At 32.5% G+C, this 57671-nt stretch carries 74 protein-coding genes (1 of these 74 running past the window's edge); 32 read left to right on the top strand and 42 right to left on the bottom strand.

All coding sequences use genetic code 4. The features are described 5' to 3' along the window. Positions 1-1060, top strand: the final stretch of a protein-coding gene (topA, locus tag MR07_RS04005; protein WP_024071642.1) for a type I DNA topoisomerase. Its footprint begins 1130 nt before the window's first position; only the last 1060 of its 2190 coding nucleotides appear in the window; the start codon falls outside the window, past its left edge; the stop codon is at positions 1058-1060. 2 nt (positions 1061-1062) lie between these two features. Here the strand turns inward: topA and MR07_RS04000 are convergent, their stop codons facing one another. The 16 genes from MR07_RS04000 to MR07_RS04685 form a co-directional block, all read right to left on the bottom strand. Next, positions 1063-1344 (bottom strand): hypothetical protein, encoded by a 282-nt coding sequence (locus tag MR07_RS04000; protein ID WP_235062722.1) that lies wholly within the window; start codon positions 1342-1344, stop codon positions 1063-1065. A gap of 6 nt (positions 1345-1350) precedes the next feature. Then, positions 1351-1971: a uracil phosphoribosyltransferase gene (gene upp, locus MR07_RS03995; RefSeq protein ID WP_024071640.1), complete on the bottom strand. Its 621-nt coding sequence runs from the start codon at positions 1969-1971 to the stop codon at positions 1351-1353. Positions 1972-2010: 39 nt separating this feature from the next. Further along, entirely contained in the window at positions 2011-2913 is a 903-nt protein-coding gene (locus tag MR07_RS03990) for a hypothetical protein (RefSeq protein ID WP_024071639.1), read from the bottom strand. Positions 2914-2956: 43 nt separating this feature from the next. Beyond that, on the bottom strand, positions 2957-6295 hold the full coding sequence (locus MR07_RS03985; RefSeq protein WP_024071638.1) for a DUF3713 domain-containing protein: 3339 nt from the start codon (positions 6293-6295) through the stop codon (positions 2957-2959). Between the two features lie 154 nt (positions 6296-6449). Beyond that, the gene (locus tag MR07_RS03980; RefSeq protein ID WP_024071637.1) at positions 6450-6698 is read right to left on the bottom strand and encodes a hypothetical protein; all 249 of its coding nucleotides are present in this window, start codon (positions 6696-6698) and stop codon (positions 6450-6452) included. A gap of 105 nt (positions 6699-6803) precedes the next feature. Next, on the bottom strand, positions 6804-7145 hold the full coding sequence (locus MR07_RS03975) for a hypothetical protein (RefSeq protein WP_024071636.1): 342 nt from the start codon (positions 7143-7145) through the stop codon (positions 6804-6806). 86 nt (positions 7146-7231) lie between these two features. Next, positions 7232-7897 carry a hypothetical protein gene (locus MR07_RS03970; protein WP_024071635.1) on the bottom strand — a complete coding sequence of 222 codons (666 nt, stop codon included), beginning with the start codon at positions 7895-7897 and terminating at the stop codon, positions 7232-7234. A gap of 272 nt (positions 7898-8169) precedes the next feature. After that, positions 8170-9225, bottom strand: coding sequence for a hypothetical protein (locus tag MR07_RS03965; RefSeq protein WP_024071634.1), 1056 nt, complete (start codon positions 9223-9225; stop codon positions 8170-8172). A 197-nt stretch (positions 9226-9422) separates the two neighbouring features. Continuing rightward, a complete protein-coding gene (locus MR07_RS03960; RefSeq protein WP_024071633.1) occupies positions 9423-10151 on the bottom strand; it encodes a hypothetical protein in 729 nt (242 codons plus the stop codon). 207 nt (positions 10152-10358) lie between these two features. Further along, a complete protein-coding gene (locus MR07_RS03955; protein WP_024071632.1) occupies positions 10359-10601 on the bottom strand; it encodes a hypothetical protein in 243 nt (80 codons plus the stop codon). 98 nt (positions 10602-10699) lie between these two features. Continuing rightward, complete coding sequence (locus MR07_RS04485; protein ID WP_024071631.1) at positions 10700-11038, bottom strand: hypothetical protein; 339 nt, start codon at positions 11036-11038, stop codon at positions 10700-10702. Positions 11039-11274: 236 nt separating this feature from the next. Next, on the bottom strand, positions 11275-11820 hold the full coding sequence (locus tag MR07_RS03945; RefSeq protein ID WP_024071629.1) for a hypothetical protein: 546 nt from the start codon (positions 11818-11820) through the stop codon (positions 11275-11277). A 194-nt stretch (positions 11821-12014) separates the two neighbouring features. Further along, a complete protein-coding gene (locus tag MR07_RS03940) occupies positions 12015-12689 on the bottom strand; it encodes a hypothetical protein (protein ID WP_024071628.1) in 675 nt (224 codons plus the stop codon). 187 nt (positions 12690-12876) lie between these two features. Next, a complete protein-coding gene (locus MR07_RS03935) occupies positions 12877-13557 on the bottom strand; it encodes a hypothetical protein (RefSeq protein ID WP_024071627.1) in 681 nt (226 codons plus the stop codon). Between the two features lie 168 nt (positions 13558-13725). Beyond that, positions 13726-13881 (bottom strand): hypothetical protein, encoded by a 156-nt coding sequence (locus MR07_RS04480; RefSeq protein WP_024071626.1) that lies wholly within the window; start codon positions 13879-13881, stop codon positions 13726-13728. 265 nt (positions 13882-14146) lie between these two features. Beyond that, a complete protein-coding gene (locus MR07_RS04685) occupies positions 14147-14278 on the bottom strand; it encodes a hypothetical protein (RefSeq protein ID WP_268743527.1) in 132 nt (43 codons plus the stop codon). Between the two features lie 668 nt (positions 14279-14946). Here MR07_RS04685 and MR07_RS03930 point away from each other — a divergent pair. Continuing rightward, on the top strand, positions 14947-16341 hold the full coding sequence (locus MR07_RS03930; protein WP_043901228.1) for a hypothetical protein: 1395 nt from the start codon (positions 14947-14949) through the stop codon (positions 16339-16341). Between the two features lie 100 nt (positions 16342-16441). Here MR07_RS03930 and MR07_RS03925 read toward each other — a convergent pair whose 3' ends face one another. Next, positions 16442-17086, bottom strand: coding sequence for a hypothetical protein (locus MR07_RS03925; protein ID WP_024071622.1), 645 nt, complete (start codon positions 17084-17086; stop codon positions 16442-16444). Between the two features lie 11 nt (positions 17087-17097). Then, on the bottom strand, positions 17098-17523 hold the full coding sequence (locus MR07_RS03920; RefSeq protein ID WP_144079593.1) for a hypothetical protein: 426 nt from the start codon (positions 17521-17523) through the stop codon (positions 17098-17100). Between the two features lie 125 nt (positions 17524-17648). Here MR07_RS03920 and MR07_RS04475 point away from each other — a divergent pair, with 125 nt between their 5' ends. The 8 genes from MR07_RS04475 (at position 17649) to MR07_RS03880 (ending at position 22704) form a co-directional block, all read left to right on the top strand. Next, positions 17649-17813 (top strand): hypothetical protein, encoded by a 165-nt coding sequence (locus MR07_RS04475; RefSeq protein ID WP_024071620.1) that lies wholly within the window; start codon positions 17649-17651, stop codon positions 17811-17813. 63 nt (positions 17814-17876) lie between these two features. Continuing rightward, a complete protein-coding gene (locus MR07_RS03915) occupies positions 17877-18422 on the top strand; it encodes a hypothetical protein (RefSeq protein WP_024071619.1) in 546 nt (181 codons plus the stop codon). A gap of 59 nt (positions 18423-18481) precedes the next feature. Further along, entirely contained in the window at positions 18482-18853 is a 372-nt protein-coding gene (locus MR07_RS03910; protein ID WP_024071618.1) for a hypothetical protein, read from the top strand. Between the two features lie 316 nt (positions 18854-19169). Continuing rightward, on the top strand, positions 19170-19865 hold the full coding sequence (locus MR07_RS03905) for a hypothetical protein (protein WP_144079592.1): 696 nt from the start codon (positions 19170-19172) through the stop codon (positions 19863-19865). Positions 19866-19942: 77 nt separating this feature from the next. Further along, complete coding sequence (locus MR07_RS03900) at positions 19943-20563, top strand: hypothetical protein (RefSeq protein WP_024071616.1); 621 nt, start codon at positions 19943-19945, stop codon at positions 20561-20563. Positions 20564-20592: 29 nt separating this feature from the next. After that, positions 20593-21069, top strand: a complete 477-nt coding sequence (locus MR07_RS03895; RefSeq protein ID WP_024071615.1) for a hypothetical protein — start codon at positions 20593-20595, stop codon at positions 21067-21069. A gap of 121 nt (positions 21070-21190) precedes the next feature. After that, entirely contained in the window at positions 21191-21667 is a 477-nt protein-coding gene (locus MR07_RS03890; protein WP_024071614.1) for a hypothetical protein, read from the top strand. A gap of 629 nt (positions 21668-22296) precedes the next feature. Further along, the gene (locus tag MR07_RS03880) at positions 22297-22704 is read left to right on the top strand and encodes a hypothetical protein (protein ID WP_024071612.1); all 408 of its coding nucleotides are present in this window, start codon (positions 22297-22299) and stop codon (positions 22702-22704) included. 284 nt (positions 22705-22988) lie between these two features. On the opposite strand, the gene MR07_RS03875 is transcribed toward MR07_RS03880, so the two are convergent. Both MR07_RS03875 and MR07_RS03870 read right to left on the bottom strand, forming a co-directional pair. Then, the gene (locus MR07_RS03875; RefSeq protein ID WP_024071610.1) at positions 22989-23180 is read right to left on the bottom strand and encodes a hypothetical protein; all 192 of its coding nucleotides are present in this window, start codon (positions 23178-23180) and stop codon (positions 22989-22991) included. A 129-nt stretch (positions 23181-23309) separates the two neighbouring features. Further along, on the bottom strand, positions 23310-23552 hold the full coding sequence (locus tag MR07_RS03870) for a hypothetical protein (RefSeq protein ID WP_024071609.1): 243 nt from the start codon (positions 23550-23552) through the stop codon (positions 23310-23312). A 286-nt stretch (positions 23553-23838) separates the two neighbouring features. Here MR07_RS03870 and MR07_RS03865 point away from each other — a divergent pair, with 286 nt between their 5' ends. Beyond that, on the top strand, positions 23839-24501 hold the full coding sequence (locus tag MR07_RS03865) for a hypothetical protein (RefSeq protein ID WP_024071608.1): 663 nt from the start codon (positions 23839-23841) through the stop codon (positions 24499-24501). A gap of 307 nt (positions 24502-24808) precedes the next feature. Here the strand turns inward: MR07_RS03865 and MR07_RS03860 are convergent, their stop codons facing one another. Both MR07_RS03860 and MR07_RS03855 read right to left on the bottom strand, forming a co-directional pair. Next, positions 24809-25732, bottom strand: coding sequence for a hypothetical protein (locus tag MR07_RS03860; RefSeq protein ID WP_024071607.1), 924 nt, complete (start codon positions 25730-25732; stop codon positions 24809-24811). Positions 25733-26078: 346 nt separating this feature from the next. Then, a complete protein-coding gene (locus MR07_RS03855; protein WP_144079591.1) occupies positions 26079-26732 on the bottom strand; it encodes a hypothetical protein in 654 nt (217 codons plus the stop codon). 287 nt (positions 26733-27019) lie between these two features. Here MR07_RS03855 and MR07_RS03850 point away from each other — a divergent pair, with 287 nt between their 5' ends. Then, on the top strand, positions 27020-28093 hold the full coding sequence (locus tag MR07_RS03850; RefSeq protein WP_024071604.1) for a hypothetical protein: 1074 nt from the start codon (positions 27020-27022) through the stop codon (positions 28091-28093). Positions 28094-28333: 240 nt separating this feature from the next. On the opposite strand, the gene MR07_RS03845 is transcribed toward MR07_RS03850, so the two are convergent. From MR07_RS03845 to MR07_RS03835, 3 genes are all read right to left on the bottom strand, one after another. Further along, the gene (locus MR07_RS03845; protein ID WP_024071603.1) at positions 28334-28885 is read right to left on the bottom strand and encodes a hypothetical protein; all 552 of its coding nucleotides are present in this window, start codon (positions 28883-28885) and stop codon (positions 28334-28336) included. A 142-nt stretch (positions 28886-29027) separates the two neighbouring features. Next, positions 29028-29900, bottom strand: a complete 873-nt coding sequence (locus MR07_RS03840; RefSeq protein WP_144079590.1) for a hypothetical protein — start codon at positions 29898-29900, stop codon at positions 29028-29030. Between the two features lie 114 nt (positions 29901-30014). Next, positions 30015-30734: a hypothetical protein gene (locus MR07_RS03835; RefSeq protein ID WP_024071601.1), complete on the bottom strand. Its 720-nt coding sequence runs from the start codon at positions 30732-30734 to the stop codon at positions 30015-30017. 244 nt (positions 30735-30978) lie between these two features. On the opposite strand from MR07_RS03835, the gene MR07_RS03830 reads away from it, so the two are divergent. Further along, a complete protein-coding gene (locus MR07_RS03830; protein WP_024071600.1) occupies positions 30979-31263 on the top strand; it encodes a hypothetical protein in 285 nt (94 codons plus the stop codon). Between the two features lie 133 nt (positions 31264-31396). Here MR07_RS03830 and MR07_RS03825 read toward each other — a convergent pair whose 3' ends face one another. Both MR07_RS03825 and MR07_RS03820 read right to left on the bottom strand, forming a co-directional pair. Continuing rightward, positions 31397-32227 carry a hypothetical protein gene (locus tag MR07_RS03825; protein ID WP_024071599.1) on the bottom strand — a complete coding sequence of 277 codons (831 nt, stop codon included), beginning with the start codon at positions 32225-32227 and terminating at the stop codon, positions 31397-31399. A 353-nt stretch (positions 32228-32580) separates the two neighbouring features. Beyond that, positions 32581-33219 carry a hypothetical protein gene (locus MR07_RS03820; protein ID WP_024071597.1) on the bottom strand — a complete coding sequence of 213 codons (639 nt, stop codon included), beginning with the start codon at positions 33217-33219 and terminating at the stop codon, positions 32581-32583. A gap of 289 nt (positions 33220-33508) precedes the next feature. Here MR07_RS03820 and MR07_RS04470 point away from each other — a divergent pair, with 289 nt between their 5' ends. The 6 genes from MR07_RS04470 to MR07_RS03790 all read left to right on the top strand — a co-directional run bounded on the left by MR07_RS04470 (position 33509) and on the right by MR07_RS03790 (position 37788). After that, on the top strand, positions 33509-33646 hold the full coding sequence (locus MR07_RS04470; protein ID WP_024071596.1) for a hypothetical protein: 138 nt from the start codon (positions 33509-33511) through the stop codon (positions 33644-33646). 125 nt (positions 33647-33771) lie between these two features. Next, positions 33772-34593: a hypothetical protein gene (locus tag MR07_RS03810; RefSeq protein WP_144079589.1), complete on the top strand. Its 822-nt coding sequence runs from the start codon at positions 33772-33774 to the stop codon at positions 34591-34593. A 165-nt stretch (positions 34594-34758) separates the two neighbouring features. Then, positions 34759-35721 carry a hypothetical protein gene (locus MR07_RS03805; protein ID WP_024071593.1) on the top strand — a complete coding sequence of 321 codons (963 nt, stop codon included), beginning with the start codon at positions 34759-34761 and terminating at the stop codon, positions 35719-35721. Between the two features lie 72 nt (positions 35722-35793). Continuing rightward, on the top strand, positions 35794-36513 hold the full coding sequence (locus MR07_RS03800) for a hypothetical protein (RefSeq protein WP_024071592.1): 720 nt from the start codon (positions 35794-35796) through the stop codon (positions 36511-36513). A gap of 33 nt (positions 36514-36546) precedes the next feature. After that, on the top strand, positions 36547-37161 hold the full coding sequence (locus MR07_RS03795; protein ID WP_024071591.1) for a hypothetical protein: 615 nt from the start codon (positions 36547-36549) through the stop codon (positions 37159-37161). Positions 37162-37185: 24 nt separating this feature from the next. Then, positions 37186-37788 (top strand): hypothetical protein, encoded by a 603-nt coding sequence (locus tag MR07_RS03790; RefSeq protein WP_024071590.1) that lies wholly within the window; start codon positions 37186-37188, stop codon positions 37786-37788. A gap of 276 nt (positions 37789-38064) precedes the next feature. Here MR07_RS03790 and MR07_RS03785 read toward each other — a convergent pair whose 3' ends face one another. Further along, positions 38065-38373 carry a hypothetical protein gene (locus tag MR07_RS03785; RefSeq protein ID WP_024071589.1) on the bottom strand — a complete coding sequence of 103 codons (309 nt, stop codon included), beginning with the start codon at positions 38371-38373 and terminating at the stop codon, positions 38065-38067. 210 nt (positions 38374-38583) lie between these two features. Between MR07_RS03785 and MR07_RS03780 the strand changes: the two genes are divergently transcribed. Beyond that, positions 38584-39066, top strand: coding sequence for a hypothetical protein (locus MR07_RS03780; protein ID WP_024071588.1), 483 nt, complete (start codon positions 38584-38586; stop codon positions 39064-39066). A gap of 412 nt (positions 39067-39478) precedes the next feature. Next, entirely contained in the window at positions 39479-40114 is a 636-nt protein-coding gene (locus MR07_RS04300) for a hypothetical protein (protein ID WP_144079588.1), read from the top strand. Positions 40115-40305: 191 nt separating this feature from the next. Here the strand turns inward: MR07_RS04300 and MR07_RS03765 are convergent, their stop codons facing one another. From MR07_RS03765 to MR07_RS03755, 3 genes are all read right to left on the bottom strand, one after another. Next, on the bottom strand, positions 40306-41007 hold the full coding sequence (locus tag MR07_RS03765; RefSeq protein WP_024071585.1) for a hypothetical protein: 702 nt from the start codon (positions 41005-41007) through the stop codon (positions 40306-40308). 22 nt (positions 41008-41029) lie between these two features. Next, positions 41030-41653, bottom strand: a complete 624-nt coding sequence (locus MR07_RS03760; protein WP_043901227.1) for a hypothetical protein — start codon at positions 41651-41653, stop codon at positions 41030-41032. A gap of 182 nt (positions 41654-41835) precedes the next feature. Then, positions 41836-42390, bottom strand: coding sequence for a hypothetical protein (locus tag MR07_RS03755; RefSeq protein ID WP_024071583.1), 555 nt, complete (start codon positions 42388-42390; stop codon positions 41836-41838). Positions 42391-42667: 277 nt separating this feature from the next. Between MR07_RS03755 and MR07_RS03750 the strand changes: the two genes are divergently transcribed. Further along, positions 42668-43231: a hypothetical protein gene (locus MR07_RS03750; protein WP_043901226.1), complete on the top strand. Its 564-nt coding sequence runs from the start codon at positions 42668-42670 to the stop codon at positions 43229-43231. Positions 43232-43242: 11 nt separating this feature from the next. On the opposite strand, the gene MR07_RS03745 is transcribed toward MR07_RS03750, so the two are convergent. Continuing rightward, complete coding sequence (locus MR07_RS03745; protein ID WP_024071581.1) at positions 43243-43998, bottom strand: TRM11 family SAM-dependent methyltransferase; 756 nt, start codon at positions 43996-43998, stop codon at positions 43243-43245. 316 nt (positions 43999-44314) lie between these two features. On the opposite strand from MR07_RS03745, the gene MR07_RS03740 reads away from it, so the two are divergent. Then, positions 44315-44965 carry a hypothetical protein gene (locus MR07_RS03740; protein WP_024071580.1) on the top strand — a complete coding sequence of 217 codons (651 nt, stop codon included), beginning with the start codon at positions 44315-44317 and terminating at the stop codon, positions 44963-44965. A gap of 76 nt (positions 44966-45041) precedes the next feature. Here the strand turns inward: MR07_RS03740 and MR07_RS03735 are convergent, their stop codons facing one another. Beyond that, a complete protein-coding gene (locus tag MR07_RS03735; RefSeq protein WP_268743537.1) occupies positions 45042-45575 on the bottom strand; it encodes an RNA methyltransferase in 534 nt (177 codons plus the stop codon). Between the two features lie 262 nt (positions 45576-45837). On the opposite strand from MR07_RS03735, the gene MR07_RS03730 reads away from it, so the two are divergent. From MR07_RS03730 to MR07_RS03700, 6 genes are all read left to right on the top strand, one after another. After that, a complete protein-coding gene (locus MR07_RS03730) occupies positions 45838-46017 on the top strand; it encodes a hypothetical protein (protein ID WP_043901224.1) in 180 nt (59 codons plus the stop codon). Between the two features lie 10 nt (positions 46018-46027). Then, complete coding sequence (locus MR07_RS03725) at positions 46028-46474, top strand: restriction endonuclease subunit S (protein WP_144079587.1); 447 nt, start codon at positions 46028-46030, stop codon at positions 46472-46474. Next, the gene (locus MR07_RS03720; protein ID WP_043901222.1) at positions 46435-46785 is read left to right on the top strand and encodes a restriction endonuclease subunit S domain-containing protein; all 351 of its coding nucleotides are present in this window, start codon (positions 46435-46437) and stop codon (positions 46783-46785) included. The genes MR07_RS03725 and MR07_RS03720 overlap by 40 nt, the downstream gene beginning before the upstream one ends. A 265-nt stretch (positions 46786-47050) precedes the next feature. Then, on the top strand, positions 47051-47665 hold the full coding sequence (locus MR07_RS03710) for a hypothetical protein (protein ID WP_144079586.1): 615 nt from the start codon (positions 47051-47053) through the stop codon (positions 47663-47665). A 251-nt stretch (positions 47666-47916) separates the two neighbouring features. Further along, positions 47917-48381, top strand: coding sequence for a hypothetical protein (locus MR07_RS03705; protein ID WP_024071576.1), 465 nt, complete (start codon positions 47917-47919; stop codon positions 48379-48381). Between the two features lie 332 nt (positions 48382-48713). Next, positions 48714-49601: a hypothetical protein gene (locus tag MR07_RS03700; protein WP_043901221.1), complete on the top strand. Its 888-nt coding sequence runs from the start codon at positions 48714-48716 to the stop codon at positions 49599-49601. 321 nt (positions 49602-49922) lie between these two features. Here MR07_RS03700 and MR07_RS03695 read toward each other — a convergent pair whose 3' ends face one another. From MR07_RS03695 to MR07_RS03685, 3 genes are all read right to left on the bottom strand, one after another. After that, positions 49923-50522: a hypothetical protein gene (locus tag MR07_RS03695; RefSeq protein WP_024071574.1), complete on the bottom strand. Its 600-nt coding sequence runs from the start codon at positions 50520-50522 to the stop codon at positions 49923-49925. Between the two features lie 161 nt (positions 50523-50683). After that, a complete protein-coding gene (locus MR07_RS03690) occupies positions 50684-51190 on the bottom strand; it encodes a hypothetical protein (RefSeq protein WP_024071573.1) in 507 nt (168 codons plus the stop codon). 139 nt (positions 51191-51329) lie between these two features. Further along, positions 51330-51833, bottom strand: coding sequence for a hypothetical protein (locus MR07_RS03685; protein ID WP_024071571.1), 504 nt, complete (start codon positions 51831-51833; stop codon positions 51330-51332). Between the two features lie 430 nt (positions 51834-52263). On the opposite strand from MR07_RS03685, the gene MR07_RS03675 reads away from it, so the two are divergent. Continuing rightward, positions 52264-52929 (top strand): hypothetical protein, encoded by a 666-nt coding sequence (locus tag MR07_RS03675; RefSeq protein WP_024071569.1) that lies wholly within the window; start codon positions 52264-52266, stop codon positions 52927-52929. A gap of 200 nt (positions 52930-53129) precedes the next feature. Here MR07_RS03675 and MR07_RS03670 read toward each other — a convergent pair whose 3' ends face one another. The 6 genes from MR07_RS03670 to MR07_RS03645 form a co-directional block, all read right to left on the bottom strand. Further along, a complete protein-coding gene (locus tag MR07_RS03670; protein ID WP_144079585.1) occupies positions 53130-53354 on the bottom strand; it encodes a hypothetical protein in 225 nt (74 codons plus the stop codon). Positions 53355-53385: 31 nt separating this feature from the next. Continuing rightward, the gene (locus tag MR07_RS03665; RefSeq protein ID WP_158432943.1) at positions 53386-53835 is read right to left on the bottom strand and encodes a hypothetical protein; all 450 of its coding nucleotides are present in this window, start codon (positions 53833-53835) and stop codon (positions 53386-53388) included. A gap of 136 nt (positions 53836-53971) precedes the next feature. Further along, the gene (locus tag MR07_RS03660; RefSeq protein WP_024071566.1) at positions 53972-54466 is read right to left on the bottom strand and encodes a hypothetical protein; all 495 of its coding nucleotides are present in this window, start codon (positions 54464-54466) and stop codon (positions 53972-53974) included. A 152-nt stretch (positions 54467-54618) separates the two neighbouring features. After that, positions 54619-55164, bottom strand: coding sequence for a hypothetical protein (locus MR07_RS03655; protein ID WP_024071565.1), 546 nt, complete (start codon positions 55162-55164; stop codon positions 54619-54621). 112 nt (positions 55165-55276) lie between these two features. Further along, positions 55277-55822: a hypothetical protein gene (locus MR07_RS03650; protein WP_024071564.1), complete on the bottom strand. Its 546-nt coding sequence runs from the start codon at positions 55820-55822 to the stop codon at positions 55277-55279. Between the two features lie 121 nt (positions 55823-55943). Next, positions 55944-56489 carry a hypothetical protein gene (locus MR07_RS03645; RefSeq protein WP_024071563.1) on the bottom strand — a complete coding sequence of 182 codons (546 nt, stop codon included), beginning with the start codon at positions 56487-56489 and terminating at the stop codon, positions 55944-55946. A gap of 98 nt (positions 56490-56587) precedes the next feature. Between MR07_RS03645 and MR07_RS04465 the strand changes: the two genes are divergently transcribed. Both MR07_RS04465 and MR07_RS03640 read left to right on the top strand, forming a co-directional pair. Further along, positions 56588-56725 carry a hypothetical protein gene (locus tag MR07_RS04465; protein WP_024071562.1) on the top strand — a complete coding sequence of 46 codons (138 nt, stop codon included), beginning with the start codon at positions 56588-56590 and terminating at the stop codon, positions 56723-56725. 319 nt (positions 56726-57044) lie between these two features. Beyond that, on the top strand, positions 57045-57650 hold the full coding sequence (locus MR07_RS03640; RefSeq protein WP_024071560.1) for a hypothetical protein: 606 nt from the start codon (positions 57045-57047) through the stop codon (positions 57648-57650). Positions 57651-57671 lie beyond the last annotated feature (21 nt).

Here is a 57671-nt window from a genome sequence, read left to right as displayed (position 1 = left end):
AAAATTGTCTAAGTATATTGAGACTAACACTCCAGAATATCGACTTTATAAGTTAATTTGAGCTATTACTATTGCATCTTTTTGCTCTCCTGCAAAAAACGAAAAGAAGAGCTATACATTCCAAAACAATAAGAATTTGTTTAATACTACAGAAACTAAGGAAATATTTGATGGTTTTAGAAAGATACTAAGAGAATATTGATTATTTCAAGAGAAAATAGAGAAGAGTTTTAGTCCTGTATTGGAAAATGTAAAAGAAGGTCAAATATTTCCAAAGAAACAAGAGAACATAATAGAAGAAAATACTTCTCCTCCAATGAAATATAGTGAAGCAACTTTAATTAAAGCCCTTGAAAATAAAGGGATAGGCAGACCTTCCACCTATCCAGTTGTTGCAAAAATTATTAGGACTAGAAATTATGCAACTTTCGAAAACAAAAAGTTTGAGATTACAGAGTTAGGCTATAAAGTTTCCAAAGATTTAGAGAAAAATTTTTCTAACTTCATTTCGTATGACTATACAAGGTTGATGGAAGAAGAATTAGACAATATTTCTCAATCAAAAACTGACTGAAAGTCATTTTTGAATGGAGTCTTTTTGGATTTAGATAAATCTTTTAAAAAGGTTGAAAGATTTGAAACGGTGGAAGGAAGAGAATGTCCAGAATGTAGTGGAACTTTAGTATTTAAATTTTCTAGATGAGGAAAAAAATTTATAGGTTGCGCTAGGTTCCCAAGTTGTAAGTATGCTGAGTTCCTCAAAAATGAGAAAAAAGAACCACTAGAGAAACTAGATATATTGTGTCCTGAATGTAAATCTTCTTTAGTTAAGAGAAAAAGTAAAAAAACTGGAGAACACTTTAATGCCTGCCCTAATTTTCCCAAATGTAGATATATAGAAGGAAAGAATGAAAAATCAGAACCACAAATAGTCTCCGGACGTACTTGCCCTAAGTGTTCTGGAAAGTTAGCTTATAAGTACTCTTTCAAGAGAAAAAGTAAATTTATCTCTTGTACGAACTTCCCTAACTGTAAGTATTTAGAAAGCTTAAAGAGTTAGATTTAGTAAGTATTCAAAATAACAGACTTTAAGTTATTGTAAAGAAGTTTTAAGTCAAAGACTGCAGAAAGACTTTCTTTCAATCTGATTAGCTTATTAATTCCCTTAATATCTTCTATTTCCTCTATTAGTAAATCTATTAGATTTTGTAAGTCTTCTTTGGATAGAGATGCAAACTTTTGGTAGTAACTTTCATCATCAGGTTTTTTAGATCTTCAACCAGATATTAATTCCTCAACAAAAGAATCTAGGTCTTTTTCTTTCAAAGATATAGATTCTTCCAAACTAATTTATTTAGTTCTGAATAGTCTATCTCCGGCATCCCCAGCTCCTGGGATAATGTAACCCTTAGAATTCAATTCATCATCCACTGCAGCTACATAGATATTTAGATTTGGGTATTTTTCAGTTAATAATTTCACAGCATGTTTTGAAATAATAATTCCTAAAACTGTAATGTCTTTGCAATTATATCTAGCAAGTATATCTAAAGACTTTGACAAAGTTACAGCTGTAGCAATTAATGGATCACAAAGAATTACCTTGGAGTTTTCCATCCCTGAAGGAAATTTCTCATAATAACTGACAGCACTTAAGTCAGTATCTCTGTAAATCCCTATGTGTACTACTTGACAATCTTCAAAGAAAGTTTGAATAGCATCTGACATTGCCAGTCCAGATCTAAGAACAGGAACTACTGTAATAGTTTTTGAAATCTTTTGAGCTGGACAACTACCAAATGGCGAATCAACTGTTGTATTTTCCATCGGAAACTCTGAATGAGCTTCTGTAAGTAAGGCTAATGTAATCTTTTTTAAATTACTTCCAAAAACAAAACTACTACTGTTCTTGTTTCTCACATTAATTAAGAAATTCTTAATTAAATTATTTTTTGAAACTATCACAGACATAGATTAATCGAATAATCTAGTAAATTACATATATTTTATTTATTGTTGATTCACATAGAACTTATATTCATCGCCCATATGTAAAGAGATTATTTTTGCATCAGAGAAAGACAAATTCTTTTTTATTTGGTTTTTAGCATCAATTATTTTTTTATAGTTGTTTAGTTCATCCAGCACTATAGAACCTACAGTCATTGGGTATCTATTGTAGGCGGAAACAGGTTTATTGTTTTTAAATCCAAATGTAAAGAAATTGTCTTCATATCAATGTGCTCCTCAAATTAAGTTATCAAATGTTTTTTGTTTGCATTGTTTACAGATTGTAGCTAGAGCAATAACGGCACTAATCTGAAAAAAAGTTAGTTCTGTAAATGAGTTATGAGTTATTTTTAGAATTTGTCTAAGAATATCTCTTGTTATATCCTCATTTATTTTTTTTAAGTAAGCTAGAGAGTAGTTGAATTTAGCCTCTATCTTTTTATGTTTAAAAGATTTAGACGATTGTTGTCTATCCTTTTCAAGTTCAGCTTGAAGCAATTCCTTATCGTGACTAATATCATCTAGTATTCAATATTTGGAATTGAAAACATAGTAAAGAAGAAAAAGTCCCAAAGGAGAAACAAATATTAGAGTTAATCAAGCTCATTTGGTAAAGGCCACTCTACCAAATCTTTGCATATTGGGAAGAAATCTAGCTCCACAGAAGAAGTGAATAATAATAGCGGTTATCAAAAGAGAATTAGCAACACTTGGCTCTAAAACTGACATGTGTCAGAGATAAAAAAATACTGTACTACATATGTTGGAAAAAGCAAATATTCCTCCTCATTTTCTTAATTCTTTAGGATCACGAATTATTGAGAAATATTTATCACGTAAGTGTGTAAATAATTCTTTGAGATTGAAGAAATAAATGGATAGTTTAGTAGTTAATGAGCCCATAAGTTAGAGTACTTATCTAAATCTAAAGTATGGGAAAGAACTTTTAAAGAATAATAGAAGAGAATTGATTTTTTAAGTAGTAATCATCGGAGACAAGATTGTAGACTTTACCTCCAGCATAATTTCCTCTCATTAGGTAATGATTGATAGCTTTAGCTTGTAATCCTGGATCTTGCGCTTTCTTTACTATATCCTTAATTACTGCATCTGGAGTTAACTTTCCCTTCAGGAATTTTGCAAAGTTTTCCTTACTTTGAACATCATTTGCACTATATTGGATTAGATAAACTGCTGCAGAACCCTCATTAGTATCTTTGGTTGAGAACACAAATTTTTTCTGATCTTGTGTAGTGTTTCACATTAATCCTGAAAAAGCCTCTTTATCTTTTGATCCTTCAGTACCATTTTCTGGAGAAGAACTAACCTGTGTCACTTGTTCTGTCTTGGTGATGTTTTTTTGAATAAATTCTTTTAGTAGTTCCTTGTTGTTAGCTAGACCAAGTCATTCCAGCATTTCAACTTTTTTAGATTCATCCACATCCTCTTTTAAATTTTTGTAATCCGGCAACTTAAATATTTCTCCCAGAGAACTATTAATTTTGCTTAGTTGCTGGATAACACTATAGAGTTGTCTATTTGACTTAATTAGATCTATTTGTTTTGTTATATCTGTCCAATTTATATGACCTTCTTTCAAGAGGAAAGAAATGATTTTTTCATAAAGATCTCCTGGAAGTTGTAATTGAGAATTTCTAGTTAAAGAACCTTTGTAACCCATTAATTGAATAGCGGAATTTGTTGTGGAGCTACCAGAACCTCCCCCGCCAGCACCATTTGAGGTTTTTTTAATAGTTGATATTGAGTATCTGTCTGGAGTTCTTATACATTTTCTAGGGTCTAGTGTTTTGGCATCTCATTCTTTTGCACCATTACTCGGGCTTGTCGTAGAAGAAGTAATTGGATGCCAGAAACTGTTTTGTCCGCTACTTCCACCATTTCCTAGTTCTTTAGTAGGATCAATCGGATTTTTTTCATCACTTTGAGTACAGAATTTATTTCAACTTATGGAGAATGCATAACCTCCAAAAAGTTGCTCTTTAATAATATTCTTAAGTAATTCTCTATATTCTTTCATAGAGTCTTCTAATAGATATAGAGAAGTAACTAATAGTCTTATTTGAGATCTTTCTAAAGTATTAGCTGTTTTTAATGGTTGTTTAGAAAGATTACTTATAGTTACTAGGTGTTTTATAGCTCCAAAGTTATCAGTACCATTTTTTGAAGACTCAGAAGTTTCAGAAGATAACTTATAAAGTAAAGTGTCAGATACATTTGACAATTGTGAAACTGACAACTCTTCTTTAATAGCTTTTTGGAGCATATTAATTAATTTGTCTTTGGCCTCTGGGGCTTTAGGAGCTTCTCTCTTTTTTCTGCTTTTAGATGTGTCTTCAAAATTAAAGAATCCGCTGTAGTCTTTTTTTAGTAACTCTTCAAGTTTCGAGAGAGGATTAGCAGATTCTGTTCCTTGACCTTCAGTTGCGATCTGTTGAGTTAAATCAAAGATTTTCTCAAAAGAAAATGGAAGTAGTAACGTCTTTTTGAGTAAATCCATAGTTGAAATTTTTTCTAGTAGGAATTCTGCTACTTGTTTTTTCATACATTCCTTATGGTCTTTAGAGCCTCCTCCTGTAACCTCAAAAGATCAATATTTGGAACTTGAATGTTCTCCAGAACCTGTATATTCTTTCTCCTTTAGCTCAACAGTTTCAGCCTTTTTTCCTTGATTTTGAGCACCTTCCGATTTCTTCCCAAAATATTCTCCAACTTTTTTGAGATGTTCACTTACATCAGAACTAATCTTTTCTAACTTAGTTTCCTTAGAAACTTTTTTTAAAAATTCTGGAGGGTTGGCATCAACTGTACCTAATTTATAAAGGTAATTAGCTCCTCCGGCAGAATAATCTACAACTTTAAAGAAAGAATTATTTCTTTCTCTAATATCTCAAATTTTTAAGTTGTCATTAAGTTCTGTAAGTTCTCTGTTAAGTTTTCAAAGTTTCACTAAACTTTCTATAACTTCCTTGCAACAACAAGGAATAGTGTCCTTTCCATTTTTGCAACCATTTTTATTAATAAATAAGTAATACTGAAGGAGAAGATATGAAAAATTCTTTTTTGTATATTCTTTGAATTCAGAAACCATTTGACTTTTACTCTTTTCAAAGTTTTCTTTGCGTTCTTCCTCTTTTTCCTTTTCCTTACCATTGGAATGCGCCAGCAAAACGTTAAACCCTCTTTCGTCTCTTCAGAAAATTTGTTTTTTGGCTTGCTCTTTTCCATTGCAAACTACAAATTCAACACTATTTGAACTTTTTTCTGTGCCACCATTACCATCAATACAGAAAAGCTTAAGTAGTTCTTCCTTTTTTGTCGTTTCTTTGGAACATTGATCGCCATTTAGTCCGTTTTTACTTCCATTTCCTTCAGAAAGATATTTCAAAACCAAATTGGTTTGCGGAGTGTTACTTGCAGAAACTCATTTAATAGTCAGCTCCTTTTCTTTGCCATTTTCTTCTTTTTTCCCCTCTTCCCCATTTACAATCTTTTTTCAATCTTCTAGTTTCTTGGGATCAAAATCTGGGAAATAAAAGTTGGGATTATCGGGAAGTTTTATGTTGGTGAATTTTTTCTCATAAAGTTCGCTGGTTGTTTTTTGAAAACTTCCAGCATAAGGGAGAATGTAATGAATAAAATTACCAGCTTTAACTTCTTTTAGTCATCGAGACATCAAAAATCCAATAAAAGAGAAAGCATCTTTTGGAACTTTTACTTTCGTTAGTGGAGTAAAAATATTTTCTTTTAACTTGTAGTAGGATTCGATACTTCTAGTATCTATTTTTCCTAAAACAAAATCCTCTAGAGATGAAAGATATTTTTCTTCGTCCGAGACTCAATTTTTCTTAACTCTTTTTTTGCTTTTCCTCTTGTGTTTAATTAATCCATCAGCTTTAGCTTTAACTACTCTCAGATGGCTAGAAAAGTGTTTTTTGTGCTGTTCATACTTTTTGTCTTTGAATAAACTTCCATCAAAAATATGCTTAGCGACTTGAGTCGCAAAGCCTCTCATTAATAGGGGTATAGAATTAGGATCTTTTGCTAAATCTGAGACTAATGTAACTGGAGTGAAGTTATCTCCCTCTGTCCCGTTGCCCCCCCCAACTCTCCTAATAAACTTTCCTATTTCTTCCTTGAGAGACTGTTTGAAATTAATCTTTCCAAAATTTCCATTTAGTTCTGTGGCAACTACAGAACCGATAGTTGGGCCTCCAAAAGAAGGAAGTAGTAGTCACAGCAGTCTCTTCCTCCATTTAGGAGACATTAAATGGGATTACTCCTTCCCCAAATCAAGACCATAATAATTGATTATTTAGAAAATTAGATAAACTCTCTCAACAGACTATAGTGTCTGTAGAGTTTTTCGGAACTAAATGATGAGTCTAAAGCTGAATTTCAATTATTTTTAAGGTGTTTGTTTATTTATCCGAAATATAAATATATTCTTGTCCTAAATCAACTTTAGGTTGTTCGATCTTAATGGCCTTAAACTTGTCATTTCCTGCAAGTGTCTCTTCTCCTATTCAATCACCGACTATTTCAGATTCTTGAAAGTCTTTACCAGTGAAAAATATTTTGTAGCCTTCTGTGTCAGTTTTTTGCTTCTCTACTCTCATTTTCACTTCAACCTTTTGACCTTCTTTTAAATTATCTTTTCATGTAAACAACTTGTTTGGAAATAATCCTGTTCAAGCACTTGGGAAATTAGAGTCTGGATTGTCACTAGTATCTCTGCAAAGAATCGCGTAGTAATCAGATAAAGTACTTATTTTTTAGAATAACATTGTCTCCAAGTTTTCTAAGTGATCTTTTTCTTTGTAAGATACAATTTCACAATTTCCCTTTTCTTCTTTAAGTTGTTTAGGTGCTGTAGGCGTGGGAGGAGTTTCTAATTCCGGCTTTGTACTCTCTGTCGTTGCTGACTCTCGTCGTTCCCCTAAATCTTCTGTTTTTCCGTGTTCTGGAATAGAAGGAGACTCAGCCACAATAGATTGTGGTGCAACTTGAGAATTTTCTGATCTAAAAGAATTTCAATTAGAAAGTAATCAAGGAATTCCACCACAACCCCCACCAACTCCAGCAAATAAAGTAAGAGCTTTAGCGCTTACAGACATTGCTTAAAGAATATTAACTACTAATACTTAAAAAAGATGTAAAAGTTTAGTTTATTTAGATTTCCTCTTTAGAAATTCGAAAATTTCTAAAGATCGTAATGTAGCACAAAATCATCTTTTTCTTGAATGGATTGCATGTAAATCTTATCTGGAGAAACTTTTGAAGATTGAATATTGATAATTTTTATCTTTTGGTTATTTTCTGTATGAAATTCTCTGTTTCATTCACCTAAAACAGTTGATATAAATCTATCACTCGTAAATTCAACTCTACTTTTTCCTTCTAGAGTTGTAATTTGCATTTTTAGTTCAAGCTTTTTACCTTTGTAGAAATCGTGTGTTATTTGAAATAACTTTTTAGGAAATAGTCCTGATCAGTCTTGAGTAAAGTCAGAATTCAATCCTCTTAAAGTATCTTTACAGGAAATTCTGAAATAATCAGTGTCAGCTATTCCATTATTTCAAGCCATAGTATCCAAATCTGAAAGTTTATCTTCAATTACACAATTTCCAGTTTCTTCCTTTAGAGTTGCTGATGGCGCAGGAACTTCCGCTTTAGCGGGTGTGGAAGCGGGTTCAGTTGAAGTTACAGTAGTTTCAGAGGGAGAGGATTCCGTCAACGAAGGTTCAGCCTGTGGACTTTGTGTTTGTGCGGAGGTTAAACCTTGTGAGTTGCAAAGTAAAAAAGGAACACTACCACACCCTCCTCCTATTCCTGCAACTAAAGATACAACCTTAAGACTTAAAGACATAATTTAAAAATTTTACTAGTTTTCTCTATTTTAACTAGCTATTTGTTTAAAGAGATACTAAAAGAGATGATCTCTATTTATTTGTAATTATTGAAAGAATCTGTTTTATTGGGAATTATTAGTTCTTTCTCAGGCGAGGAGTTGCGGGGCGGGAAAAGTAGACTTCGGTTACCTTTTTTTAACTGAGAAAATGGAATGTTATTCTGTATTGATTATTTGGGTGTAGCGATACTTTTAAAGAAGTGTTTTCGAGGTTGAGTTTGCCTTACAAATTATTGTTTAATTGCCGCTAATATTTTTTTAGCTATTTTGTATTCAACAAGTGATCTGGCATGTGTTAGCTGATGGTTTAATAACCATTCTTGATAGTCAAGTACCTTTTTAACTTGACCTTGAATATTGTTTGATGAAAGTTCTTGATAAATCTTTTGTCTTTGTTCATGAGTTTTCTTAGATAATTCTCCTAGGCTTTTTAAGTCTTCTTCAAATTCTTTTTCGCTATCATAAAACTTGCTATAAGGATTACTGTCTCAGCTTCCTCAGTCATTTTCTAACTGACTTCCGGCCTTTGTTGTGTCCTTAGTCAATTTAATTTGAACTTTAGTTCAATCAATTTGTTTTAAGGCTTCTGAAAAATCTTGAGATTGTTTGGCGGGTGAAGTTGAAATTCCAGTAATTGGCGTCCCTCCATCAAGAAAAGAGTCTAGATTTAAAGAAAATTGATTTTTTTCCGATGTAAGCTCTTGGTAAAGTGCATAAATTTTTTGTAAGCTTTCTCTCTTATCTTGACCCAAAGAGTGAGAAATATCGGTAGTTTGTCTAATTTCTTTAATCTTCTCTTTTGTGACTTGTCTTCTTATATCCTTCATATTTTCAATATGTTTTTTTATTGGATCTTTATCCTGAGGAAAGTGTTTTCGGAGAATAGAGTTGTATTTTTCAAGGACCTCTTTGTTCATTTCTCCCGTTCTATCTGCAGTTTGTATTTCTTTTCGAACGTTTTTAATTTCTTCCTGTGAATGTGTTTCTCCCAGAAGAGAAGAGATATTTAATTCTTTTGCGGTATTGTTTTGTAAATCTAACTGAACTTCAGGAAGTTGTGTGTCAATCGTAATTTCATTACCTTTTGTATTTAGTTCTTGTAGTTTCAAACCTTGGTTTTCAGTTGTAGTTGTGGATTTTCTTAAAGAACGACTATTCCTAGTTGGGTTAATTTGCTTCATTTCTTCCACATTCCCAAAATTATTCCTCAAAGTAAATGCCACAACACCTCCTGCGCCGACAAAAAGGGTCAAACTTCCCAAAAATAATTTAGTCTTAGTTTTCAAATTAACCTTCTAGGAGATTGTTATAAATTACGAATAACCCTTTCTTTAAGATTTCTTTCTCTATTTACTAAAGCCAAATAACCAAAAGACTCCTAATCAATTCTATATTTGCCATTCAGTGACCGAAATTTCTAGTATTCTTATTTATCTTTAGGTAAATATGTTTGTGAATCGATAGAAACTATTTTTAAAAAGACTTATTTATTAGTTTTTTTCGTAGGTTTGTATTCAAGCTTGTAGTCCTCTTCTCCTAGAGTTAAAACAACATCCCCCTCCTTATACTCTCCATTTCCATTTGTTACCCTTCCCATAGATTCATTTATCTCTCCCTCGCAAATCATCTTCAAGGCTCTTTGTCCCGTAACCCCATTTTGATTCTTATCTTCTCACTGAAAATTACATTTATTCAGAGTTAATTTCAGCTTACTAATATCCTTCTCCCCTTCATTTCCATTATTTTCTTTCTTCTTAAATTTCATGTCAATAAACTTCGCTCCATCTTTCAAATTTCCTGAGCAAATATCTTGAGATAAAGTGATTCTTTTGACATTATCCAATCTATATCACTTATCTCAATCATGTACTGCAACATAAAATTCCCCTGTTTTGCAAGTACTAATTAATGTGTCATATTCACCTAATCTCCTATAACCTCATTGCATTTTTATAGAACTAAAAGGTATAAGAACATTAGTACCCTTTTTATCCAATAAACCCTTTGCTTCTATACTTAACTCTCTACCATTTTCATCAGAACCTAACACAAATCTAGGATATATATACCTTTTTATGGTAATTCTTGACCTTCCTGTTGTTCCATTAATATCTATTCCTATTATTGATAAGGGTATAAGTGATACTCCAAGTCAAATAACACTAAAAATATTGAATAGATGAAACCTATTCCTATAGAGAATTAAATCCAATTATTCTTTCACAAATTGAAATAGATTATGTCTTTAAAGTAGATTCGCAATCTGAAGTTTATATAAAAGAACGATATGAAAAGATTGAATTTAAAGATCCTTTTGGTTTCTCTTACAGAATATTTACAGTGGATTAATTAATCTGGTTTCTGAGGTACTACTAATTCATCGATCCTTTAGTTAACAAACCTTGCATCTCTAACTCATCTAACTCCCAGAATCTCCAAAAAGATTTACTATATCCTCTATATTCTTAGGGAATGACAAATCTTTTTCTCAAACTTTTAAACCCTCTGTTTTAGAAGTTTCGGGAGAACTTGAAGTTGTTTGACTTATTTGAGAAGTAGTTTCAGTTAATTTCTGAGAACGGCTAGACAGCAACAATGGAGCTCCTACACTTCCAACCCCTAATCCCAAAATTAAGGTCAAGATTTTAAGATTTAGAACCACTCTATTTAAGCTCCAGACAAATTTAAGTCTCCAGATTTATTTTGTCTCTACTGCTAACTAGTATACCTACAGATTATTTTTAGTTAAATGCCCGTTACTTAATCATGATAGAATTCCAAACTTACGCTTTTAAGCTTGAAATGTCCTAAATTTGTGTGAGTGTTTCTTTCTCTGATCAGTTCTACCTCACCATAATCCCAAGGCAATTTCAACCTCATTGTCTCTACTAGGGAAAATAAAAATCCTCCCGAATTTTGGTCAAAAAACAACTCGAAGTGTCTCTTCCTATTTTGGCTCTCTAGATGTATTGTTTGGGAACAATAAGTTAATATTCTTCCCCTACTGATTATCAAAGCAATTATAACACCACCTTCGATAAACTGGCTTAAAAATAAATACCAATCTTTTTCTTTTTCTTTGGGTATCGGGAAATACATATTGGATTGGTTCTTACATTTTAAGCAAAACTTAGTAATCTAAGACAAGAATGCAAAAACTCTTTTAAAAACAGAATCTTTTGTTTTATGAAGTACATGAATTTTGAATCCAAAAACTTTCCCCATTTCTTTCAAGTTTATTTAAGTAAGTTAAATACTTTTGTTTGTCACATTTCGGCTATTAAGCAATTTATCCAGAATTTTATTAATAGTTTTCCAAGCATGTCTTAAAAAGGTTATTTTTCAACAAGAATTTTCGGAATAGGATATTCTTGAGAATAAAGAAGTTCCTGAGTGTATGTTCCACAAGTTAGTTTGGGAGTTTGTTCACTGTCTTGTCTTTCAATCTTGCAAGATTTTTTCAAATCATCAGAAGTTAACTTCTCTAAATTACTTATTTGTGTACCTAGGAATTTAACCCAGTTTTTATTTTTCTGTTCAAGACTCCTATTTCATTCAGGAAATTCTACTTTAATTCGATCTTCTGAAATAGGTTTTTCTATTTTGATTTTCGTCACTTCGGCATATAGAGGAGTTTTACGAGATTCTTTGCTTGTTCACCTGACAATGAAATTTAGTTGAGTTGTGTTCTCTTTCTTTACACAAGCTAAAAACTCACCTTCATCTTTATTAATGAATAACTTATAACACTTCTGTTTAACTCGAATGTATTTCTTGCAATCCTTCAATGAACTTTTCAAAGTCGTTGGAACTGTTACCGCCACTCCACAACCACCTAAGAATAAAGGTAGTAAAACACTTTTAGGCGAAATAAAAACCATTTCAACCTAAATTGAATCTGATTTTAAGTAGGGCTATCTAAAGACTTACAAGGTCACCCGAAGAAGCTAAAAAAGATTAATCATTAAGTTTTTCACTTAACACTTATAAGGACTGAATAATTTCTTCGCTAGAGTGAATCAATGGTTACCCGAGCAACTAATTGAAAAATAAATTTCTAACAAAATTATTGACTTTATTTATTTTCTTGAGTATTTTTGAAAATCAATTTATCCTTAAAAAGCAAGAAAATTTCTGCAATATTCTCTTTTATATTTACAACTACAACTTCCTCTTTATTTATGATTGTCGGAATTTTAGATCATTCTCCCGTTAAGGAAGTAGGCGATAGCCTGCTTCCACTAAAAATAGTTCTATAATTTTCTGGATCTAATACAGTAGTTGTCGCCTCAATATCCAATGTACTTTCAATTCCTAAACTGCCATCACTTGAAATAACTTTCTTAGGAAATAATCCTACTCATTCATTAGGCAACAAATCTCCCTTTTCGTCATTTGAGTTAGTATTGTTACACAAAATAGTTAGATAGTCATCACTTAATTTCAAGGAATGTTCTCAAAGAATATCTTCTTTTTCTTTGGAAGTCACAATAATTTTGCAATTCCCCCTCACTGCATTATCAGAAGATAAGTCATTTTCTTGATTTTTTTCAGGTTCTGAAGCTGATACAGTTTCTTGTTTGGAAGTTTCTGTCACTTCAGATTTAGGATTCTCTGTCTCCAAATTAGAAGGAATTGCTGGAGAACTTGTGTTAACTGTATTATCAGAATTCTGGAATAATAATGGAATGCCAGCCATTCCCCCTCCTACAGTTGTGATAATCGTTACAACTTTAGGAATTATTGTCATGCTATGAAATAAATTTTTTATTCAACAGCTTTAAGAAGTTGTGCGTTACTCTGATTGTCGCTTAATTTAGTTATGTTAAATAAACCTATTTAGATTTATGTCTTAGTTTTAATTTAGAGCAAAAAAAGAACTAAGTCTAACTCTTTCGAAATAAAAACACAATATTAAGGATTAAGTGTTACTTTCACTAATTAGTTTCTTCATCTTCAGAATCAAGTTGTTCCAGCTCAGGAAGAATAAGGTATATATCCCTAGTTCCTATTTTTTCTTCATCAACTGAAACAGAAGCTACTCTTTTTTGTGGCAATTGAGTTCAATCCATTTCTTCTCTTATTCCAGAAATAATAGACTTTAGCCCTAAACCACTAAAAGTCATAACATTTGCACTTCTGTTATGCGTTAAATCTTCAAACTGTTCCGTCTCACTATCAATTTCAAATTTCTGACTAGTTCCAAGTATTACTTCGCCTGTAAGGAAGATTTGTGGGAATAATCCTTGTCAATTTCCTTCTAGGGGAATGTGGTCATTTTTTAGAGCTATATTTGTGCAATCAACAGCTACATAATCACTCTTAACTTTTCCCTGCGCTGTTAGAAAGGCTTCTCATCCATTAACCATTGGGGTTTTTTGACATGCCCCTTTTGCCTTACTTATTCCAGAATCAGAACTAACTACCGTTCTTCCCGAAACCTTATTAATTTCTTTTGAAGGACCTGTTTTAGTAACTGCAGGTTCAACTGACCCTGAAGAACTAATTTGGGATGACAACATTACTGTATTTTGAGATTTTCGAAGACATAATGGTAACACAACACAACAAACACCCATGGCTGAAACAGTTGCCAAAAACTTCACTCCAGCAGACATAACTTATTAGTGACTTATATTGTATTGAGCTCACTAATTAGTACTAGTAATTAGGAACTTTCAAGATTTAAGAATCAGGGGGAATTGTTCGGACAATTCGAATAATTTAGATCTAAAAGCACAAAATAAACTGTAAGAACCATAAACTTTAAAATTTAAGGGATACTTTTAACAACTTCTAGCCTTTCAATTGTCGCTATTAACTAAAACCGTTACCGGTTTTTCTGGATTAAGTGCAGTTTCTATTTCCTCTTTTTTACTTGCTAATCAAAATAAGGAGTTAGTTCCAGCATTTACTGTTGCCCCCCCCAAGTAGTAATACAACAAGAATCTAGTATTCCTTCAGAACCCAAAAAAGTTAGTGAAATTATCACTAAGTCTATACAGGAGTTAGTTAAGGATGGAGAGTATAGAGGTTGCGCCTCATTAGAAAGTCAGGGTAAAGTAACTCAACTATATGTATGTTTAAAGACTAAAAGCCAAGATGATTATGAACCTAATTTTTATTTCTTTAATAAAAACAAAATTTCAGAATCCAACAAAACGTTTCCACAAGTAAAACAAGTTATTAGTACTAAAGGAAGTTATTCTATAGATATCCATTTGGTTGGTGGACATATTGAAAAATTAAGTCATTATCCATCGTGATTAAGAACTGTTCAAAAAAATCCATTAATTCCAGAGAAAGATTGTCAAATTTCACAGGATGATAATAAATCATCTTATTCTCTGACCTGTAATACTAAAAAAGTTCAATCAGGCATTCAGATTTAGTTAAGTTCTATTATTTCTGCATCTTTGTTTGTAATTAAAGGGGAATGAATTTTTAAGTCTAAGGCTGATTAATATTTTTGGCGCCTTCTATGATTAGTAGTCTTTTCTCTGACTTCTTCTTGAGATTAATTTATATTAGGGATCGAGATCTTGATATTAAAAACTAAAACAGCATTTAGACTTTTTGGGCTTTAAGTTAGATAACACTTCAAAACAAATTTATTTGGATTCAGGGAAATGACAGAGGTTAAGTATCTAAAATTTTTTGAAATTGCATATTAATTTGTAGTCTCGTAAATTGTCTCTTCTTATAAAAGTAGCTTTAGGATTTTTGGGTTTAGCGCCAGTTTCTGTCGCTTCTCTCACATGAGCAAATACTTTGAGTAGTTATCTTCCCTTGCCCCCCCCGAGATAATCAATGGAAACAATAGTTTAGAACTAACTTCTCAGAGAGTTTTAGAATCACAAAATAGTTATAGAGAACAAGAAGTTCAGAATTATTCTTTATCGTTAATTGAGCACAAGCAAGAAGGTGTTGCACCGAAAGCCCAAGAATTAAAAACACCTAGTCCCCAAAATTGGGGAATTAGGGGACATCAAGATAATGTCTTATTCATGAATTCCATTTTGGACAAAATTGACTCATTCATGGGAAAATATCCCATTTATTATTTTTGGGATTGAGAAGAAACAGAAAATAGTAATCCCGCACATAGGTCCAAATCCAAAGTGGATTTATATCAATGGGATAGTAATGCCAAAATATTCACTCTTGCTAAAGAAAAACAAGAGTTAACCATTTGGAAATGGTGAGGACGTGGTAAGGCCTTAGGCAATGGTTACGACTTACAGTATTTCTATAAATTTGCAGAAGATCAATTCTTAAATCCATACTTGGAAAATTACTTGTGAACTCAATATGATACTTATAGATCTTCTTCCTTGTCTTGAACAGGGAAGAACAAATCTTCTCCAGAAAGATCATTATTGGAATCAGTTTATGTTGGTCAGTGAAGAGTTATTAAGTTAGATAAGGAAACTGCAAAATGTATTCCTTTTCTCAACAAATCATCAAATGATATCTCTCGGGAACAATCACAAAACATTCAATTAGCTAGAACAATTTATTGGTCTAGCAAGCCCAAGGATTTTGCAGAGGGACCTAAGGAAAGTAGCGCAAGTCAAGACATTACTGAAATCAAAACTTATAAAGAATATCTAGACTTTTTAGGCCTTAAACAAAACAATTCTCAAGATGGGGTAGTATCAAAGGAGCTTGAAGCAAGTGTATTAGTTGAAAAAAGGTTAGGAAATCCAGATAACGTATTGTTCATGAATGCAATTCTGGATAAATTAGATGTATACCAAGACAATAACCCTGTCTATTATTTCTGGAATTGGGAAGAATTAGATGACCAAAATTGGAGGGGAAGAAAGTCCGCTAAAGCTTTGGTAAATCTTTATAAATGAGATAGTAAAGCCAAAATTTTTTCTTTGGCTCAAGCCAAACAGGAGTTAACTGTTTGGAAGTGGAAAGGAAAAGGAAGTTATTGGAGTGGAGGTTATGATATGAATTATTTTTATAAATTTGTGAATGACAAATTCACAAATAATAACTTAGAAGAATATTACAAGTCAGGATACCAACTTGACGATTTACCTTCTTTAAGTTGATGATTAAATGATCCAGGAAAACACGCTAGCAGACGTAATTTTGAAAACTATTCTTATTTAGGAAAATGGAAAGTTATGAAGTTAGATTGAGGAGCTAATGGAGTTATTCCAGCCATCAACTATTCTCTTAAAGATATTACGGAAGAAAACTTAGAAAGTATTTCTCTAGCTAGACCAATTTATTGATCTAATAAGTCAAAAAGTTTGGGAATTTTTCATGGCGATGACACAATAGAAATTAAGAACTATAAACAATATTTAGATTTCTTAGGCTTGAAATGAGACAATACTCAAAAAACGGTAGTGTCTAAAGAATCTGTAATTAAAAAGAGTTAATTGGAATCTAGTTTGTTTTAAACAGGCAATAATTTCTTAAAAGAACTAATTGTCTAAAGCTTAAAAAATTATCGAACCGAAGTTATTAGTAGATTATCTTTTAAAAAACATCTTTAAATATTAGATAAATTTTTTTAGAATCTTCTGAAATAGTGATAGGGGCAACTATTTTTTCTTCTTTTATTTCTAAAGGTTTTTTCCAAGTTCCCAATACACTCGAACCCTTCAACTTATCACTATTTAAAACTGTTTTGTAATTCTCTGAATCACTTTCTGTAGTTTCAGTCATTAAGTCGAATTTATTGCCAGTTCTCATTTTCTGTTCATCAATAACTAAATCCCTTGGAAATGCGCCATTTCAGTCTGTAGGCATTATTTTGTCTCCAGTATCTTGACAAGAAAAAAAGATGTAATCCATTTCCAACTCAAAAAAATGATCGTACAACATATCTACTATATCTTGAGGATTAGCAAGAACTGTGCAATTTCCTGTTTCCACTTTTGGAACCACTGTTGATTGAGTTTCATCAGTTTCTTGAGCCTTTTGCTCTAATCTTTCAGGATCTGCAGGAGTTTCAGGAACAGGGTCAGAAACGGCAGTTCCAGAAGTCTCAGTAACACTGTTTTGTGCAGCTTGAGTTTCAGTTAAACCTGAACTATTGTTTTGCCCAAATAAGAAAGGAACTACTCCACATCCCCCTCCAACTCCAGCAACTAAAGTAAATAGCTTAGGATTTAAAGCCATTTAAAAATTACCTAATTAAATGCGAGATAGATTCTGTTTTGGGGCATTTTTGGATCTGTGATATGAATAGTTTTGACATTCTTTGTTCCTGATAATTCACTTTCTCCTCTTCATTCCCCCACTACAGGAGAAGTAAATTTATAACTTTCAAAAGTAATCTTTCGGTAATTGCTTGAATCTAGTGGTGTAACTTGTATCTTCATATCAAGACCTTTTCCTTTTATTAATGTATCTCTACTTACAAAAAGATTGTTTGGGAATGAACCTTCTCAATCTCTATGAATTTCAGAATCTGAACCATCATAAGTATTTTGGATTATTTGAGAATATAAAAGAGAACGACTGGGGGGGGCATAAATTACTTCGAAAACACACTGACGATATTTCGAGACACCAAGACAATAAGTTAGATATAAAACAAGAAAGCCAATCCTCATAAGATAATTTAGATTTACAAGGAAATATAGTTGACTTACCTCAAGTAAATCTGGAGATTGGAAAAGGAGAAGATTCCCTATCAGTAGATATCTTAAAAAGAGGAGACGAAGACGTCTCATCTACAGTGAAGAATGTAATAAAAGAAATTGATACTTCTGATAAGGTAAAGGAACTGGAAGAGGAAGTCTCCCAGAAATATGAAGTTACAGTTCACAATCATTTAAGGGGAAATGAAGTGAAGAAAAAAGCAGATTTATACAATTTTCGCAAGATTAAACAACAAGTATAGGATTCGTTTACTAAGAAAATAAAGTCATTCCCTCTACCTTCCCTTTCTAGAGAAGATAGGTTTTTGTTGCAAAAAATTTATGAGCTTTATAGCAACCTTCGCGAACACAGAGAAAAATTAACTGACGATTTAAATGACATTAGAAAGATAATAGAAGAATCTGGGAAGCCCTCCTTTGAGCCTAAACAAACACCTTCTTCAACAGAGATAAAAAAAGCTTTAAATCAAATTAAGTTAACTGGAGGGAAGATTGAGGTTACAAAAAATGATGTAAGCAAAACCAGAGTTCTTACAAATGATTGAGGAAAATGAGAAGAAAATCCTTACAGATATTTTTATGACAAAGAAGATGAATTTAAGAAGGCTATATCTGGAGTAAATAACATTTCTCGTACTATTTCCCACGAAAGACAGAAGATTTCTAGAGAAAGAGCTTTAGCACATTGAACAAGAGCTCTGCAAGATTTCCATCTACGAGAAGTCTCTTTAAATAAGATGGAAGAAAATTCTTTCTCTCTAATTGAATTACAAATTGCTAAAAGGTTGTTAGATTTGATGAATTTGAAGGTAAATATTAAAGATATAAATCTACTTAGATCAGAAGAGTAATCGGAATATATTTGGAATAAAATTCTCAAAAGATTTAGGAATAAATTTTTGATTGACATATGTTGTTTTCTCATAAGCTAGCCATTCCTTTAATCGGCGGGGTGGCAGGCATTTCTGCTACAGTTTACTCAACCACCTCCTCAACCGATTACTTATCGGATGAGCAACATGCACAAAGAATGGGAAATTGTAGAGATGTATTGGGCGAAGTGAACAAACCACAAGTTAAACTTGGGGGACACTTAATAGCTTGTATTACTGAACAAGAGTCTCCAAAAGAATCGGTAGTGAAATTTAAATGATTTGATTCATGAGGAGATTCTCAACCAAAAGTTGTCAAGGGGATGACAATAACAGATTCAGGAAATTTGAGAATTGTGTTGGAAGGTGCAGAGAATGTTGGTTCCAGATTGTGACAGTTCGAATCATAAGTATTTAAAGGTCAGGGAGATACTCATTTAGGAAAAATGCCTATTGAAAATGAATGAGAGTTTGATTTCTCTTCATGTAAAGTTACTGATTACGTTCGAGGAGAATAAAATTGGAAAATAAGTTGTTAAGTTCAATTAATTTTTCTTCAAAAACATAAAAGTTTTTAGTTTCTTTAATCACTTCTTAAGTTTTTTCAGAAATTAAATTCTTAGATCCTTATTTACATACAGAGATATAGAGGCTGGAAAAATTGATTACAAAAAAGCTATTGAAAAATAACTTAGTCTGTTTCTAAAATTTCTTTGTTTATATAAAATGTTGCTTGCTCATAAACTTATGTTGGCAATAGGTGGCTTTTCACTCGCTTCTGCAATAACTACCGCAGTAGCTATTTATAAATTTAACGGAACTTCAACTGTCAAGAAAGAAGTAGTTTCCCGCAATGATCCGGAAGAACGCAAAGTTACTCAGACTCTAGTAGCCCAATCTTCTAAAGAAACACAATATCTAACTGGTTCTTCTGCGGAAATTCAAAAAGCATCAAGAATCGTAGAACCTGCCCAACCAGCTCCCGCTTCCAAATTCTCTTCAACTGAATTAGATGAAGCTAGAAAATATAAAGAAAGAACTGATAATCCAGATTTATGTAGGGATGTTTTGGCATCTAATAAAGACAAATCTAAATTAAGAGTATGTAAGTTAAATAAAGATGGTCTAGATATTGAATTTATGTACTATCCAGATCAAATAGGAGAAATGCCTATAAAAGTTAGAGACATGAGACAAACATATAGTGCATTATTTTTTAACTTAACTAAATTAGATAGTTTAGGGTTAGACAATAAGCAAATGGATTTTTCTGAAGATGTATTTACTGGAAAGTTGTTAATGGATCTTACCAACGTTGAAAGGGAAAAGTTTACTGAAAAACAATGTAAATTGGAAATAACTAAGAAAGATGGGTCTCAACAAGAAGATTGAAAAATAAAATGTTACAAAGATTCTAAATAGTTTTTAGATTATCTAACATTCCATTTCATTAGATATAGAAAAGATCAATAAAATATAGTTTTTAGTTTTTTTAGTTTATGTTTTTATCTTTAAAAGCAACACTTTTGGGAAGTATTGCTGTAGTGGGTACTGCAGTTCCTGCCACAATAATTACTAAATCTTCCTTTGATTCTTCTACAGATTCGGTAGTTTTGGAAAAAGCAGAAATTACCTTACCTGAAGAAAAGAGTGAAGTTTCTTCCCAACAAACAGAAATATCTAAGGAAATAACAGAAGATGTCTCGGCCACTTCTCCTTCTACATCTTTGGCGAAAAAATTAGAAGAAAGACATAATAACCCAACTTTATGTAGAGAAATTGTGAAGTCTATTAAAGATAGTTCTTGGATAAGGGCATGCAGGGAAAGTTTTAGGAGTTCAAAAGTAGAATTTGAGTATTACTCTAATTCGCATTCGATGCCTATCTCAGTTGAGAATTTAAGGTTTACTTCAAGTGAATTGGTGATTAATTTAAGTAAAGAAAATGAATTAGGTTCCAAACATGTTAGATTTAACTTGACACCAGAAATGATTACCCTGAAAGGAAGTGTTTTTACTTCTGCTGTAGGTGGAAAATCTTTTAGTGAAAAACAATGTAAGATAGAAGAATCTTTATCAGGAGATGAAAAATGAAGAGTTAGTTGTCAAGAAAATCCCTAATTTAAGTCATTTAATAAAAGGAACTTAAATTGTTTTCCTCTAAAGCTTTTCTTTCCCTTGTTGGCGGTTTAATTGGTTCAACTGCAGTTGTACCTTCTTTATTTAATGTAAATATTTTTTCCAATAACTCAACTGATAAGGGAGAATCCGTTAGATTAGAGGCAAGGAATTGCGAAGATAAGTTTGGACAAGAAAATAATTCCAACAAGTTAGAAGAATTGCTTTCTTGCCTATTCAAAGCAAAAAATAAGCCTGAAAATTTCAATCTAAGATTCAAATGGTTTGATAAACACTTAAATCAAACATTTTTGGAAATTGAAAATCAAAGATTTCCAGAAAATGATTGTTATTTATTGAAGTTGCAAGTTGAGGGAAATGTAACTGTAACTGTCGTAGGTTTAGAAGACAAGTGATTTACCTTAAATCCGACATGTTCTTTAGTTTCTACAGACGCCATTTTAAAGACTCAAGAAAGTTGCAGCTTTGAGGATCTAATTGTGAAATAAAAGGCAATAATGAAAACTGAATATTAGATTGCACGAAGTCCGCAGTTGCTTAATCTTAATTCTTGAATAGGATTAAATAAAAATTAATTTAGAGAAAAATTAGTTTTTAGTTACCTTAGAGTTGAAAATTATTATTCCAGTTCTCGCGGGAACAGCAGGAGTTGCTTCAGTCGTTCCCGCAACTTTAAGTTCTGTTTTAAAACAATATCCAACTTTAGAAGAGAAGGCAAAGAAGGAAGGGAATTGCAAAGTAGTTAAGGGTTCAGAAGACAATATAGGAGAGTTAATTGTTTGTCTAAATGGGGCAGGAAACCTAAAAGATAAAAAAGTTCAATTTAAGTGATTTAAAAGTCATTGGGACTTGACCTCCTTGTTAGTAGATAGTTTGATATTTAGAAAAGTAACTATAGAAGTACAGTTAAAAGATTCTAAAAAAGATAGCCCAATTTTATTTTTTCCTTCCGAAGAATTATTTAGTGAAAAAGGAGACGTTTTATTTAAAAGAGGGGAAGTTGGTAACGGACAAAAATTGGAGATTGAAAAATGCAAACTCGAGGAAAAGGAAGCAAATGATTGAAAATTAAATTGTTCCCAATAATAGATTTATAAATACGGAAGTTTTCTTTAAAAATCCATGTAAATTTTTTAAATAAATCTATTTATTTCCATTTACCTCTCTTCTACAGGAAAACTAATAGAAGAATTTGTTTCATATTCTTTTTGTAAACATTTAACTTCTTCCCTTCTCTCAAATTTTTAATCCTAAACAGTAACCTAAAGTTTTAGATACTAACCTCTTTAGAAATTGTTCTTAAAACTGCTTTTTCTACCTTACCTCTAGTTAAAAGTTTTCAAATTTTTCACTTAAATTTTGGCTTTTAGATTATTTACTTAACTGACTTTTATGAAAGCTACATTTGGAGAGGAAGAGGGGTTAGTTATATTAACCACATTTACGTGTTTTTCCGGATTTCAAAGTCCGTTATTACTTCTCCTGTTCACTTCCCCGTCACAGTAGACTCAAATTTATTCCCTGTAAATACTATCTTCCGAGAGTTTTCTGAATCTTCTTCTTTTTTCGTAACTTGAATTTTTATTTCAAGCTTATTTCCCTTACTTAGTTCATCCCTACCTGTAAAGAGATTGTTTGGAAATTATCCTTCTCAATTACTAGGGAACTTAACATCTCCCCCTTCATAAGTATTAGTACAAGAAACAGATAGAAAATTGTCTACACTTATTTCCTTGCCAGAATTTCAAATAGCTTCTTCTAGAACCCTCTCTTCTTCTGTAATATCCTCAGTGTCGCCAAGACTAATTTGTGCTTTTATTATTACACAATTTCCCACAATTTCTTTTACTCCTGGTGTAATAGTTGCTGGAGTAGCTACTTCTTGAGCCTTCAATGCGGGGGCTTCAGAAATAGCTTCTTCACTAGTAACGGGAGCAGAAAGGGAATCTGAAGTTACAACAGATACGTCTGAAGACGGATTATCAGACTGAACTGCTTGAATTACAGGATTACCACTAGAAGAACCTTATTGTTGTCTAAGTAGTCAATGAATACCTGCGCAACCCTCTCCAATTCCAGCAACTAAAGCAAGTGCATTGGTACTTATGGGCATAGCTAATTAATTCTTACTAAAAACTATCTAAAGATCTTTTAGATATATATATATTTTTTAAGAATATTTTTTCTTTGGATGTCAAAATTTTCCTTTAATTTTACTGTCAAATAAATCAAAAAATTTATGTTTTGCACGTTCGAAATTTAAGTTATCAACATAAGCATATGTCAGAATTACACTTCTACGTCTTATTCTGGACTTTTCTCTCCAATTGACCTTTCTGTTTTAAGTATTATTGGATCTGCGCATATTAAATCCCCTCCCGCAGGGATTAAGGTTATGAGGGAGTTTTTATTTAGAAACAATTTGAGGAATTAAATAGTACTGTCTATAACGAAGTTCTTGAGAATATTTATCACAAATTAATTTAGGAAAAGTCTTCTCCTGAGTTTCAAATTTACATTTTTGCTTCAAGTCCAGAGAATTCAGATTCTCTAACTTGTCTACTTGTGTGCCCAAAATATCTACATATTTTTTACTCATGGTGATATTTTTGTGTAAGTCGGGGAACTCTACTTCAATTGGTGTTTTTTCGGGAGTTTTTTCTACCTTTATTTTTGTTACTTCAGTGTAATGATTACGGTTGTGACCTTCTCTTCTGTTTCAACGTAATTAAAAAACAGGATTAGTCCATTCTTTTTGATCAGGACAAACTATCAATTCTCCTTGACTAGAGTTTGTAAATAATTTATAGCACTCCCGCCTAACTCTGAGACGCTTAAATTTGGCCTTCTTCATACAATCTTTTGGAAAATTCTTAAACATTGTAGTTGTTGCGAACGTGCCACATCATCCCAAGAGTAAGACTAAGCCCCCCCCAGTTTTGAGTGACAAGAAAGAAATGTTGGCAAACATTTCTAATTTTTAGAGTTAATTATTTTGGATTCTTGTGAGTTACTTGGTAGTTATCATTGGTTTTTAGGGAAATTTCAAGAAAAAAACAAGAAAATGTTAAATAGTTGATAATGATGTTGTTTTAATCTGCATTTAGTTCAGTTATGTATAAGTAATTATTTAGAGGAAGAAATTTATGTAATTTTTAGATAGTTTTTAAGTTAAATATTTTCAAATCTTATTACTTCTCAGACCAACAAACTCAATATAATCTAGTCACATATAAGGAAGTTCAATTTCTTCTATCTTGCCGGCAGGATTGAAAATTTTTTCTGCAATTTTAGCCATAGGGGGATGTTGTGCCGGAATACCAATATATTTTTCTCAAACACAAAATACTGTAAGTTCTAAAGCTCAACCCAAGACTTTAAAAATCGCTGAACCTCAACCCGACCAAATAATCACAAGAGAATCAGGAGAACAAGTAGTTAGTTCTGGAGCTGGAAAGGGTGAAGAAAAGGGAAGTTGTAAATTAACCTCACTTCTCAAGGAATGAGAAGATTTTCTTTCAGGTCGCGACAAAAATAAAGAAAACTATGTTGCAGTTGATTGCAAAAATTCAACTAAAAATGAACATAGTTCACTATCAGAATATTGACAGGGATTATTTCCAAAGATTTTTCTGAAAGAAGAAGTTTTAAAGGGGTCTTTGAAGGATTTTGAAATCGATACACATTATGAGCAGGTGGAAAGCATAACGCATCGAAAAAGTAAATATATTATGACTTTTAATGGCTCGGGACTAAAGACAACTATCTCCGGAACTTGAGAACCATTATTAGATCAAACACAAATACCTAATAAAAGAGTAGACTCTGTTTCCATCGATAGTGGAGGATTGGGGAAAGGAGAAGTGTATCTCCTACTTCCTCTACCCGAATGGTTTTTAAATAGTTCAGGATCAGCTTAGTTTTTGTTTTGTTTAGTTGACAAGTGTTTTCGGAACTGTTTAGTTGAAAAAAGATTAATTTTGATATTTTTGTTAATTAATTTGAAAAGAAGAATTTAGAGAAACTTGAAGTGGCGAGAGATAGAAAAACGAAATTAACTTAAGAATCTAGAAGATTTATAGATTTTTAGAAAAAATTTAATTATTACTCTTCTTTTCTATAGTGACTAGGAATAAATGAACAACGTTAAAAAAAGTACAAGTGATCTGTTGTTCTTTTTGAATTAATGACTTCTACGTTAGATAGTTAGTATCTTATAACTTGTTACTATAACAAACCCATCTGCTGTAGATAATCTTTAGGCAAATCAATAGGGATTTTGATTTCTTCCGCTCTATTATCGCTGAATAACAATCCTACTTCCAAATTTTCTAAATATGTATAAATTGAAATTACTAGTAAATCATCTCATCGTTTCCCTTCTAGTTTAGGGACCTCTGACTTAGAAAAAGAAAAACTTATATTAGTTTCAGGCTTTGAAAGCTCCCAACGACAAGAAAATGTAATTTGTTCTTTTCTTTCTTGCCTTTGACAATCCTCAGGTGCTAATTCATTTTCTTCCAAACTGTCGTAAAATTTTGAGTCCATCTTAAATGAACCGCTCTTCAAACCTTTACGGTTTTCTCCAGAAGAGGACACATCTACGTATTCACTCGCTCCAGATATAGATGTAGAAATCTCAGAAAGTTCGTCGAGATTATTTCTATCTTCACCTTCTCTTAAGTCTGTAGAACTTATTTCTGACTCAGCTTCTCTCCCTTCATCTTGGGAAACTTTAGGTTTCGAAACCACATCCCCAGACTCTGAACTTTCTTTCGCCTCTTCTAGTTGCGTTTCAACTTTCTCTGGTAAATTAGCTTGTACCCTTGGCTCTTTACCTAATTTAGGTTCTTCTCCATCTTCTATAGACTTAGTTGTTTCATCCGAATGTGATTTTTGAGAAGCAGACAATCCCAACTCTCCCTCAGAAGAAGAATCTTCTCTTTTCCCAACGTCAACATCAGGGCGACTCTGACTATCGAACTGTAAGTTTGTCACACTCCCCTCTGACAAAACATTTGAAACAGCTTCAACTTGAACTTGCGACATGCCCCTTCCTGACCAACTCTCCTTCATAATTCCAAGTAGAGCTCCCATAACTCCACTGCCCAATCCTAAAAAAGAAAGTAAAGATTTTGAAAATAAGGACATAGGGATTTAACTAGTTAAAAAATCTCTACACTAAGTATGTTGTATCTTAAATAAACTGTCTCGAAAAAAGAGATTTACATTTTTTATGTAATTATTTTTAATCTACCTTTGAATTCAGATGATTAAGTGGGATTTTTACTGGATTTGCCAAATCATCACTAAATAATAAATCCAGAGTAACTACATTCTCTAGATTGGGTTCCGTAATTGATAATTCTTGCAATTTAGTTCAATCTTTTTGTTTTTGCTCGGGAACTAGTTCGGAAGAGAAAGCCAGTTCAACAATTGATTTAGATTTGACAAGGTCTAAGTTGCATTTAAAAATGATTTGATCCCCTTTTCGACTTTAAACACAATCATTAATTGATCATTCATATCCCTCTTCTGTTATTGAAGAAGCTTCAGCATTCATCGAGAATCAATTCTTTCCAAAAGAAGTTGATGTTTTGGAAGGAATATGATTTTCTGTTAATACTTTTTTGTCTTCTTCTGTGTCATCGGAGACAATCTCGTGAATTTCCTCTTTGAGACTTGCTTCCTTAATTTGAGCTGACTGAACAGGAGGTTCCTTTACTTTTATTGTCAAAGGCTTTGTCTCGGGGGTCGGGATTAGAGTATCTTCTTGAATGCGATTGACTTCTCATCCTTTATCCGGAAGAATCGGTTCACCTGTAGTTTCTCTAATTTCAGACGCCTGTACTCGTGCAGGGTTATCAGATTTTTCTCTATTTTTAACTTCATCTACATGTGTCTCAGTTTCTTCATTTGGTTCTGCAAATTCATGTTGATTCTCGCCCGAGGAATCAGTTGTCTGTTTTAAGTGTGTTTTTGCTATCTGAACTTGCGTTTCTTCTTCTGTGCCAACATTTGTCGTCTCTTCTTGAGCTTTAACCATACTATTTGGTAAAAGACCGGATTTCTGGACAAACGTACCGGCAAGGGAAACGCCAACCCCTAATGCAACAAATAAATATTTATATTGCGATGAATACAATGCCATAAGAGTGACCTAAATGGCTTTCTTTATTTAATTAATGTTTCATTGATTGTAAATTCCAGAATCAATCTCTGTATAGAGATTTCCATCTCAATTGAAAAACAAGTATGGAATTAATCAGTTGGAATTACATAAAAAAGACTCTATAGTATAATTTATTTTTTATTTGTTTACAAGAAAATTTATAAATTAAATAGTTAATTTCATTAATTTTTCTGCTTTTCTTAATTCAATCTTTCTAGCCCGCACTACTTAAGAACTGAAAGATAATAGGTGGTATTTTTGCCCTTTTGGGGGCAAATGGGATTGCTTCTCCTTTTATATTCAACTCCCTGAATAGTTCTAGTTTTGCTGTTGCAGGAATAGGGGAACAAAAATTAAGTAACAGATTAACTGTCGGTGACAGTCAAGCTAAAACAAATTTAAAAATAGGAAGAGCTAACTCAGAGGGTTTAAAGTTAGCAGAAGGTGTTTATCGAGGTAGCAGAATAACTACTGGCGCGAGTCTTAATATTTCTGATACCTCTTCCCCAATCCATATAGATTCAATAAACAATCTCTCTAACACTAATTCTTCTCAAGATGCGATAAAAGGTATTCGCGTTGAAATTTCCCGAGAAGATCAGATTAATTCAATTGAGCAAGAATCTCAAAGAGTTTTCTCTAAAAATACATCTGGCAAAGATTTGATTAAATATTTGCAAGACTTAAAAGATGCACGGGAGAAAATAACTGAATGAAAAGGTAAAGGTGGATTAGAGAGGGAGATCAAAGCAGGAGAGAAATCTATTTCTGAAATAGGTGTTTGAGGAAAAAGATCTCTTCAAGAACTTTATTTAATTCATGCTAAGTTACAAGAGAGTACTAATAGTTTGTTACTGAAATTAAGAGATACTAGTTTGGATAATGGAGATAGCATAAAAAACTCTTTAATAAAAATGAAACACCAGTGGAGAGATGTTCGTAGAGCTCTAAGATGAATTAACTGGAAAAAGAAATACCTAAAGATTAGAGTTAAGTATCTTGATGAAGCGGGTCGAATAGTTTTCAATCCAGACCAAAAAGGAGAAGAAAAAACTTATGGTTGAGGTAATTGAAAACAAAATCCTTTTAGAGTCTTTTTTAACTCTAGACAAGAATATAAAGCCGTTATGGATAAATTAGAAAGGGCTGAACGCTCTTTAAAGAATTTTCAGGCCGGACAAGGAATGATGGGAAAATTGGGAGAAAATGTAGTAAATGCCAAAAGAATTGAAAAAATCAAACGCCACGAAAATTCGTTTAAAGTTGCCGTTTCCGAAGCAATACTAGATCTAGAAATGCAAGTAGCAAGTAAATTAGTAGAATGAATTAAGCCGGAATAACAGAAAAGTCTTAATTATCAAAATAAATCGAACTAACTTATTAATTAGTAATTTTTTGAGGAAATAACAATTATTAAATTAATCTCTTAGAACTTATCTTTTGTAATTTATTTCAAAATTTAAGTCTTTTTAAACAAGGTCAAAACTGTTGAATTTCATCAATCTGGGTAAGAATGATGTAATTGTCAAAAATAGCTAAAAACTTATTTTTTAACTTTTGAAATTATTATTGAGTCTCCTTTAATAATTTCCGGAAACTATGTTGAAATTTTGTGGTTGTGTTAATTTGTAATAATATGCTTGCGCCCCTCCTGTTCCGGTACAATTGAGATTATTATTTGTTTCTAATTTGCATATTTCCTCTAATTTTTGTCCGTTCAGTGTCTCAATTTTAGGTCTTTGAGTGTATGAATTTTTCATGTGTAACTCTTTATCTCCGGACAAATCTTTAGAGTCGTTTTTAAAAGTGAATTTGATCTTATTTTGAGAGACATTTATGGTTTCTATTGGGAAAAAGTATTGCCCTAATCCAGTTTCAAAATTCATTCCTTTAATCCATCAAAGATAGAACGAAGGAACTTGACTACCTTGATCTTTTGGGCGACAAACAATTAGTGTGCTTGACAGAAAATCATAAGTTCAAGTTAGACATTCACGAGACTCTATTTTTCAAGATTTCTTTATTGTTTTATGCCCCTCCCCCATCAGTATTGAAGACCCATAGGCAACACCAACTCCCAAGCCACTTATAGATAACACAGAAACAATGGCATTAAGCCTTAATCCAATCATTTACTAAAAATCAAAGGATTTTATTTGAGATTAAGAAATTGAAAAGCTGTTTCCTGCGCTTTTCTTTTTCTAAATAAATGGAGTAATTTTTATTTTTTTGGGCATTTGAAATAAAAATACTTGAAAAACTTATATAAATCTTTTAATTGGACTTTGAGTCTTTGAATTCTTTCAAAAGAATATCCACTTGTTTTTGTGAATATCCATCTTCAAACACCAATTTTAAAGTAATTTCATTGTCTAAGTTAGGGGAAGAAATTGACAATTCTCGTAACTTAGATCAATCCTTATCTTTTAATTCTGGAATTGAATTAGGAGAAAGAGAGAAAGTAATCAAAGTGTTAGGCGTTGAAACATCTATTTGACGACATGAAAAAGTCATTAGTCCTTCCTTTTCATTTCGATCGCACTCCTTAACTGACCATTCATATCCTTCTGCCAAGATATCAGAAGATTCCTTTTTTTGAAATGAAAATCCATTTCCTTTGGAATGGATGGCTTGGTCTGCACGGGTAGATTCCTTAGTTGTTTCTGGAGAAGTTTTAGGAAAAGTTTCCTTAGGAACTTGTTCTGATGCTACTGATGTTGTTTCTGATTTGTCACTTGAAGTCTCCAGAGATTTAGGGAGAATCGCTCCTTCCGGCTCCTCATCTTGTTTTCCTTTATCTTCTTGTGGTTCCATTTCATTTTTTGCAACTTCCTCAGTTTGTAATTTGAAATCTTTTCTTGAACCTTCATTGTGTTGATTGTCTTTTTCAGGAATTTGCAATTCAGCTTGACTCTCTAATCCCTGTACGTCGACATTTTCTTTAACTCCAGAAGTTGCATCAAATTCTTCACTTTCCTGCGTTTCAACATCTCCTTCAACATTTCGTGAAACGTCATCTTCCACTTGAACAACATTTTCTTGAGGATAGTTATGGCTAGATACAGCGAACAAAGTTCCAGTCAATCCACTACCCAATCCTAAAGAGGACAATAAATACTTGCCTACTTTAGAAGGATAGAGGATCATAACAATAATCTAAATTATTGTCAAGCTAGTTTACTAACTATCCTTTGTTTACAGTTAATTCCTAGAATCAGCTTTAAAAAAAATTAAATATCTCTTAAAAAGTGAAATTATTTATTACTTCATTAGTTGTAGATACTCTTCTGGAGCTTCAATAGGAATCTCTATTTCTCCGTCTCCTTGGTCAAATATCAAACCTAAACCGATGTTATCGACCCTAGAATAAATGGTTATTTCTGTTAAATTCTTTCAGTCTTTACCCTTGAGCTTCGGTTCTTCAGAAATTGGGAAAGATAAATCAATTTGAGTATTTAAAGTTGATTCGCTTGGAGGACAAGAAAAAGAGACTTGATCCCTATTCACATCTATTTTGCATTCTCTAGGTTCCAATTCAATACTTTCCAAATCACTGTAATTTCCTAGTTTTATAGAGAATGCACTTCCTTTTAAGACACTTGACTCTTTAGAGGAAGATAAAGATTCATCTATTGAATCTTCTGGCAAATCTGAAGGTTGCGGGGGAGTTTCGGAAATTGAAACAGGACTCCCTTCTGTATTTTTGCTGTCTGGAGATGTAATTTGCGTGTCTAAATGAAGTTCTTTCGGATCTTGTCCTTCATTGGAAACAATAGAAGATGGTTCTAATTCCGGCCTTTGAACTTCTTCTGGCGCCTCTCTTGTTAAAGATTCTGAAGGAGGCTCTTTATCTTGTTCTCTTCCTAGAGACTCTTTCTTCGCATCCCCTTTTTCATCGCTTTCAGGAGTTGTAACCATTTCAGAAGAATGAGCATCACCGTGATTTCCGGAATGTTCTTGAGGTTCAACTGGGTCTTGCAAGGTTCGCACAGAAGAAACAGAAACTTGTGAAACTAGACCATCATTAGTTGATTGTTGAGTCTCTTTAATTTGTACTATCTGCTCCCGTGAATTATTAACACTAATTGTGCCAGTCGCAGTGCCTATAACTCCACTTCCTAATCCAATAGCAAAAAGTAAGTATTTAGATAATAAAGAAGGAGAAAAGGGCCATAATACTAACTTTTAACTAATAAATAAACTCCTTTAATCTCAACCAGATGTAGTGGAAATAAATCATGTTGGGAGAAGAGATTTACATTTTTCATATAAGGAGTGACTCAAACAACTGTTTTACTTATTCCACTTATCATCAAGTTCTTTCTTTTTAATTGGAGATTGCAAAACAGGAATATCGGTAGAGGGACTAGTTTCTCTGATTTCCACTGTCGAAGTGTCAGAAACTTTATTGTCTTCAGTCACTTGAGAATCTTTTGAAATAGAACTTAAAGGAGAACTAGAAGGTAATAGAATGGTGTACCTGCAATACCACCACCTGTTCCTAAAGTAATTAACAAATATTTAACTACTCAGGAAGTGTAAAAAGACACAATAATCTAACTAACTTTTAATAAATGTATTACCGATCTAAAGCTATTCAAAAAACTCTTTTATAAAAGATTTTTGCTCTGATAACTTATCTATTAATTAACTTGCTCTAAATATTCCTTAGGAGCAACAATAGGAACTTTGATTTCACTTCCTAGATCATCATTAAATATCAAACCTATAGTAATATTGTCTTCTTCTGGATAAATTGAAATCTCATTTAGATCTTCTCAATTCTTTTGTTGTAAATTAGGGTAATCGTAGACAGCAAAAGAAAAGCTGATATTTGTTTTTTCTTTAGAAGAAGAAATATCTCATGAACAAACAAAAGTGACTTGTTGTTCATCTACTTTCTTCTGACAATCATTAGGATCCAACTCATTGAGAACTAAATCATTGTAATTACTAGAGCTAATATTGAATCAACTTTTATTTGAAGGATTAGCTTTTCTTCTTGGCAAAGGAACATCTTGAAGTTGTTCCTTTCCTATTGCGGAGAAAGAAGTTTCTGGAGCTTTTACAGAATCAACTTTAACTGGGATATTTTGATTTGGTTGAAGTTCTGGAGCAATTTTAGACTCTTGCTCTTTTTGTTCTAGATTAGATTCAGTTGGTAAATCTACATTTTGTTGCGTTTGTGACTCTGGCCTATTCACTGTTTGTGGAGAATTTTCCACAATTAACTTGTCATCCTTATGTGCTCCACTGTTATCTGTATCTTCAGAACTTTCAACAAATGTCTGTTCTGTAGTTCCTGATCTAAAGACTTCTCCCGCTTGAAGTTCAGAGGGAGAAAGTTCTTTTTGAACTACTTGTTCTTGGTTTGATTTGGAATCACCTTTTCCAAAAAAAGCTCCTGCAATTCCACTACCGATCCCTAAAGAAGTTAAAAGGTATTTGCCCGCCAATAATGGAGAAAAAGACACCTCTTAAAAAACTATTAATAACTATTTAATAGTTCTTGCGGTAAAGGGAGAGGAATCTCTATTTCATTACTTTCATCTCCATAAAACACAAACCCTACAATAATATTTTCCAGTTTCGGGGAGATAGATAATTCCTTTAGTTCTTTTCAATTTTTACCTTTTAAACCACTGTGTTCTGAGGGATTAAAAGAGAAATTAATTTCTGTATGTTGACGAGAAAAAGTTTAAGGGCAAGTGAAGAACACTTGTCCCCCGTTTTCTTTTATGTCACATTCTTGAGCTTCAAATTCTTTATCTTCTAGGTTCTCGTAATCTCCTGATTTCATTGCGAAACTACCTTTTTTAGAGGATTCTTAAGGGGAAATTGTTGTGATTTGTGGAGTACTTGCTACAGGAACTGAGGAAACAGGTTCTTGCGCAGAAACAATTTTCACATTACTTTTCGGTTCCGCAATTTGTTTTGTTGTTGGATCAACTTTAGGTCCTTCGCTATCTTTTTTGTCTCCAAGAGGAATATCCGAAGTTTCTCCACCCTCTGCGTTTGTAGGAGTTCCCTGAACTTGTAAATCATCATATTTCTGAAGACTAGGTGTACCTAGCTCATCACTGTCAGCTTGATTTACTTTTCCGTCTGCATTATCCCCTGTTTCGGAGTCTGCAGTTGTAGACTTTATTTCTTCTACATCCAAATCAGGATCTTGTACCCCCATCTCTTGTCCTAACGAAGGCTGTTGCGCAGTAACACCGTCTCCTTCACTTACACTTTCACTAGTTGCCCCCTCTTCAGAAGTAGTAGCATCTTGAGGTGATTCGAAACCAGAAACACTATCACCTTTGTCTTCTTGTTCTGTTGGAGTTTGGGCTCCTACATCTTTAGTATCTGCCTCTGACACAACAACTTCTGTAGATTTATAAGTAGATAACATTCCTGCAACGGAACTTGCAGTACCTCCACCCAAACCTAAAGCAATCATTTCATATTTTCCTAACAAAGAGGAAAGAAAAGATATAAATTAATCTAAGTTTTTCTATAGATTTTACTGGCGTCTTTTTAACTTAAATAATTGATGCAACAATCTTCAGAAAGTATTATTTTTTGTTCTTAATCTATTAATTTTTGATTAATTTTGTAACTAATAAATATTTCTTTATGCCAGATCAGCAAGCCAGTTAAATTACAGATAAGAAATTCAAAAGGAATTAAATCATTAATAAACTTCTTTGTAATTAATTATTAATTAGAAACTAAGACTTAAACCATAATTCATTAGTTACGCATAAATGAGTGGTAGATCAAAGTTATTACTAGGAAGTGTTGGTTTCTTGGGAGCTAATGGTGCAATAATACCTGTTTTAAATAACAATTATGGAATATTTGATAGTCTAAGTTCTTCTATTTTCGGGGGGGGCATTACATAGGGGAATTAGGTAGCAAATTACTGGAAAACAGTTCTAATCAATTAGTTCTAAAAGGAGAAGTAAGTAGTTCTCAAGAATCTCCCTTTAAGTTTTCTGAGTCTACTACTAACCTACCAACGGTTTCGTTGGATTTAGGAAAAGATGCAAAAAATCTGTCATTAGGTTCTTTTGTAGATAATCAAGGAGGCATACAGTCTATAGTTAAGGACTTGAAGAGTGAAATAAGTGTTGAAGATAAAGTTGTAAGTTTAGAGTCAGAACTTAAAGAAAAATATGACTATGCTGTCAAACGATATTTAAATGGAAGACAAGGATCTGAACAAAAACATCTAGAAAATTTCCAAAAAGTACAGAAGCAAGTTGAACAATGATCTAAAGAAAAGACAAAAAAAGGGTCGGCGACCCCAATTTCTAAAGAAGAAAGAAAAAGTTTGCAAAAAATGTATGAGTTTTTCAGTACTCTTTTAGATGAAAAAACTAAATTAATGGATGGCCTAGATGCCATCAAAAAACTAGAGGATGGTCAGTTATCTGCCCAAAGACAAACTAGCAGGCCTTCTTTAGAGGAAATAAAGTCCTCCTTAAGAACAATTAACTGGCTTCAAGACAAAATTCGATTAACTAAACAAGGTGGAAAGGGAATGAAAATGTTTAAAAATGACTGAGGGGGTTGAAGTCAAAACCCTTATAAACATTTCTTCAAAGACGAAGACAGTTACAGAAAAGCTATTTCTGTTTTGAATAGTTCTGTCGCAACTATTGAAAAGGCAAAAAGACAATTAGTTAGCGATAGAGCAATGTGAGGGTGGTGAAGGGCAACGAATCATTTTGATTTACAAGAGAAACAATTGAATGAAGCTTCTGCCAATGTTGGCTCACATATTGAGTTACAAGTGGCACAATCATTATTAGAAAATATGAATATTTTGAAGACTAAGGGGCAATAGGTTGAAAATCGGTTAAAAGTTGGAAGCCGAAGGAGAAAGTCTTTATAGTGACTTTTCTTTTGAAAGATTCTCTTTGGAGAAAATAAATATACAGAATGAAAAGTATTTTTTAGACAAGAAAGTGCAAAATGGTTGCTAAGTTTAAAATTTCGTTAATTCCGTAGTATGTTGTTAGCTCACAAACTTTTAATTCTGGGAGGCGGGATATTTGCCACTTCTGCAGTCTCTACTGCAGTTGTTTTAACTCGACCTAGTTCTAGCGTTACAGCGCAAACTTCTATTGATAACGCTGGTGTGACAGTTAGTTCAGAAGGCAGTGTAAGAGTTGTTGCGAATGTTTCAAATTTAGAGGTTTCTCAACAACCTACTACTCAAAAAGAATCACCTTCACCAGTAGTTGAAGAGACTTCTAAAGCTGAGGAGCAAAAAGACCAACCATTAACTCCTCAACAACCCGCACTAACGGCATCTTTGGCTGTTTCTACCATCTCCTCAGGCTCAGATACAGGGGTTGAGGGAGAGGCCACGAACAAAGGACTTGAAATAAGTGGTGTTAAAACAGATTCTACGCAATCACATTCCTCTGGCAGAACTTTAAGTCACTCTAGCCCAGCTCCAATAGTTAAGAGAGTGGAAGAGGGTCCAAAGTTAGGAATCTCTCGACAACCTGCACAAGTGACTTCCACTTCTACAACACAACAGCTTTCAATCGATGCCTTAGAAGCTGTTAAGTACAAAGAAAGAACTGAAAATCCAGATTTGTGTAGAAATATCTTGACTTCCACTAAAGATAGTTCCAGTGTAAAGGCATGTAGAGTGTCTAAAGATAGTATAGATTTGGAATTTATGTATTATCAACCTCAAATAGGAGAAATGCCAATAAGAATTAAAGATATGAGATTTACCCACAGTTCATTAGTGATTAATCTGACCAAGTCAGATTATTGAGGAATGAATAATCATTGAATGGATATATCTCAAGCTACAGATATGTTTACTGGCAAAGGATTAATGAATCCTTCAGATATGGGAACCCAATCATTCACTGACAAGCAGTGCCAGCTAGAGATTACTGGAGGAACTGGAACACAAAAGATTTGAAAGATTACTAAAAAAGCAGGAGTTTAATTAGTCTTACGTAGTTAATCTTTTGTAGGAAAAATCAATAAAATTTAACTAATTTTTAGAGTTTTTTAAATTATGGCTCTTTCCTTAAAAGTTCTTCTTGTTGGAGGTTCAGCTGTCGCTGGAATCGCAGGTACTGCAACAATCGTTACTAAATCTTTTTTAAACTCCTCTGAATCTAAAGTAGTTACTACGTCAGAGGGATTAATGGGACAACGGCAAAATACCGAAGATAATTTTCCTGCAACAGGAGAACAATCTGCAGAAGAAAGTCAAAAGCCTCAAATTAAGGATGCTTCTTCTAGAACAGAAACTAGCGCTTCTGGCGCACAACCAAAAGAGGAAAAGAAAGTAGAGGCTCACTCCCCCTTCCCAACCAAAGTATCTAAATTATCTGAGGCTGAAGAATATAAAAATAGGGTAAATAATCCTGCATTGTGCAAGGTTGTTTTAGCTTCTACTTCTGAAAAAACTAAAGTGGAAGTTTGCAGAAATTCTCAAGGTGGGGCAGATTTAGAGTTCATGTATCATACTAATCTATTCTCAATGCCCATAAGGGTTAGAGATTTGGAATTTACTTATAACCATTTAGTAGTAAATTTGACTAAGTCAGATAATTATGGATCCACAAATAAAAGAATGTTGTTATCTGAATTCGAGGATATAATAGCTGGAAAGAGTGTTATTCCACTGCAATCAGTTAAAGGTAAGAAATTTACAGATAAACACTGTAAAGCTACAGGAAATCTAGAAATTAATTCCAAGGATTGAACAGTTCAGTGTCAAGTAACTTAAAACTCGTTATCAGTTTTTTGAATCTAATCTTTCATGATTTTTGCATTTAAGTTAGCTTTATTATCTGTTCCAACAATTGGGGCTACTGTTGTTTTACCTCTCAGTTCTTGAACTAAGGGTTCAAGTGTCCAGAGTTCTGAGACAGCTCGAGAAGTAGAAAACTCTATTGATAAGGGAGATTCAGAATTAACTTCATTAGAAGAGAAGGATGATGAAGTTGATTTCATTCCGCGAGATGTATCCTCTGAATTAGTTTTTTCAGCAAATAAGTTGAAGGAAAGATATGAAAATCCAGATTTATGTAGGGAAATCTTGAGATCAAAGACAAATATTGATTCCTGAATAAGAGCATGTAGATTGTCGACAGGTAGTTCTCAAATAGAATTTGCATATTACTACAGTAAATATTCAATGCCTATTGCAGTTGAAAGCTTGAAATTTACTCATAAGGAATTAGTTATTAAATTACGAGAAAAAGATGATTTAGACTCTAACTCTATAAGGCTAGATTTGACTCCTGAGTTGATTAATTTGCAAGGTGTTTTCACCTACGTTGCGGGCGGAAAAGAATTTAATGAAAAACAATGTCAAATAGAAGAACAAACATACGGAATAAAAGAATGAAGAGTTAGTTGTAAAGAAATCTAATAATAGTTATTTTTTTGTTTTAAATTGACACCCCTAAGAGCTTTATTATTGGGAGGAGCAACAACAACAGTTGTTGCAGTTCCAACAATCCTGACTCTTGCGCCCTCCAATACTGCTATAACAATAACTGATCAAGGCAGTAATTCACATACAGAAACACCTTCTGCTGTCCCTGAACAACAACAAACTCCAAAACCAGATGTTGCTGAAGAGCCTTATTCCATCCCTAATACTCCCGTTTTAAAACAAAAGGAAAGACATGAGCACCCAGAGTTATGCAAAGAAGTTTTAGCGGATGTGCAAGATAAATCAAAGTTAAGGGTATGCAGATTACATAGAAAAACCGAAGAACTAGAGTTCGAATATCTCAAAGATCAATTTTCAACGCCTATATCTGTTACAAATCTGCAATTTAAGATCAGAGATTTAGCAGTTACTTTAGATAAGGAGGATATGTCTTATGATACCATTAAAAGATTTACATTAAATGACGAAATTATAGCCGGTCAAGGAATAATTTCTCAAGTTACTGTTGGCGGAAATTCGTTTACAGGTCAACAATGTAAGTTAGTTTGAAAAGATAATTTAGACAGCTCAGGACATAAAGATTGAAAAGTTGGTTGTTAATTAATTTAAAAACGTAATTAAAAAAATATAGAGATTAATTCAATATTTTTAAACTTATAAAGTTAGATCGATTAGAAACAAAAAATTAGTAATTTGTTTTTTTGTACTTATACTGAATGATTTGTCAAAAGTTAAATTTCTTTCTAAAAATTTAACTTAAACCTCCATTAAAAATAAGAAAATATATTTTTTATTTTTAACTTTTTAAGCTCTAAAGAAGTATTGAATTATCTATAAATTTCTTTGTAATTAAACAGTTAAAGTTAGAGGATAATTCTATTCTGGAAGTTTAAACCACGTCGGAAGAAGTTTCTTACAGGAATTTAATTTTGTAAGACTAGTAAAACATCTATCAAACTTCGCTCACTTTTCATCTAATTCTTTCATTCTCTCTGCTTCTGTAGTAGAAGAGGAGCTAGAACTTGAAACAGTAGTTTGTGTTCTCGTTTCGGTAGTGCTTGTAGTGGTTGGAGTTACGGCAGTTGGAATATTGTCATTTCCACTCAAATAACTTATTGAAACAACTCCCGTTGCTGATGCAAGAGAGGAAGAGAGGCCACCAATAATTAGGTTAATTAATTTCATGTTTTTTTAATTGTATATCAAAATTTTCAAATGAATAAAACAAGGAATATCAATTTTCATTTGGAAATTAAGCTGAAATTGCCAAGGAAATTTGGGAAATTTAACTTAAAAAGTCCTTAAATGAAGATTATTAAATTCTAATTTTCCAAGGAAATTGAAAATTAGATTATAGAAAAATATATCAGGACTAAATTTAAAATTTAAAAATTTATGACTCTTACTTTAAAGTTATTTGGATCATTATTGGCGGTTGGGGCCACTACAACTGCTATAGCTGTGCCTATTGTAACAGCTTCAAGTACTTCAACCAGTTCTGGCAATGTCAATAAAACTTCAGATTCTGAAGATTGCAAGGAGATCTTGAAAGATGAAGCTCAAAAAGAAGATGAAGGAAAGTTAATGGTTTGCTTCAGCAAAGTTGGAGAAAATGTCAGCTTTTGATGGCTTGATAAGTCAGATTCTCAACTCAAAGAAGTTAAGAAATTAAATTCTTTGGGTTATTCCTTACGAGTAGAACTTAATTTAGGGAATTTCGGAGTCTCAAGAGATCTAATTGTTGTGCCTCAAGATAAGTATTTTTCTGGAGGCGCATACGTAATTTTCCCTAAATCAACTGAAATTGATCCTTCCAAATGTACCGTTAAAGGAGAACTTAAAAATTGAACACTAGATTGTTCTAAACAAAAAATATAAGTCTTCTTTTTAAATTATTTTTCCATTAAAAATAAGGAAACTTAACTGCTAGGCTTTAAATGTTCTGGAGATTAAATTGTTTAGAAATTTTTTTAACTCTTTAAATAAGTAATATGTAATCCAGCTTTATCTCTTAACTTTCCGCAGAAATAACACAAAATGTTTTCGAATTAATTAACAAAGAGTCTTTAAAGATAAAAATATTTTTTTATTTTGTTAAAGACTTATCTTCTAACCTCTAAACAACCTAAACAATAATTTGGCTTTCCCTTAATAACTATTTATAGAAATTTTTCAGAAATATTATTTATCAAACTATTTCAGGAACTAAGATAAAAAATTTCTACTCTATATAAAAGTTTTTGATAGTTGCAAATAAATAGAAGAACTTGATAAATCAGCATTCAAGAGTGTGACTTTATATATTCATGGTTCAATAGGATCAGAATCATTCATTAAGATACTTCCTCCCCATCGACCTTGTATTGTTTGAGTAGAAAAACTCTCACTTTCAAAAGTAGTTTTATACATATCAAATTCATTCGAAGTTTCTCCTTCTGCTATTGTGACCGAATTAGTTTTTATTTCAATGTTTTGCCCCTCCTTAAAGAAATCTTGCAGATATTGTTGTTGGTTTAAAAGAGTCGAGGGAATTCATATTGACCATTTTGAATCAATTATCGTATCTCCTCTTCCCGCATTATCGCAAGAGAAAAGAAAATATTTAGGCAAAAGTTCAGCAATGGCCGAATCTGTTTCTTTTGCTACTGCGCAATTCTTGGCCTCTTGAACTTTAGGTACAGAACTTAATTCTTTGGCATTTTCGAGCCTAGGTTTTTCCGGTGAAGAGCTCGTTTCAGGGGAAGAAAGACTTTCAGGACCTTGTTTAATGGGAACGCTCTCTAATCCTTCCGGAACAGAAATAACTGATTGCGTCGTGTCAGATTGGGTAGGACTAGTTGAAGAAGTAAGGCTGATAAAGGGTATAACACAAGCACCTCCGCCCAGAGATAATAAAGAACTACCTTTTATTAGTAAATGTATTTAAAAATAAGAGTTAAACTCTCTTTTCTTTCTTGACTTTAAATCACTTAAACTAAAAATTTTTATTTTTAATTTAACAGATATTCACTTTAAAGTCTTTCTATCCTACTCTTGAATAATTAAACAGAAGAAAAATTTTTAATTAGATATTTTTAAAACTTCTTAAGTTTTTAAATCAAAAGATTTAAAAATTAACTAAGAATCCTTTTCACTAGTACTTTTATGAATGAGCTCGTCTTTAAACAACAACAAAATTGTTTCGGGCTTTGCTGGACTTTTTGTTTGAATGACTGTTATTTCCTTTCCGAGAATAATTTTTGGCTCTTTTTTCCACTCTCCGACTAAATAAGTGGGAGACAATTCACTACTACTGAAAGTCGTACTATAAATTCCTGTTTCGGATGAAATAGTTTTATTCTTGATATTCAACGTATTTCCTACTTGTAATTTTCAAGCATTCGGGAACAGAGATTTTGGAAATAATCCTAATCAATCATTAGGCATATTCACATCAGAATCATCTAAATTCGTATTTTTGCAAGCAAGAGAAAAGTAGTCTTCTGCCCATTGATTAAATTCATCACTTCAAAGAATATTTTTTTGCTCTTCAGAAGTGTCGACAATTTGACAATTGCCTACAGAAGGATTTTTGATAGGGGGCGACGTGGGTGCAATATCTGCTTTAGAGGCATCAGTAACTTCAGGGGCGGGAGAAGTTATTGTTTTAGTAACTTCTTTTTCGTCTATTTGTGGAGAACTTTCTTTTTGACCAATCTGCTCGATTAATGTAGGATTTGTAGCTTCAGAACTACTGTTTTTCCACCATATTAGTGAAGCTCCGCTGCATCCTCCTCCTAAGGCCGTAATAACAGTTAAAACTCTATGAATTACAGCCATATCTAAAAAATACTATCCCCCCTTAAAAAGTGGGAGTAAAAATCATATATACTATCCCAGAACCTATTTCACTTTTTTGTATTGAAGCAGAAGTTACCCTTTTCTTTGGTAATTGTTTTTGATCAACTTCATCCCATATTCCTGTAACGCTAGACTTTAGTCCTTTGCCACTAAAAGTGGCAATAATTTTACTGTTACCAGTGTCTAAATCTTCAACTTGTTCCACTTCAGTATTAATTTCGAAAACACTGCTAGATGTATTAGTAAATGCATCTTTCAGAAATATCTTAGGTAACAATAAGTTTCAATCAACAGGTAATTCTATATAGTCATTTTTTACGATGGTATTCTTACAACTCGTGGAAACATAGTCTGATTTATTTTTGGATTTTGAGGTCAGTAGTTTCTCTCAATTTTCCTCCAGAGAAGTAACTTGACAAGCTCCCTTCACAAAACTCTTTGAAGAATCGGATTTTACAAGTTTTGGAGCACCTTTAATTTTTGTAGGAGATTGCGGAGGTTCAACTTTCGTTTGTTTTGGCTGACTAGTAAAGCCAGAATTATCCGGTGCCTTCAATAAATATAAAGGCAAGCCAATACCACCACCAGCTATCGCCACCATTGAAGCCACAAGCTTTACTCTCATCCCCAAATATAAAAATTTTTTTACATTTTAAGTCTGGGGAGAGAGAGCTTAAGGGAAATTGGCGATCAATATTGGAATACTGATTGCTTTAAATTAACTCAACTTAAACAAATCTGATAATTACAAAAAGGCAACTAAATTCAAATTTTTCTATTTATTAAAGAAATAATTGAGAAATCCCACTATATTTCCACGCCTTCTGGCAACGGTATCACAAAATATATTGAATTAGGATTGAAATCTTCCCCTTGAATATCGACAGAAACTGCTATTTTTCTTTCTTGAAGAATATCATCCAAATAAGTTCACTGCCCCTTAATAGTGTTTGTAACTCCCTTTCCACTAAAAGTTACTAATCTAATACTTCCAGAATCTCCCTCTTCTTGAACTACTTCAATTTTTACTTCAAATTTTTTATTTCCCAACTCCAAAGATTTATCGGACAAAACAGTTTTAGGAAACAATCCAGTTCAAACTTCTGTTGGAGTAGCGAGATTATCCTTTTCAAACCCAGTATTTTTGCAAGTTGCTACAACATAATCATCTTTATCCTTTTTCTTCCCTTGAAGGAAAATTTCTAAATCATTCTCCAATGAAATTACCTCACATTCACCTCTATGCTCTTTGTTAGTTGCTCCTGCAACAGTGGTCGCTGAATGAAAGTAAAAAGGAATGGATACACAACTTCCTCCACAAAGGGTGGCCAGAGCAAAAGCTATTCTTGCGCCTAAAGACACAGCAAAAAATCTATTTTTTGAAAGCTTTTAAAATTTTTGTTCAATTTTATAGACTTTCGGGAAAAAAGAGTTTGCCTTAGACTTTAAAAAACCTTTATTTCAGACGGAATAAAAAAGACTTAAGAATTTTGAAGTTAACCCCCCTGAAAAAACCTAATTGACAAATTCAACCAAACTTGTGGTCCGATTTTTGAATTACAAAAGTGTATAGCGGAAACTTTGGGATAGAATCTTTTAAATAGCTTTAAATAGATACAAAAGTTTGTAACGATTGTTTATGAATTCAAAAATTTTTATTGCAGTAACAACTTTATTTGGCGGGGGAGTTGAATTGCCTTTATATCTTTGAGGAACACGAAATACAATAACAACACAATCTTTACATGTACCCAAAGGCTTTGTTGGATCATCCTGCAAAATTGATCGAATTTCAGAGGAACTTAAGGAGTTTCTTCAGGAGCAATCCAAAAATGAAGAAAGTTATATTTCAGTTGCCTGCTCAAACATTAAAGAAAATGATGATATATTTGCTCTCTTTCAAGAGTGAAGCATTTTGCTCCCTAAAAACATATTGTCTGAAAGCTTAGCGCTTCAGGAAGGAAACAAATTTGATCTAGAAATCACAAAACGACAGGAGGAGGGAGAAAGAGGAAGTGTGAATAAAGCAGCTGTAGGAGGAGAGTGATTAAAAAAGGAAATGGAAGGAGAGTGAAACTACTTGGATCCTAAAAAGTTACAAAAATTAGTAGTTTCTATCGAAATTAAAGAAGGAGACTTTAGTGGAAGCTGACTATATCTATTGTTTCCTAAATTGAAAGAAGAAAATGAAGAAACTACTTAAAATTTTTTCAATTATTTCTTAAAAACAAATAGATATTCGTGTGCAATTAATAAAAAGTTGTACTTAACACTATTAGTTGCTCAATAGCCTGTAGTCTTGCAATTATGTTGCACCTTAATAATTAATTCCTTTAACTTAAAACCTTTATCTTCGAAAATTTTCATAACTTTGTAGGACAAAGGAATCATGTGTCCATTTTTTCTAGTATCTTCCATTAGAATAACACAAAATTTACCTTTTTTTAAAACTCTATAACACTCGAATGCAACTAATTGCATCTGAGATAAAAATTCATTTATTTCTAAGTTAGATAAATCTTCGATAATTTCTTTCCCTTCACTGTATCGAATAATGTCTGCATAAGGTGGGTGGGTGCAAACTAAATCAATACTGTCTGAATCTAAAAAGCATAAATTCCTCACATCTCCCTTCATTGTGGTCACTTTTCCATTGGCATTAGAATAATCAAAGTCAATTTTTTCTTTACATCTTTTAATTGCTTCGCCATTGACGTCAATTCCGATAATATTTCTGTTAAGTAATTTCGCCTCTACTAGAGTAGTTCCCCCTCCAGCGAATTGATCCAATACTAGATCACCCTCTTTAGAATATCTAAGCAAGATATTTCTTGGAATATAAGGGGATCAGTTTCCCCTTCACTTGGCATCATGAGTCGCTCAACTTCCCCTATCTGGGAAACTTCATAATGTATTAGTTTGTAACTGAAAATTTTCAGGTTCTCATTTAGTTATTTTTCGATTTATCATGTCTTAGAAAAAAATCCTCCTTCGCTCACCTCTCTTAAATTGAAGATAGTGTTTGAGAAAGATTCAAAAAATTCTTTTAATGTTCTTTTATAGTTTTTTCAAGCGGGTCCATCAGTTATTCAAATAAATTTAAGTAGCTACAAAAGTGTTTTTTGTTTAAAGGAAGCCTTTTAACTGAAAAGAAGATTGGTTTTAATATTTTCGGGGAAGACATGACTAATTAAAGGAAGTGATTGTAAAAAATACAGAATGTAAACTAAGAACTCAATATAATTGGTAGAAAAGATAGAAGAACCATTACAATAATCTCTATAACATGTCTGTAGTTGCAAAGTTTCTTTCTACTTCGGCTTTTGTTTGTACTGTAGGAGGTTGCATAGGTCTTCCGTTTTATCTTCGTTCATCGTCCCCCACGACTCAAGTAGCTCCAGAAAATTTGTCCAGCCTTCGATCTACTGCGCCTGCATCAGTGACTAACAGTATTTCTAATTCTGGAGATGTTTTAGATGAAGAGGTTAAGAGCATTACTAAGGGAGCTTGCAATATCACTGATTTAGAACAAGACTTAGAAAAGTTCCTTCAAGATAAGAGTAAAAATAAAGATGATTATGTTTCAGCTGTTTGCAACAATACTAGCACCGACCAGAATTATGATGTGACTTTTGCAAAAACATGAACAGGATTATTCCCGAAGATCATTTTGACGGACCAATCTTTTGAAGGTAGTGGCAAGAAATTTGAATTGATAGCTCAAGTGATTCGAGGGGAAGGTAACATAGGAAGTACTTGGTGGGTAACTTTTGGTGGTTCAGGAGTGAAAGAGACAGTTATAGGGAGATTAGATTTTTTAGATGATAATTCTCCGACAGGTAAACGTGTAGATTCTGTGAAAATTCAAGAAGGGAATTTCAAATCTAAAGTAATATATTTGGCCTTTCCACGCCCAGAAACATTAGATTCAAAATAGAATTTTTAAATTCGGTTACTTAATTTCTAGAGTAAGGTTACTATAACAGTAAGATCCCTCAAAGACTTTTAACTAATTATTTCTTCTTTTTCTTTGAAATTTGAGAAGTAGATTTTCTTTTGGAAAGATTTACTAAATTTTCAGGAATTTTTAAGTTTAAGAAATTTTTGGGCGGCGCATAACAAGGAAAATCAAAGTCATCTGGAGTTTCAGAGTTATTAAAGCTTTCAGATTCTAGGCTTTCCTCGGAAATTACGTTAGGAATTAATCTAACTATTCCTTCTAAAACTACTGCAGAAGCTAAAGTTCCTGAAGAAATTATGTAATCACCTATAGAAATTCTCTCCGAAATAAAATGCTGAATTCTTTCATCTATGCCCTCATAGTGACCGCAAAGAAAAACTATTGTTGATTTACTTGATATTTTTTCTAACTCTCTAGATCTAGTTTGGGTAAATTTTTCTCCTCTAGGGCACAACAAAATAATATGAGCATTATTTAATAACTTGTATTGTTCTAACAATTTATATATAGGTTCTATAGATATCACCATCCCGCCACGCCCTCCACATGCAGGAAAATCAACTTGCTGATTTCATCCCTGTCTTATATTTAGAACCTTGTATACAATGGGAGATCTATAAATAGCTTTTAAAGTAATTGAGTGAATTAACCAATTAGTAAGCTCCGCGGGAAAAAGAGTGAGAAAATAAAAGGTTCTAGTTTTGTTAATAAATTAACTGAATTCTTCTTTAGATATAAGAATCTTTACTTATAAATTTTGATAATAGAAGAAATTTAGGAGTTTGTATATTCTCTCATTAGGACAGAAGGACTAATTTTTATTCAGGAATTCAACAGTAGTTTTTAGGTTGAGCTTTAACAATAATATTTCTCCTTTAGGAGATTTCATCTCCTTAATTTCCCACAAGAATAAGAATTTAGATAGCACTAAGTTACTTGGCGTTAGTTCAGATAAGGAGGTCATAGTTTCCCCTTATTCTGGAAAAAATACCAATTTAACTTGATGCCTGTTAATTTCTAATTTCTAATAACCAATTTGTGGTTAGATTGATGGATATTGAAAAAACGAGAAAATTGGCAGTAGGGCTTTACAAGAGAAAAGAGTTAGCTGTCGTTTCTTCCCAATATCACGTTTTTGAAGTCAACAACCCTAATCTCTCGAGCGAATACTTGATGTTGATTTTTAAAAAAGAATCAACAGATCTAAGACTTCTTTGAATGTGTTTTGGAGGAATTAGGGGAGAGCTTGCTTGAAAAGATTTCATAAAACTTCCCATATCAGTACCTCCTCTAGAGGTACAACAAAAAGTTGTGAATAAATATGAAACTTTAGAGAAAGTTATTCAACTTAAGAAAAAAGTTAATGAATTACTTGAAGAATGAATGGAAATTTATTACCATATTTTGTTTGATAACTTGGGAGATTTGGAAGTTTGTTTCAAGTTTTGAAAGGATCTCAGCCCCCTAAATCCAATTTTTATTTAGAAAAACTCTACTTTTGTAAGCAAGGGGGAATACCTTTTGTAAGAACAAAAGACATTTTTGAATGCAAGTTTTTAAATTCAACTTCTGAACAATTGACTGAAGCCGGATTTAAAAGATGCAAAGCTAAATTAATTCCCGAAAATGGATTGATATTTGTTGGAACGGCTGGTCGTCAAGGTGGACGTTTATTAATCAATCAACTCAAGACATTAATTATTTCTCCCAATTTGTGGGTCATTGAGGGGGGGGCAAACACAATTTGCCTATTTCTTATATTTACTTTTTGATTAGGGAAAATGTCACAAAATTAAAGAGATTATTGAACAATTCGACTGATATAGTTTCCTTTAATCTTTCAAAATTCCAAAGCTTTAAAGTCAAACTTCCGCCCCAACACTTAATTGAAAAATTCAACCAAATTTGTAGTCCAATTTTTGAACTACAAAAAAATAATGAACAAATAATTACTAAATGTTTGAGATTACAAAAATGTATTATTGAAACTCTGAATTAAATGTTCTCAATTAATCCGAAATTTTAGCCTTAAAATTTAGGTACAAACTTTTATCTTTTTAGATGAACATAAAGCTTTTTGCGGTTGTGTCGGCAGTTGCAGGTGGCTGTATTATCCTACCTTTCCTACTGAAGTCAAATAATAGTATAGAGTCAAAAACTCAGGATAATTCTCAAAAAGCTACTCCTGCTGAAAGTGAAACAATTGCAACTGAGAAACCTCATGATTTACCAAACGAAGAAACTAAGAAAAGTGCCACACAAGGAACTTGTGAAGTAATTGCTAGACCAAATGGATTAGATGGTTTTCTTGACAAGAGGGGAAAGAAAGAAGAAGATTATGTCTCCGTTAAATGTAAGAACAATGTTCTTTCTAGCCAACACATCGATCTTCCTCCCGTTTGAATAGGATTATTTCCCAAGACCTTCCTATCTTTGGAATCCACTCAAAAGATTGGAGAAAAGTTTAAGTTGAACCTTGAAACAAAGAATGAGGATGGAGACACTAGAAGTGTTATGAAAGCAGTTTTTAGCGGATCAGGATTAAAGTCTACTATTTCAGGAGAACTAGATTTGATGGATGAATTTGAAGTAGAACAACAAAGATTCTCTGTTGAAATTAAAGATGGAGGAAGAGAAGCTGAATTGATATACCTATTTCTTGCTTCTCCGCCTTAAACCATAATCAGTAGTTTTTACAGTTCTTCAATCTAATTGGTTAAGGAGAAATAGGGATACATGAGAGTGGTACAATTATTTGGTAAAAGTGTTAATCATCGAAAGTCTCTAACTCTAGATCCTTCAATTTAAGGAATTTATTGATTTAAGTAGTTAGATCTTAGAGATTACATGTCTCTAAATAAGGTTTTTGTTACGCATATATCTTTTTAAACAAATTTTGTAACTTTCTTGCCAAGATATGAATTCCAATGGTAGGCGGGTTGGGAGTTGCTGTTTCCGCAGTAGCTCCTGTGTCTTTAACTTCAACCAACTATTCCCAGTTGCAATTAACCAAGAATGGTGCTTCAAATTGCAAGGAAATTCAAAATAATAAGACTTGGGATCATAATTGGGATTCTAGGACTAAAGACTCTGGGCCATTATTTGCTTGTCTAGATAAGGGTAATCAAAACCTAAGTTTCAAGTGATTTATCAAAAATACAGACGATAAATTTGTTGATGTTGAAAAGTTAACATCTACAGATTATTCCTTGGTTTTACAACTGAAAGGAAATGTTAAAGGTGGTTTATTCATCCCTGATAAAAAATATTTTGATAGTAACAAAGAAGATGAAGACATTGTCTTTTTAAGATATAAGACATTTGAAGCTTCACATTGTAAAGTCGAAGGGAAGGATGAAAAGAATTGAAAAATTAAGTGTCCAGAGAAGTAATAAAACTTTAGACATAGATAAATAATTTATTCATTTTGTTGGGTTGTAAAGTAGGATTAGCAACTAATAAATATTGAAAAATATAGCTTGTAGATTATCAAAAAATTAAGTTTTCCTTTTTTGTTTCGTTAAGTATATTTGTTACTTTTTGTCTAAGTTCACTTTCTTAATTTAGGAAATCATTTAATTTAATATCTTGTTCTTGCATCTATAGATTTTTTGACTTTTTTCAATTGAGTTAAATCCAATTTAATTGTTAATTTGCGATTGCGGTTGTCTGGATTCAAAAGTTCAGTAAATATAAGATAAAAACAATACAAAAAAATTAATTTATGGCTTTGTCTGGGTTTTTAAGTAATTATTTATTGACTGCTGTGGCATTTGTTGGAAGTTCTACAGGAGCGGTTATAGGCACTACATTAACTAAAAAATCTGATACATTGGAACCCTCAACAGTCGTATTGTCCGAATCTAGTACTGGATCGACTGAATCTTTTCCGGAAGTTCAGGAGACAACCAATGTCAGACATCCTGCTGATGAATCCTCGGAACCTGAAAAAAATATAGGGGAAGAACGAAAGCAAACAGAGTCAGATGTTTCTACAGTAAAAGATAAGGATGAGAATAGTCCGCCTACAGCAATTGCTCGAACAGAACTTCCAGAAGAGCCAAAGAAGTCCGACTCTTTACCAGCTTCAGAATCTTCCTCTAAAGTAGAAGAGAAAGGAGAAGAAAAAGAAATGGGACAAAAAGTAGTTGTTCAACCTCAGGTTGTTCAGAAAAACTTAGAAGATAATTCTTTCGTTCAAGATAATCAAGTTGCTGAATCTACTTCCGACTCTGTTGCTTCGGAAGAAGATGATTTACATTCAGATGAAGAAAATGAGGAAGAAAGTGTTCTGACAAACAATTGGTTTTCAATTGAATCTAGAGATCCTGACGTTGTTGAAGGGGATGAATTTGCATCTAGAGAATGTGAACAAAGTTTAGTTGGAGATCAAATTACTCTTAAATGTCCTTGAAACAATTATGGTCCAAAAACCACTATTAGTTTCCATATTGATCTGAATTCAGAACCTGAATTGAAAAATAGAAATTGATCGGACTTAAAAGAAATAACAGTTACTCCTGGGTTATCCAACAATGCTATTTTGGATGTAGTGTTTTACACTCAAGGAAATTCATCAGAGGAGGTAACAGTTTTTCTGAAAGGCAGATAGTTAATATAAATTTCTTTTCTCAATAAGATTCAGGAAATTTATTTTTAATTTGTGTCGATTGGCTTAGAGTTGTTTTCCCATAGGAATTAGTTCACATTAATTCACACTAACTAATCTTGTAAAATACCCAAACTCCCTCAAAGACTTCTCCTTCAAAAAATTTTTTTAATTTATTGGAATTTTTGAAAGAACTAGTTCAAGGAAGAAGAAATATTTATTTTATTTAGTTAAATTTGCTGAATTAAGTTCAACTGTGAATGATCGAATATTAACCCTTAATGATCTGCCTCTATAAATTAATCCCTTATTCTCTTTAAGTAATTAAAAAAGTACACTAATTTGACAATCAAGGGGCAATAAATATATCTTGTCCTTCGGCATAGATGGGGAAGTAATATTAATTTTTTTCACCCCAACCCCCTCTATATCTTCCTCCCAGTCACCAATTAAAGTAGATCTAAATCTATTTCCGGTAATTGTTACTTGTCCAGTATTTTCCCCAACTTTCCCTGAATTCCAAGACTTAGATTCCAATTTTATCTCAAGCTTCTTACCTATTGTTAATTGTTTTCTTTGTTTAATTAATGTCTCAGGGAACATTCCTATTCATTTATTAGGTAATGTTGATTCAGGATCTTTATTTGTATCTTGACAAGAGACTGTTAAATAAGTGTAGTCATCTAAACCATCTTCTCAGAGCCCATTATCTAAAATCCCTTGTTTTTGAATTACTTCACAATTACCTTTACTATCATCAATTTTTTCTCTATCCACATCAATCTTTTTCACTTCCTTTTCTGTTTTGACAACCAAACTTGGATTGTTCGAGGAATTTAATTCCCCTTGATTTTTCATAAAAATTCACGGAACTGCACTACTAAACACAACTACTATTGCCAAAGAAGCTGGCCTCAAAATCATCTTCTTAGGTAAATTTCCTTAATTTTAAAATCAATAGCTTAATCAATAATTAACAATTATCGCAATGAATTGAACTTATGCATTACAAGAAATTATTCAATCAAATCTAATACTTTAAGTTACTCCTTGTTATTTTTTATGTACTAGTGGCTAAAGATTAATTAAGTCAATAAGTATTGTGGAACACGATATTTTTGTGGTTGAAGCAATTCTTGTTCATATTTTCCACTGTTGCAACTTTTGTTAAGGTCTATATTATTCAATTGGTCCAATTGATCTTCTTTTGTGCCCAGAATCTTAACATACGCATGTTTCATTATTAAACTTTTGTTTTTTAATTCAGGAAAATCTACCTTTATATTTTTGTCAGCTTGTTTTGTGACTTTAATCTTCTTCACTAAGTCATAAGACCTTCATCTTCGACCTCACTTAGTTCATCACAATCAAAAAATGGGATTTTCAGGTTTTTGTTGTCCTTGTTCAAGTTTCGGACAAACAAAGAATTCCCCTGCACTTATATTGGTAAAAATCTTATAGCATGTTTGCTTTTCATTGTTATTCAAAATCACTTTTTTACAAGAGGTCATTCATGAAACTGTAGTAGCAATAGCGCCTGTCCCGCCGATCAAACAAGTTAAACCAGAAATCCTTGCTGTTAAAAAGGACATTTTGAAAAATTATTTATTTTTAGAGACTAAAAAAACTGTATTCTTTGTTGAAGTATTTTCCCAAATTCACCATTTTCCGTTGTCAAAAAACCTAAATAAAAATTTTCCAACTTTTAAAAAGTTAGATAAAAGTTTGCTACTAGATTAGATATTTTTGTGAATACTTAAGTTCTTGCTTATAACTTCCGCAATCCAGTTCTGGATTACTTTTTTCTTTATTTTTGATAGTGCAAGATGTCTGCAGATCAATAGAATGCAATTTTTCTAAATTGTCTTTGTCAGTCCCAAAAATATCAAAATAGCCAATTGATACTTTCATCTCTTTGTTTAGTTCTGTGAATTTCACCTGAACTGATTTTTTATCTGATTGCATTTGTGTCGTTATTTTTCCTGTTTTGGTAAATGTACTACGACTAGGTTTATCTTTTGTTCATCTTAAGTAAAAATTAGGATTAGTCTCATCCCCCTTCGAGGGGCAAACTATATATTCTCCTTCTTTTGCGCTAGCGAATAATTTGTAACAAGTTATTCTGTACCTAAGTACAATCTTGCATTTTTCTTTAAAGTTTGGAATGGCCAATGAAACACCAAGTCATCCAAGTAATGTAGGAAATGCAAGAATTTTAGCTGAAAAGAAGGACACTTAATCCTTTTCCAGCTTTAATGCAGAGTAACTTTTGAACCTAAAGACTAAAAGCTTATCTTAGTAAGAATTTATCATCTAGACCACAAGAAAAGTTTTGGAAGTTTTGCAAAAAGTACTTGTTCCAATACTTTTGTTTAGGGCTCTGATATAACTTTGACAAGATAAGTGTGATGGTTTATTTCTTAAGATCGCCCCCTTTCTATTGCTCGTTTCAAAGATCAAGGAGGTATATTTTAATAACACAGGAGCGTGGAAATTCAGGTAGAGATATTAAAGCAACTTTTATAGGGAGAGGTTTTGCAATCCAAGTTGTTTTTTCTTTCTCAATTCTTTTGAGATTAGGAGAAATTTTTATTTAGTGAAATTCAAGAAAGCTTTTGAGTTGGTATTAATATAAAGGAAATATAGGAAATTATTAAGTTATTAAATGAGCCTTCTAATAAAATCCTATTCTTGTCTTCTTGTTGGAGGGGGAGTTTGTGCCGCTCCTTTTATTAATTCAAATTATTTATCCGGTTCTTCAGTTGTAAATCAACAAACAGATGTAACACAAGAAACTTCGGGGGAGGAGGATGAGTCTCGACAAGATCCGTCTACACAAAACTCCGAGCCTGTTGAAGAAGAGAAAAAAGGAGAAACTCTAGATGAACCATCAAGAGTTATTAAGCAATTGGAAAATTGTGTTGTGTTAGAAGGTCAGGATCAAGAGGTTTTTTATTTACTCCCTAAAGATAAGGAGTATATTTCCTTGTCTTGTGATAATAGCGGTCGCGGAGATGAGATAATTAATGCTAAGTGGAAGTTATGATTATCCACAAAATTATTGAAAGAGCCTAAAGAATTCTTTAACTCTGACACAAAAATTGATATTCAAACTTCTACAGCTTGAAATGATCTTGAATCGATCGAAGACTTTTATAAGACTAAATTTGTAAGTGAAATTTTCTCTTATCCAGAAATTATTGGAAGTTGGGGAGGAAAAATTTTGGGAGATTACTCAAATTGAAATCCTGATGATTCTCAGGTATATACAGTAACAATAGTTGATCCAAAATTGGAAGAAAATTTAATGTATCTGAAGTTGAAAAACTAAATTTTTTCATAAATTCTTTAGCTTTTAAAACATTAATTTTTTATTCAAAAATGTAAGAGAAAACTTATCTTCTTATCTCGATTAAAAAGGTTTTTAGTCTTACTTAGTTAAAAACTAATTGTCTTTTTCTATTGTTCCTTCAGTAAATCCCATCCCACCAATAGAAACCAAAAATTAGAACTTAAAGGTAAAAAATTAGTCTAATCGAATTCTAGAAAGATTTTGTCAGGAGATACACGGGGATCAGAAATATCAATAATCTTGATTTTGCATTTGTCTGTTTTTCATATTCCAGTTACAGAAGATTCAAAACAAGTGCTGGAAAAAACAATTTGCCGGTAACTTTCAGAAGTTTCCTCCGCTGAAGAAACTTTCATTTTTAGATCAAGCAAAGATCCTTTTGATAACTTATGACTTCCTGTCAAAAGACTGTTAGTAAACGCCCCTTTTCACTTGCTAAGAAAAATAGAATCATCGTCATCAGAAGTGTCCAAACAAGATATGTTTATAAATTGATCTTCAAATTTTTCCGCCATTCAGATCAGCAGTACTTAATTCTTCAGTAATATCTATTACTTGGCAGTTATTAATAACTTGTGCAACGGAAGCCTCTTCAGCGACTTGAGTTTCATCTTTTTGAATTTCTGGTTTTGGAGCAACTTTTTGTTCGGGAGATTCAGCAGTTGTTTCTTCTTGAGTCTTACTAGATTCAGTCTCACTAGACGTGCGGGAAGATTCTTCCGTCGGCGAGTCTGTTAAAGGAGTTTCTTCTGGAGTAACTCGGGAAGAAGAAGAATCTCTTGAATGTGTAACCGCAGTTGGTTCGGGTACCTGATCTGTTTGTAAAGAAACTGAGTTAGTATTACTCCCCTCTCCACCAACTAATAGTCAGGGAAATCCCCTCAACTCCGCATCCAATTCCGGCAACTAAAGGAAATAACTTTAGACTTACAGCCATTTTTTAAATAAAAAAGTAAATTTTGACTTAATTTTACATGCAAAAGACCTTACTTGCAGGTTAAAGCTAATTAAGTTTATGAACTTACTTGGGTATGTAATAGTCTTTTATGTGACGAAGTTCTTGTTCATATTTATTGCTGTTTGCATTACAAACTAGGTAAGGTTTATTATTTCGTTTCTGAATTTTGCATTTTTCTTTTAAGTTTGGAGAATTTAAATGTGATAAGTCTTTTATTGTCGTTCCCAAGTAATTGACATACCTAGCATTCATGTTTATGGTTTTGTTTAAGTTTTGAAGTTCAACTTTAATTGTTTCAGTGTTTTTTGGTGGATTTGTGTTTGGAATAGAAGAGACTTTAATTTGTGTAACTTCAGTGTAGTAGGTATAACCTTTATATTGTTCTATAAACCAAAATTGAAGGCCGTCCCCTCCATTAATGTCTCTGCAAAATATTAACACCCCTTCTTTCGGGTTTATAAATAACTGAGCACATTCATTGCTGTTGAACTTTAATGCGCTTTGAACCGTTGATACATTTAAAGGTAGGAGAGGTTGCGACAACCGCCCCACAACCACCTACAATAGTAGAAAGGGCAATGCTCTTAACTGAAAGGAAAGAAATTTTACTCTAGATTTACCTAGATTTTAAGGGGATTAATTTGAACTAAATTAGCTTTATTGTCCAATTCAAGAGTTATTTGTTTAGCGCTCGCAAAACTTTTAAAAAATTAATTAGTTAACTTAGGAGTTAAATAGTATCTTATATGTTTAAGCTCTTGTGTGAATCCGTTGCAATTAATTTGAGGCTTGTTATGAGAACGTGTAATTTTGCACTTTTCTTTTAGGTCTAAATTATCTAATTTCTGCAGTTTGTCAATTGATGTTACTCAATAGTTTACAACCTCATCACGCATTGTCACACTTTTGTTGGTTCCCAAAAAGTTAACTTTCTTTGCTTGAACTTTTTTATCTTTATGGGTTATTTGAGTTGTTTCTAATTTAACTTTTTTAACTTCAGTATAAGAATGTCGCCCCCGCCACTTCCCTGCAGTTTCTAGAAACCAAAAATTAATTCCATCATTTTTATATTCATCCGGACAAACTAAAAATTCTCCTGCATCAACTTGTGCAAACAATTTAGCACATTGTTGTCTAATTCTGATTGGTGTTGCGCTCACTGCACATTTAATAGAAGGGAATGATGTTGTGGTGATTGCCCCGCAACCTCCTAAAAGTGTAGAAAATACAACGCCTTTAATTGGAAGAAAAGGCATTGCAACCCAAAAACTTAGATTTTAAAAGAACTAATCTACTCTGAAAATAAACATTATCGGGAGATTTTAAGAATTAATGTTTGGGTTTTTGTATTTTTGTAATTTTCAAAAATTAGGGAATATATTTAGGGATTGCATAAGTTTGTATCTGACGAAGCTCTTGAGTATATTGCCCACATGTGATATAAGGCTTTTTATCTTGGGCTTCAATTTTGCATTGACTTAAATCTTGAGAATTTAAGTGTTGTAACTTTTCGACTGATGTACCAAATTCCTCTATATACCTAGAACTCATTGTTATGCCCTTCTTTAAGTTTTCAAACTCTACTTTAATTTCTTTAATCTTTTCCTTTGTAGAATCTGAAGGAACAGTTGAAACTTTAACTTTTTTTATTTCAGAATAAGAAGGACCTTTTCTAGTTTGCTCTCGCAACCAAAATTGATAGCCAGTATCTTGGTTAACATCTGGACAAACTATAAAAACCCCTTGTTGTAAGTTGACAAATAACTGAGCACATTGCTGTTTAACCCTCCTAATAATCTTAGGGTTTGCTTTGCAAGTAAAAATATTCTTAAGAGCGGTAGAAATTACAATGGCAGTTCCGGAACTGCCTAAAAGAGCGGAAAAAGCAATGAATTTAGCTGAAAGGAAAGACATTTCAGTCTAAATTTACTTAGTTTCCAAGAGAGGTCAAAGAGTGTTATTGGAAACTCCAAAAATCAATCCTTAAGTCCTTAATTTTCTTGTTAAATACTTTTGTGAATATTTGTATAAATCCTTAAAAATAGAATGGTTGGTAATCCAATCAATTCGCAATATATTGATTATTTAAACAACTTAATTTTTTTCCTTCAACTTTGCAATTATCTTCTAAGTTAACTCCATTGAATTTTTGTATATTCTTGTCCTTTTCACTTCGTTTCTCTCATTGATTTATAGTTAAGCTTTTTCCAGATGATGAGGAGTTTGCGCCCCCTTTAAAGGTAAAGCTTATACTATCAACATTTGTAGATATGCTTTGCACAGGATAAAAGTATTGTTTAGATCCATCATTTGTCTTAAAGTCATATTCTTTTAGTCACCACAAATAAAAAAAATATTTTTGCGGAGTACCTTCTATTGTTGGACACACTATAAGTTCACCATTTGAGAAATAAATGATTCATTTATAGCAGTACTTAGGATACCATTTAGGTTTTTTTGGAGTTACAGCCTTTTGAACCGTTTTCATCATCCCTACTAGCGCGGAGGGAACAGAAGAAATAAAACTTAAACACCCCAATGACAACACAGAACAAATAGCGTAATTTTTTAGTTGAAACATTTATCTAACATAGATAAACAAAATCAAAATCTGATTTTTGACTTTTGAATTAAATTGATTTAACTACTATTCAAGAAATAAATATAGAAGGAATAGGGTTGAAGGGAAAAACTAAGTTAATTCTAGGTGGCTTTGGTTTTCTTGGGGCAAATGGTGTCGCATGACCTATATTGAATAACAGTTATGAATTGTTTAAAAATATAAAAGACTTTAGCTGGGGGGGGCAACAACTTTAAACAAAAATTTTTATAATACTTTAGGACTTAAGGATAGTAAGTTAGACACAAAGTCAGAATCTTATTCACAGCAACACAAATTAATAGGAGATTCAATTAATTTACCTCAGGTAAATTTAAAACTTGAGAAACCTGAAGATTCTTTTTCTTTAGAAAGCTTAGATGCTACAAAGGAACATGTCTTATCAATAGTTAAGAATGTAAATCAAGAAATTAGTACTTCTGAAAGAGTCAGCGAACTTGATTTACGGTTGTCTGGACAATATGAAAACACAGTTCAAAAACATCTCAATGGAAATGAAGAGGGTAGAAAAAATATTTGGATGTTTTTCAAACTGTAAGAAATCAAATAGACAAAATATCTAAGGATAAACCAAAAATAGCTCCCTCTCTTTCCAAAGAACACAGAACTGTTTTGCAAAAGATGTATGAACTTTATAGTGAGTTAAATATTGAGAAGGATAAGCTTATTGAAAATTTAAATGAGATTCAAAAAATAGAGGAAAGCCTATCTGATGAAATGTCTCATACATTAAAGAAAAAGCCGAAACTTTCAGAAATTAAATTTGCTTTACAACAAATTGGGTGATCTTGGGAGAAAATAAAAATTACAAAAACTCTGAAAGGAAAGACTAATGTGTTCACAAATGATTGAGGGAGATGAGATAAAAATCCTTACAGACATTTTTATGAAAATGAAGGAGATTTTCAAAGAGATATATCTTCTTTAAATAAAACTTTCTTTACCATTGCAAGTAAGAGACAAGAGATCTCAAGAAATAGATCTTTTGTTTCTTGGGATAGGGCGGTTAAAAGCTTTAAACAACAAGAAGCTAAATTGCAAGAAATGGAGGAAAATTCTTCTTCTTTAATTGAGTTGAAAATTGCAAAGAAATTACTACAGTGAATGAATATTAAAAAATAAAAACTTATTTACTTTTTCTAA

It is taken from the genome of Mycoplasma ovis str. Michigan (genome assembly GCF_000508245.1).
Classification (GTDB): Bacteria; Bacillota_I; Bacilli_A; order Mycoplasmatales; family Mycoplasmoidaceae; genus Eperythrozoon_A; species Eperythrozoon_A ovis.
The sequence above is the reverse complement of the archived record's forward strand: the minus strand, read 5'-3'. Positions and strand labels throughout refer to the sequence as shown.